Here is a 51,550-nt window from a genome sequence, read left to right on the forward strand (position 1 = left end):
CTGTTGACGTTTGGTGAGCGGTCGCGCCGGAGCGCATTTCGCGGCGAATCGAGGCGTTTCGCGCGCCGCATAGTCATTCTCTGCCAGCGCGGAACAACGAAGAGTCGGCGCGAAAGGCGCCCGGCCCGGCGGGTTTGGCCGATTTGGGCCGGAGGCTGCGTTGCCCAGCCCTTGCATAGAATGACTATGCGTCGGACTGTGCGCCTTGCCTCCGGCACAAATCGGCTCAAACGCGATCCTCTCACCAAACGTCAACAGCCCCTAGCTTCATCTGAAAGCTAAACCGGCTTCGTGGCTACAGGGGTGCTTGTTCACGACGCGCGAGCATGAGCGGCGCGGCGCTCTGTCATGGTGAGCGGAGACGGGCACTGTTGTCTTTTTAGTATGCCAAAAGCGATCACATTGATTTTTTATGACAAAAGAATCAAAATCGCGCCTGTGTAGAAAGGCAGGATAGGAATGGCCATTGTCGCAGCCGGGCGATGGCGCGCTGCCGATTTCCGCGTATTGAGTCCGGATCACATAGGGAACAGCGGAGATGGCCAAGCAATTTTGCGAGACATGCGGCAAACAAACCGAACATAGAGAGTGGATCCAGCAAAAGCCGTCCAAGTACGGCGCTAGCCGCAAGGAGAAGCTCAAGGCTTTTCTGGATGGTTTCTTTTCCGGTTGGGGCGGCGGCGGCGCGGCAGCCATCGACCTGGTGGACCGCTATGTGATTTGCCAAGTGTGCGGGTGCAAGACGCTGCAGAACTATGGCGATCAGTTTCAGTGAGTTGCCTTGGCATATTGGCTTAGCCAGTAAACGCTGTGGCAGCCTGTCATCTGACGCCGGGACGTTGGCGCAGATCAAAGATGAGCGGTCGGCCCAGGCGCAAGATGCCCGGTTTCACCAACCGGAGCATCGATATGACCGTCTCTTCCCTGCCTGCCACGCCTATCCGTTTTCACGAATCCTGTCCGCCCAAGGCCGGCGCCGAACCGCCCATCGTCGGCGCGCGCGTGGAGCTGCAACTGCTGACCACGCTGAAATGCAATCTGAAATGCACGTATTGCTCGCTGGGCGTGGGCGAGGTGTTGGGCTCGCAAACCGAGCTTGAATACGACATTGAACAACTGGCCGTCTTTGTCGACACCCATCTGGCCGGCAAGGACGTTTACGTTACTTTTTACGGCGGCGAACCCACGCTGAATCTGCCGCTGATGCTAGAGGTGATGCGGCGCTTTCCTGCCTTCCGCTTCCAGCTGCAGACCAACGGCACGCTGCTGGACGATGTGCCCGCCTGGGCTTTGGCGCGGCTGTCCAATGTGCTGGTGTCCATAGACGGTGGCGAGGCCATCACCGACGGCTACCGCGGCCGCGGCATTTACCGCCAGGTGCTGCGCAATCTGGCCAAGGTGCGGCCGCATCTCGGCGGCAGCCTGACCGCCCGCGTCACCTGGGGCAATGCCGACACCACATTTGAAGAGCTGGACCAGCTGCTGGCGGCGGATTCGCCGTTCGATTACCTGTACTGGCAGTTTGTGGCCGACGCCATGTATGGCGGAGACGCCATCGCCAAGCGCAAGGCCGTGCTGGTCCGGCTGATTGAGCGCTTCTTCGCCTGTACGGAGCGTATTTATCCATTGATCCCGCTGATGGGCATTGTCCGCAACAAGCTGTTCCCCGCCCTGGCTCAGGAGCGCTACGCCGGCCGCACCCAATGCCGGGTTTCCACCCATCTGCTCAATGTGATGCCCAGCGGCGAAATCTACCCCTGTCCCGACATGCTGTATTTGCCGCAGATGAAAATGGGCGATGTAAAGGGCAACTGGCTGCGCGCCAGCCCGCTGCAGGCCACCGCCGCCATGCCGTGCCCAGATTGCGAGGCCTATAGCTGGTGCCGCGGCAACTGCATGAAGAACTTGTACCGGGGCTATGAGCAGGGCGACGCCGACTATCGGACCCAGGTCGTGGAGCCGATCTGCGAGCTATTGCGCTTCATCGGCCAGGAGGTGGACCGCCATCAGCCGCAAGCCTGGTTTGAGCGCGCCAGCTTGCCGGTGCGCCGGCAGCTGCGCGATTGCGAAGTCTACGAATACGTTGAAATCATGCCTTGAGTCGCCAGGGCGCGCATCCATTCCGCCAGCCCGAATCGACACACCGCGCTAGCCATCCGCTGGCGCGGTTTGTCATTGGCATGCCGCTGCCGGATATCCAGTGATTTTCAATCTGCCGCAGGGCGATCTCCCTCGGCGCGGCTGTCCGCTCCCTCCTCGTATATTTGCTTAGTACTGGCATTGACAATGCTCTATAAATTGAACGCAAGCTGAAAGTCACAACGCCCCGTCTGGCGATGGCCCGCGGGAGGCATGATTGCGTGGAGAAGGTTATGACCATCATCCGGAAATTGCTGCTGACGATTCTGGTGGCGTTGATTGCTTTGGGCGCGTTGGGCGCGATGGGTGTGTACCAGTTGGGGCAGTCGAAGCAGCGTTTCGACGATGTGGTCAGTAATTTTTCGCCCAGCGTGCGCGATCTGAATGCCGCCACTTATGCCTTCATGGATGTGCGGTCCGCCGTCACCAAGCATGCGGTGTCTAGCGATTTGGCGGCCAAGCAGGCGGTGGAGGCCGAAGCGGATGCGGCGGTGAAAAAAGCACAAGATGCTTTTGCCACCTATGAGAAAAACGACATTTCGGACGACAAGGACCGGCAGTTGCTGACTGCCGATCGCAATAATCTGGCCGCCTATGTAACGGCGATGCATAGCTTCTTCGCCATGAATCGCACGCCCGGCGGCAGCGCGGAAGCGGCAAAAATGATCACCAATGGCCCGATCAAGGACGCCGCCCTCGCCTTGCGCCAAAGCCTGGCCGACCATATCGAATACAATATCAAGCTTTCCTTCGACACCCTGGAAACCAATAACAAGGCTTACCATGGCGTCATGGTGCAGATGGGCTTGTTGATAGCCGTCGTGGTCGCCGTGATGCTGATATTGTCTTGGTCGCTTTACGTCACCATCAGCCGCGGTTTGAACGATATCCAGGGCACGCTGGAGTCGGTGAGCCGCAGCCATGATTTCACGCAGCGGGCGCCGGTGCGCGGCAATGACGAGATCGCCAAAACCTCGCTCGCCTTCAATGCCTTGCTGGAGAATTTGCAAAGCAGCCTGCAGTCCATCCTGGCGGGCGCCAACAATGTGGCCGGCGCCTCGCAAAACCTGTCGCAAACCGCCACCCAGGTATCGTCCGCCGCGGAGGCGCAAAGCGAATCCGCAGCCAATATGGCGGCCACCATCGAGCAGATGACGGTCAGCGTGAATCATGTGGCGGAGCGGGCGGAGGAGTCGCGCAAGCTGGCGCAAAATGCCGGCGAGCTGGCGCAGCAGGGTTCGAACACCATTGCCCAGACGATACAGGACATCCGCGAAATCTCGCGCGCCGTGGCCAGCGCCGGCACCAGCATCCGCGATCTGGAAAACTTCAGCACGCAGGTCAATACCGTGGTGGGCGTGATCAAGGACATTGCCGATCAGACTAATCTGCTGGCGCTGAACGCCGCCATCGAGGCGGCGCGGGCCGGGGAGATGGGGCGCGGCTTTGCCGTGGTGGCGGATGAAGTCAGAAAACTGGCGGAGCGCACCTCGCTGTCCACCCAGGAAATCTCCACCACCATTACCGCCATGCTGGACCGTTCCGCCACCGCCACCGAGCACATGAATACCGCGGAAGAATTGGTCCGCAACGGCGTGGAGCGCGCGGACAATGCCGACAAGGCGATCACCCAGATAGGCCAGGCGACGAACGATACCGTGCACATGGTGGCCGAGATTTCCGGCGCGATCAAAGAGCAGGGCAATGCCACCAACAACATCGCCAAGCGGGTGGAGGATATTGCGCAGATGACCGAGGAGTCGTCCGCCGCCGCGCAGGAGGCGGCCAATAACGCCGTGCGCCTGGATGATTTGGCAAACCAGCAGATTGCCACGCTCAAGCAATACCGTTTGTGAGGGAGATTGATGGAGGGCATCCCGCCGCGGGGTCATGCCCGCATCGCCGGATTCATCCCCCCGGCGCGCGGCATCGACAACGGGGGGCATGAGCTGACAGCCAGACCGACGGGATGGCGGCCTGGCTGTTGACGTATCCGCTAGGGCAAAATCGGCAAACCGCGCGGGAGTTTGCTAGCTTGCTAGTGTGGGACAGTCTAGAAATCCTCCAACATGGTCGCCGCCAGCAGAGTGCCCACGCAAGGCCGCGACGGATACTCGGCGAGAGTCCATACAGAAGCGATCATGCCCAACACCATCGATCCGACGACAACCCAGCCCGTTGAACCTGGCCGGCCCATCGACCACAGCCAGCCTTTGACCTTGCCGCATTTCCTGCAAATACGGTCGGATGGTTTTTTTGTTTTGCCGGATGCGGTGGGTTCGGCTTCTGACTTCCGCCAAGCGATCGATCACCTGTTCAGCGCCGGCTATTATCTGTATGGTTTGGATTACGACCTGCTGTGCCATTATTTATATGACTTTGACCCCGCGCATCCCGCGGTGACGCAACCGCACTATATCGCCCAGTGCGTCCTGCCTTTTCTGGCCGAGCGGCAAGTGCTCTACCGCGGCCTGATCCGGGCCGAAGCCGGCATCGAGTATCTGTTTGAGCAGCTGTATCTGACGCAAACCGTTGAGGTGCCGGTCTATGGCAGGGATGCCTCAGGACAAGCCATTGTGATTGGCCGGCGCGAAGAGATTCAAACCATTGTCACCCAGCTGGAATTTGACGAACTGGTTGCCTTCATGTGGCAGCAGGGCGTGCGCTTTGGCCTGCACCAGGCGGTGATCAAGGACATCCTGGCCCAACACAAGACCGGCCGCTATCTGATTGCCACTGCGCGCGCGCCGGTGCCCGGCGTCGATGCCGGGGTGCAAGAGCAGAGCGCGGAGATCCACCGCGACGATCACCCGCGCAAGCTTGCCGGCGGCCGCGTCGATCTGACGCAATTCCAAAACCGCTATCCGCAGATCAAGGCCCGGACCGTGCTGCTGATGAAAACGCCCTGTCGTCCCGGCCGTCCCGGCCGTACCCTCAGCGGCGGCATCATCCATGTGCCGGAACCGTTTGACTTTGATCTGGGTACCTTGGCCGGCAGCGGGACGGAAGTGCAGATAGACAAAGAGGGCCATGAGCTGATCGTTGCCATCTGCGATGGCTTCCTCAATATCGATAGCGAAACCAACCAGATCTCGATTGTCGACAAAATCATCGGCCGCGAAGGCGTCAGCGTCCGCACGACCGGCGATTTGGCCTTGCAGGGCGACGAATACGAGGAGCATGGCGAGGTGCAGGAACGCCGCATCGTTACCGGCAAGAACCTGACCATGTTCAACAATGTTTACGGCACGGTCCGCTCCACCGGCGGACGCATCCTGCTGAAGCAGAATCTGGTGGGCGGCGGCGCCCACAACGATGCCGGGCCGATCTGCGTGGAGGGACTGGTATCCAATGCCCAGGTGCGCGCCGAGCAGGGCGAGATCACCATCGCGCGCGCGGAAAATGCGATTGTGATTGGCCGGCGCGTGAATATCGTCGAGGCCAAGAGCTGCACCATCCTGGCGGATGAAGTGGACATCCAGCAGGCCAGCGGCTGCGCCATCGCCGCCAAACAGGTCCATATTGGCAAGGCCGGGGCGCGGGCGGATCAGGAAACGGCGATTTGCATGCTGCTACCGGATTTGTCCGGCTTTGGCCGTCGCCTGGAGGCGATACAACAGCAAGAACAGGAAGGGCTGCACAAGCTTGAAACGGTGAAAAAGGCGCTGGCGCTATTGACTCAAGAAGACGAACTCAAGCGTTATTTCGGCGTGGTTGCCCGCGTCAAGAAAGGCGAACTGCAATTATCGCCGGAACAGCAAGCCAGCTTGAAGCGCAAGTCGGAACAGCTGGCGCCAAAAATCAAACAAATCAACCAGCTCAATGCGGGCATGAGGACGATGCAGGACGCCCAATCCTTTGTCCGCGCCCAGGCGGAGGAGCTTGCCAAGGCGCGCGAAGCGGCCGCTGCCGGGATACAGTGCAAACTGGAAGAAATCACTGGCGAAACCGTGGTCCGCGCCTTGACGCTGCCTAGCGGCGCCCCAGCCTTGTCTACCTTGACCGTGGAAGCATTGCGGGCGCGTCTGCGCACGGCCGATAGCCAGACCAAACTCTTGTTTTCCGATCAGAACGGCTGCTTTATCTGGAACTACACCCTTCCCCGTGAAAATGCATAGAACGCGGCGGACGATTCAGGATCGAGCGGAGCTCAGCTACGGATAGCGGAATCCGCTGCGACGTGATGCGAAGACGCTCTAAGCTTGAGCCGCGCCTGGCTTTTTGGGGAGTTCGGGGTTCATGGCGTCCCAAGCCGCCGCGCTTGCCACATGGAAATCCAGCGTTGGCACGTAGCGCGAGGTGTCGTGCAAGGTGCCGGCCTTGATGCCCAGCATGCCGGGAAGACTGCTGAACTTGGCAAACAGTTGGGAGCCGCAATTCGGACAGAAGCCTCTTTTGTGCATATGGCCGCTGTCCGCCGTGGTTTCAAAATATCTAGCCGTGCCGGAGATCCGCACATCTTTTTCGGGGAAAAGCATGGCGGGAATAAAAGCGCTGCCGGAGGTTCTTTGGCAGTCTTTGCAGTGGCAGTTCCCAGAAAATACGGGCTCTACATCGACCGAATAATGGATTTCGCCACAAAGACATTGCTCTGTGTATTTCGAATTCATGCGGTGCTCCGTGTGGATGGAACATGGCCCCGGGCAGCGGCGAGCGAGCTGGCTTGGAAAACCCTTACTGCGTCGGCGTGCCTTGGGTCAAATTCTCGGCGAGGTTCTGTTCGCGGTTGCATGGCATTTAAATTGCCAAGATGGCCGACTGTATCTATTTCAAATCAGGATGGGAAGGTTTTGGTTCGCGGCGGATCAGCGCTTGCCGCTTAGCGGGCCGTAATCGCGATTGCGCTCGGCCTCCAGCTTGCGCTGAGCCTCCGTGGCGCTGAGCTGGCCGTAAGCAAACTCACGCAAGATCGGCATGGCGCGGGCGGCAAATTGGGCATGGCTGTCGCGGTCAAAAAATTGGGAAAACCCGCTGGCGTGATTGAGCAGCGTCCGGCCCTGCCGTAAAAACGGGGCGTTTGCAACGGGCGCGTCCTGCCGGGCTGGCAAAACACCGGTGGCGCTGGCCAGTGCTGCCTGAACCGCTGGCGTGGCAAAAAAGCGCAGGAATTGCTCCGCCTCTTGGCGATGGGCCGCCTTGGCCGTCATCACCAGCACATCGGCGGGCGCTTCTTCATAGGTGCTCTCTGCGGCGGCAATCTTTGGAAAGGCGATCATGCCGATTTCATTGACTTTCCGGCTGGGCAATTGCCCGGTCCAGAAGCTGCCCATCAACATCATGCCGGCGCGCTGGTTATAGAGCATGGGCAGCGACGCGCGCCAATCCAGCGCGGCGCTGTCACTGTCATAGCAATGGTGATCACGGAGTTGTTGCCAGGCGGAGAATACTTGGGCGAGCTGCGGCCGCAGCCAGGACTGCTTGCCTTGCAATAATTGCTGATGAAACTCCAGGCCATTCATCCGCAAATCCAGATAGTCAAACCAGCCGGCCAATGGCCATAAATCCTTGGCGGCAATGGTAATGGGCGCCACGCCCGCGGCTCGCAATCTGTCACAACTGGCCAGCAGCTCGGCAAAGGTTGTGGGCGGCGCAACGCCAGCCTTGGCCAGCGCCAGTTTGTTGTAATAAATGGCCCAAGGGTAATAGCTGAGCGGCACGCCATACGGTTTGCCCTCAACCGTCACCAAGCGCAGCAGGGCCGGCGGCATGTGCTGCTGCCAGTCGTTAACCTGGCCGGGCCTGTCCAGCATGGCCAGCTGGCCTTTTTGCACGGCGTCGGTCAGCGCCACGCCGCCAAACATGAACAGCACATCGGGCGGGGTGGCGCTGCTCAGCATGGCCGGCAGCTCCCGCTTGTACTGCTCATTTTCGACCACGCGCAGCGTGAGCTTGATGGCCGGATGGGCCGCTGAAAATTGCTGGGCGGCGTTGTGGAAGGCGAGATATTGCTGAGGATTGACCGATAACACCACGGCTGTCAGCTCCGCAGCCCATGCCGATTGCCCAAGCAGGCCAGACAGGACGAGGCAGAGGGCAAATAGGCGCATGGGCGTAGCTCACAGATTGCCGGCCGCGTTGACAAGGGCTGGGGCGGCCTGATGGACGGTTTGCTTCACTATAGGCCAGCAGGGCAAGGGGATGCCGCGCAGGGGCGATCCGCCATTGCTGTGGCACCCGCTGTGCGGACGATGATTGAGTGCCGGTGCGCGCTGAAGGGGAAGAGGGCGCGTCGTATTCGTTCCACGGCTTGTGTCCAGCGGCTCCAGCAATTCCTGATCGGCTGGAGGGGAGGCGGACGTCGTAAGCGTAGGGTGCAATACCCGGCTCGCAACGATTGGATGCTGCCATCTTCCAGCCGGGCATTGCACCGCATGTTGGAGTACCAATCAAAAACAGCCTGCCGCTGGGAAGCGGACAGGCTGTTGGCTTTTATGGCACAGGGCTTACAGCACGCGAGTGAGCAGCGTCAGCGACTCGCCCATGCGTTTGTCCAGCGGCTCCAGCAATTCTTTGATGCGGCTGGATGGCAGGCGCACGTCGTCGCCTAGGCAAGCGAGCAAATCGATCACGGATTGCAAACCCAATTGGCCATGGGCGAGGTGGCAGATGGACTCCACCACCGCCTGCTCGATGTCGTGGCACAAATGCGCCACGCGCGCGGCCGGCTCTCTGGCTTTGGCTTGATCCTTGCCGGCCAATTGCTCCTGCAAGGCGGCAAAGGCTTCATGCAGCCGGGTCATGGCCAGCAGGCTGGGAGGATGGGTGGGGACTTGATTGTGCAGCAGCCAACGGCTGCGGGCGGGGTGACGGTTTTTCAGGGAAACAGCAAGGTGCGACGAACTGCGGGTGATGCTAGGCATGGCAAAACCCTCATTTTGATTGGGCGCTGTCGCCGATTGGCTGACGTAGCGCTGGATACGATCTTGACGGAACGATCAAGCTTGGTTGTTGTGAATTACGGTATGGGAATTTTCTGCATAAGCACCTCCATGTGTGGCTGTCAAAGCAGCGCATAGCACATAATGAGTGTCATGAAGATATCAATAACAATCAAAAAGTCACTTATAGTTAGCATTTTGCAAATCATACCGCGTGGCTTGAGCGCTAGCAAGCGCTGATGCTATCGGGGTATGGAAAACACAACGAAACCCTTAACCGCCCGCGCGGTTTTCGCCCGCAACCTGCGGATTGCCAGACGCCTGCACGACGTGTCGCAGGAGGCATTGGCCTTGCAGGCGGGGATGAGCAGAACCTATGTTTCGGAGATCGAACGCGGTGAGCGCAATGTCTCCATCGACAACATGGGCGCACTGGCTGACGCCTTGGGCGTGGCGCTGAGAGACTTGGTTGATCCCGAGATGTTTGGCGGCTTGCTGGACAAGGCGAGCAAGTAGCGGGCGGTTTGCCTGTGATGCGCTTGTTGGAATCCGCTGCGTGGATGATGGTTTGGATCGCCGGGGCTGCCCGGCGGCAGTGAGGGGATATTGGCCTGCTTTATGACCTCACTCGGTATCCCGGCCACCCTAACGCTTGGAAGTCGTATGTTGAATCCGCTGCGCGGATGATGGTTTTGGATTGCCGGGGCTGCCCGGCGGCAGGGAGGGGATATTTGCTTGGCCAAATATCCCCTCCACCCCTAAAGGCCACCCTGCAAGCCTGGCCTGCGGCTTCCCGCCGGTACCCGTCAGGCCCGAGGCGCGGCTGAACTCGTCCCGCGCTAGCGTCGCGGGACTCAAACATGCAGCCGCTTAAGACCTCGGGCCTGCCACCCGGCGGCAGGCTTGAAGGGAGGGGGGCGCGTTGGAAAAGTCCTGTTTCTTTCCAAACCAAGTGATGAAGTTGCGTTGCCAGCATTAGCTGGTGGCTTGTTCTATCGTTTGTTCACTTCGCCAATGTACCAGTATTCAGAAACGTATGGATTTCCATCGTCATCGATATTGGTACGTAGCACACCTAGCTCAAAGAAACTCTCAGGAATGGATAAGTTCCATTCTTTGGCTAGGCTTCTACCTTGGATTATTTCTTTTTCTCCAAGGTAACTTTCTCCTGCCGATATATGTAAGTTGAAGTAATTTTCATCCGAGAAGATGCAAAGCTCACTGATGAACATGTCTGGTAAGGCTATTGTGCACGTAACGCGAAAATCAGTTGCTGTTGATGGTTTCGCAAGGAAAATGTGGTGCGCTGCATTGATAAGGTTTTGAGCACATTGGGCTTGTAATTGCCTTTTGGCTTGCTTTCCTTGGACAAGGCTTTCATGCACGGGTATTTTGTAATTCCAATATTTGTCCTGCTTTTTCAGGCCATCAGGAAAGTATCCATGGAATGATTTTTCCCAATTGGATAGCGCTCGTAAACGCCTTGGAATGCCGCGTAGTTTTTTATTGCTGATAGAGATTTGACGAGTAGTCATGTTTATAACTTGGCTGATTTTATAATGCAATAGGTAGAGCCGAACCGACTTGCCCCTATCCCATTAGCGCAAGCCGACTCCGAAGCCCTTTCCAAGGTTTTAAGCCGCCGCCTGTTTGAGCGGGGCGACGTTAGCGCCCCGCGAGTTCGGCGGCGCCTTGGAAAGGGCTTCGGAGTCGGGGTTTCGCAGCGCTGCTGGGTCGCCTTTTCTTTCGTCCATTTCTTTTGGCGAAGCAAAAGAAATGGACCCGTCAAGCCGGGCGGAACCGGCACCTAAATATTCGTCCGCGGAGCGGACACAAAACCAACCCGTATAGTGCGGTAAACTTTTGGCTTTGCGTGGGCCACCCCGCCCTACGCGCTGTCTATTTTACCACTCTCAGTCCATACTCTTTGTCGATACTCTTTTTTTGTATATTAGAAGTGATGTTGCTAAATTCTGTAATTTCGGTAAGAGATAGACCAAATGTTAGCTTGTCCAGTTCGATGACATGCATGTCCATTTGTTTAGCTATTTCTGCGCGACCAATTCCTTCACTTCTCAAGTTTGAAAATACCTTTTTTAATAGTTGAGAGCTTTCAAAAGGCATCGGGTCAGGTTCGCTAGTTCTATAGCCAAGTTTGGAAATATCTATACATATAGAACGATTCACCCATTCCGAAGTTAGCCCGATTTTGTGCAGTCTGTAGTTTAGCGCTGCAACGGATACACCCCAAAGTTTCTTTAATTTTACCAAAGATGGAACTGTTATGAATTGAGGGGCTGACGCTAAAATACTAGCTCTAGGCATTAGGAATGCAGCCGCAAAGTCATTTGCTTCTTTCTCAGCATCGACACTTTGATTGTTACCATGGCGATGAAGAATTAAATGTCCTAATTCGTGGGCAGCATCAAATCTACTGTGTTCAGCCGTTTTTTGAGTGTTCAGAAATACAAACGGTTGCTCTCCACTCCACATGGAAAAGGCATCAACTTCGACAGCATTAATGTCAAGCGAAAATACTCGTATGCCCTTCATTTCTAAAAGATGAACCATACTTTTAATGCCACGCTCACCTAGTGACCATTCGTTTCTTAACGCCATGGCCGCAGATTCTGGGTCAATTCCTGGTTCAAAATATGGTAGGCTTGGCTTAGGCAATTCAAAGCGATCTTCCATCCACTTGCTGAATAAAAGAGCAATAGAACCAGCTGATAAAGCCATATCTCTTTGGGCAGCTTTCATTTTTTTTAGTGAACGAAAGCTTGCTATGTCTGGTGATAGTATTTCAAGATCATCACCAAAAAAGAAAGAGGGAGGAAAGTTGAGAACAGAGGAAAGTTTAGTCAGGCTTTCCTCTGACGGATTCATCTCGCCATTTTCATAATATTGGACTGTTTTTTCCGCAGAACCAATTAGACTTGCTAGTTGGCGTTTTGTTAAACCACGGCGTTGTCTGGCAACAGTCAAGCGAGAAGGATTAAACATATGATGCTAACTTTACTATGAGGCTTTTCTACGGACAGGGACCTCAAGTGGGACATCAATGTCATCATTGTAGGCATTGATTATGTCTGGATCACCACTTAGATCAATTTCGCCAAGAATGATACGTTGCTTCCAGGCGAGAATTTTTCCTAATCCAATGTCGAAGTGACTTGGAAAGGATAGCTCTGAACGGAGAACAGGTCTTTGTTGATTTGATATATCTAGATGATATAGTAGCACCCACGTTTTTAGGGTGTTTTCTTCTGATTCTTCTTTGTTTTGTAGCGTTTCTGGAAATAATTCCAAATTTAAACTATTTCTTAGCACGGCTTGCTGGGTTTTTATTCCTTTGCTTGTTTTGTTGCTTGGAAATCCAGATGCCCTGCCAGTATCTTCGTCCCCTGTATATACAACCACACCAAAGTCTTCGTTTGGAGAGATGGTGACTGGTAAGTTGTGATGACTCTCATGTTTCCAGCCGGAGGTACACACTTGTAAGCGTAAGGCTTCAATAGTGTATGCCCACTGAGCTTGGCCCGGAAAAGTAATGGGTAGCAAAGGGCTACAATTTAACCTCTGCCTCACCCCCTGATCCAATGCTTGCAAAAGAACATCTTTGGTTAAGCCCGAGAGTTGATTCAGCCTACTTTCCACAAGGGTATCATCTGCGATAACTGAGTCTTCGAGGCCATTATGAGTCGAGCCTTCGTACAAATTGGTCATGTTCGCGTGCCATTTTTTGCTATGAGGTTCTCTTTTTTACCTCATTTTTGAGTAAAAAACAAGAACCTTGGAAGGAGGCCGCAGAGCTGATGACTTTGCTCAATGTGTGCAAAAAAAGCCGCCCACCTTGCTGTGAGCGGCTTTCTCTTTAGCCCAATGTAAGCTTGCTAAAGCTTACTCCGGACGCATATGCGGGAACAAGATCACATCCCGAATAGAAGGCGCATCCGTCAACAACATCACCAAACGGTCGATGCCGATGCCACACCCGCCGGTCGGCGGCAGGCCGTATTCCATCGCGCGGATGTAGTCCGCGTCGTAGTGCATCGCCTCATCATCGCCCGCATCCTTCTGGGCGACTTGCGCCTGGAAGCGCGCAGCCTGGTCTTCCGGATCGTTCAACTCCGAGTAGCCGTTGGCGTGCTCGCGGCCCACGATGAACAGCTCGAAACGCTCGGTCAGGCCCGGCTGAGTGTCGGAGCCGCGCGCCAGCGGGGACACTTCCACCGGGTAGTCGATGATGAAGGTCGGGTTCCACAGCAGGGATTCCGCGCATTCTTCAAACAGCGCCAGCTGCAGGCTGCCCAGGCCAGGGGCCGGGGGCAGCTTGCCGCCCAGGCGCTTGATCTCGCTGGCCACCCAGGCCGCGTCGGACAGCTGGGCGTCGCTGTATTGCGGGTTGTAGTGCTTGATCGCGCCCACGATGGTGAAGCGGTCAAACGGCTTGCCCAGGTCCACTTCCTTGCCTTGGTAGGTGACGGTGGTGGAGCCGCAGGAGACCAGCGCGCACTCGCGGATGATGGTTTCGGTCATGTCCATCATGCGCTGGTAGTCGCTGTACGCTTCGTAGAACTCGATCATGGTGAACTCGGGGTTGTGGCGCGTGCTCATCCCCTCGTTGCGGAAGTTGCGGTTGATCTCGAACACGCGTTCCAGGCCGCCCACCACCAGGCGCTTCAGGTACAGCTCCGGGGCGATGCGCAGGTACAGCGGCATGTCCAGGGCGTTGTGGTGGGTGACAAACGGCTTGGCCGACGCGCCGCCCGGAATCGGGTGCATCATCGGGGTTTCCACTTCCAGGTAGCCTTCGCCCACCATCACGTCGCGCACCTTCTGGATGATCTTGGAGCGCTTGATGAAGGTTTCGCGGCTTTCCTCGCTCATGATCAGGTCGGCGTAGCGCTGGCGGTACTTTTGTTCCTGGTCGGTCATGCCGTGGAATTTTTCCGGCAGCGGACGGATGTTCTTGGACAGCAGGCGCACTTCCGTGGCTTGCACGGTCAGTTCGCCGGTCTTGGTTTTGAACAGCAGGCCCTTGACGGCGATGATGTCGCCCATGTCCCAGCGCTTGAAGTCGGCGTAGACGTCTTCGCCCACGTTGTCGCGGGAGATGAAGGCCTGGATGCGGCCGCTGACGTCCTGCATGGTGGCGAAGCTGGCTTTGCCCATCACACGTTTAAGCATCATGCGGCCGGCGACGGCGACTTCGATTTTTTCGGCTTCCAGCGCTTCGGCTTCTTTGCCGGCGTGGTCGTCCTGCAGCGATTTGGCGAAGTGGCTGCGTTTGAAGTCGTTGGGGTAGGCGATGCCTTTTTCGCGGATCGCCTTCAGTTTCAGGCGGCGTTCCGCCATGATCTGGTTTTCGTCTTGGCTTTGCGCCGGTGCTTGTTCGTGATCAGACATGATGACTCCGTGCCGGGTTGGGGTCCTTCGGCAAAATACACTTTTGAAAAACGGCAAAAACCGGCCGCATGCGGCCGGTCTATGGCGATTACACGCCCTGTTTCAGGCTGGCTTCGATGAAGCCGTCCAGGTCGCCATCCATGACGCCCTTGATGTTGCCCACTTCATAACTGGTGCGCAAATCCTTGATGCGGGACTGGTCGAACACGTAGGAGCGGATCTGGTGGCCCCAGCCCACGTCGGTTTTGGTGTCTTCCAGCGCCTGCTTGGCTTCGTTGCGCTTTTTCAGTTCCAGCTCGTACAGCTTGGCGCGCAGCATCTGCCAGGCTTCGTCGCGGTTGCGGTGCTGGGAACGGTCGTTCTGGCACTGCACGACGATGCCGGTGGGGATGTGGGTCAAACGCACGGCCGAGTCGGTTTTGTTGATGTGCTGGCCGCCGGCGCCGGAGGCGCGGTAGGTGTCGGTGCGCACGTCGGCCGGGTTGATGTCGATCTCGAAGCTGTCATCCACTTCCGGGTAGACAAACACGGACGAGAACGAGGTGTGGCGACGGGCGTTGGAGTCGAACGGCGACACGCGCACCAAGCGGTGCACGCCCACTTCGGTGCGCAGCAGGCCAAAGGCGTATTCGCCTTCGATCTTCAGCGTGGCGCTGGTGATGCCGGCCACTTCGCCTTCGGACACTTCCAGCACGTCTACCTTGAAGCCCTTGCGTTCGGCGTAGCGGGTATACATGCGCAGCAGCATGCCGGCCCAGTCCTGGGCTTCGGTGCCGCCGGCGCCGGCCTGGATGTCGATGAAGCAGTTGGCCGGGTCCATCGGGTCGTGGAACATGCGGCGGAATTCCATCTTCGCCACTTTTTCCTCCACGCCTACCAGATCTTCCTGAACGGCGAGGATGGTGTCGTCGTCTTCCTCGCTCTTGCCCATTTCAAACAGTTCGCGGCTGTCCGCGATGGTGGCGTTGATGCTGTCCAGCACCAGCACCACGTCTTCCAGCTGCTTGCGCTCGCGGCCCAGATCCTGCGCCTTTTTCGGGTCGTTCCAGATATCCGGGTCTTCGGTCAGGCGGCTGACTTCTTCCAGACGGTCTTTTTTACCGTCGTAGTCAAAGATACCCCCGAATATCGGCGGCGCGGGCGGCCAGGTCTTCGATTTTGGCCGCAATTTGGTTCAAAACTTCAACTTCGATCATGCTTTCGCTCCAAATGGCAGTCTGTATTAGTAAATTCAAATGTGAATTTCTGGTTTGACCAAAGACAAAAAGCGCACCGAGTGGTGCGCTTCTCTTCAGTCAGGCCGGGAATTAGCCAAACAGGTGAGCGATGGCTGCGCGCTCTTCTTCCAGTTCGGCCAGGGTCAGGTCCATCCGCTCGCGGCTGAACGCGTCGATTTCCAGGCCTTCAACACGTTTGTATTCGCCATTTTCGCATACTACCGGCACGCCGTACATCACGCCTTCCGGAATGCCGTAGGAGCCGTCGGACGGCACGCCCATGGTCACCCACTTGCCATTGCTGCCCAGCACCCAGTCGTGGATGTGGTCGATGGCGGCGTTGGCGGCGGAGGCGGCGGAGGACAGGCCGCGCGCTTCGATGATGGCGGCGCCGCGCTTGCCCACGGTGGGCAGGAATACGTCGCGGTTCCAGGCTTCATCGTTGATCATGGCCTTGACCGATTGGCCATCGATGGTGGCGAAGCGGTAGTCGGCGTACATGGTGGGGGAGTGGTTGCCCCACACGGCCAGCTTTTCAATCGACGACACCGGCTTGCCGGTCTTGGCGGCAATCTGCGACAGGGCGCGATTGTGGTCAAGACGCAACATGGCGGTAAAGTTTTTCGGGTCCAGGTCCGGCGCGGACTTCATGGCGATCCAGGCATTGGTGTTGGCCGGGTTGCCCACTACCAGCACCTTGACGTCGCGGGCGGCGTGGTCGTTCAGCGCCTTGCCCTGCACGGTGAAGATGGCGCCGTTGGCTTCCAGCAGGTCCTTGCGCTCCATGCCCTTGCTGCGCGGGCGGGCGCCCACCAGCAGAGCGACCTTGACGTCCTTGAAGGCCACGTTCGGGTCGTCGGTGGCTACCATGCCGGCCAACAGCGGGAAGGCACAGTCTTCCAGCTCCATCATCACGCCCTTCAGCGCGGTTTGGGCCTGCGGCAGGTCCAGCAGGTGCAGAATGACCGGTTGATCCTTGCCCAGCATCTCACCACTGGCAATGCGGAACAGCAGGCTGTAGCCGATCTGGCCGGCAGCGCCGGTAACGGCAACGCGAACGGGGGCTTTCATTGGCGGACTCTCCTTTGACGTATCCGATAATGAGCTGCAGATGTTGCTCTGCAGTATAGATGTGGCCAGAGTGTATCACGGCTGTTTATCGATTTGGACTAATCAGACAAGAATATGGCGTCAAACAGTCGTTTGAGTCTTGTGTCTTATATAAGACATGCCTTTACGCTTGATTTGTTTGGTGTTAAAACACAGACCATGACAGTCAATGCGCTGAAAAGACAGCCGCTTTATGCCCAGGTCAAGCTGTTGTTGCAGCAGCGGATAGGCGCCGGGGAGTGGCAGACGCACGATGCGCTGCCCAGCGAATGGGAGCTGGCCGACGAGCTGGGGGCCAGCCAGGGCACGGTAAGAAAGGCATTGTCTGAACTGGTGGACGCCGGTTTGCTGTATCGCCAGCAGGGGCGGGGCACCTATGTGGCGCCGGTGCCGGGCGACTGGGGCGATGACGCCAGGCTGGTGACGCCGGGCTTGTTCACGGAACAGCCGGACGAGCTGGCGCGGGAGTTTCTGGGGCTGTCGCGGCTGAATGCCAGCGAAGATATCGCAGAGGCCTTGCAGTTGCGCCGTTTGGCGCCTTTATTGAGGATTCGTCAGCTGTGGCGTCGCCATGGCTCGCCGGTGGCGCTGGACGATGTGCTGCTGCCGGCGGAAGTGTTTGAAGGCATGGACGCGCGCTGGCTGCGCGGCTCGGCCGGCGTGTACGGCACTTTGCAGCAGCGCTTCGGCGTGCGCTTGAAGATTGTCAGCGAGCAGTTTCGCGCGGAAATGCTGCCGCGCGAGGAGGCCAGCCTGCTCGGCGTGACGGGCATGGTGGCCGACGTGCCGGCGCTGTGCCTGCTGCGCTTGTCGGCAGACATGGACGGCCGGCCCCTGGAGTGGCGGCAGCGTTACTGCCTGACGCACCAGCTGGCTTATACAGTGAAGCACGGCTGAGGCGCCGGCGCTTTGATTTGGATTAAACGGCGAGCGGGCAGCGTCCTAAGCCGACATTTGTTAGAATCCCCCGCGCATATTGCAAACGCATGCTTTGCAATATGCCAGGTAAGGGCAGGCATCGGACCAGAGATAAAGGTTTGAGTCTGCCTGGCGGCGCGTCCGGGTGGGCGCGGCGTTTGATAACCCACTTGGTCACAAAAACATCCAAGGAAAGCCTTATGCAGAAGCAAAGACCGAAGCATCTGGACTTGGCCAGGATCAGACTGCCCGTGCCGGGCTTCGTCTCCATCCTGCACCGGGTCAGTGGTGTGGCGTTGTTCTTTTCCCTCCCGCTGTTGATCTATCTGCTGCACGGTTCGCTCAGCTCCGCCGAGTCGTTTGAAACCTACCGCGCCGTAGTCTCCCACCCGCTGATGAAACTGGTATTGCTGGGCCTGATCTGGGCGTACATGCACCACTTCTGCGCCGGCATCCGTTTTCTGTTCCTTGACGTTCACAAGGGTCTCGAGCTGGAGACCGCCCGCGCCACCGCGAAAACCGTGCTGGCCGTCAGCCTGCTGCTGACGCTGGTTCTGGGAGGCATCGCTCTATGGTAAACCGCATTGTTGTCGGCGCCGGCTACGGCCTGCGCGATTGGGTGATGCAGCGCGTCACCGCTGTGATCATGGTGATCTACACCGTGGCGATGGCGCTGTTCCTGCTGTCGCTGCCGTCCGGTTTTGACAGCTGGAAAGAATTGTTCAGCCATACCTGGGTGCAGTTGTTCACCCAGGTTTCGCTGCTGGCGCTGTTCCTGCACGTATGGGTAGGCATCCGCGACGTATGGATGGACTACGTGAAGCCGGTGGGCATCCGCCTGGCGCTGCACGTGTTCACCATCGTCTGGCTGGTTTCCTGTTTCATCTATTCCGTTAAAGTGGTTTGGGGGCTGTAATGGGTATCGCCATTCGTCATTTTGATGCAGTTGTCGTGGGCGCTGGCGGCGCAGGGATGCGCGCCGCGCTGCAACTGTCGGAAGCCGGCCTGAAAACCGCCGTGCTGTCCAAGGTATTCCCGACCCGTTCCCACACCGTGGCCGCCCAGGGCGGCGTGTCCGCCTCGCTCGGCAACTCCGAGCCGGACAACTGGCACTGGCACATGTACGACACCGTGAAGGGTTCGGACTGGCTGGGCGACCAGGATGCCATCGAATTCATGTGCCGCGAGGCGCCGAAGGTGGTGGTGGAGCTGGAACACTTCGGCATGCCGTTTGACCGCAACCCGGACGGCACCATTTACCAGCGCCCGTTCGGCGGCCATATGTCGGAATTCGGCGAAGGCAAGCCGGTGCGCCGCGCCTGCGCCGCCGCCGACCGTACCGGCCACGCCATGCTGCACGCGCTGTATCAGCGCAATGTGCGCGCCAACACCCACTTCTTCGTGGAATGGATGGCGCTGGACCTGATCCGCGACGCCGAAGGCCGCGTGCAGGGCGTAGTGGCGATGGAAATGGAAACCTCCGAGATCGTGGTGTTCCAGGCCAAGGCCACCTTGTTCGCCACCGGCGGCGCCGGCCGCATCTTCGCGTCGTCCACCAATGCCTTCATCAATACCGGCGACGGCCTGGGCATGGCCGCCCGCGCCGGCATCCCGCTGGAAGACATGGAGTTCTGGCAGTTCCACCCGACCGGCGTGGCTGGCGCGGGCGTGCTGATCACCGAAGGCGTGCGCGGCGAAGGCGGTATTCTGCGCAACAGCTCCGGCGAGCGCTTCATGGAGCGTTACGCCCCGAACGCCAAGGACTTGGCTTCCCGCGACGTGGTGTCGCGCGCCATGGTGTCCGAGATCAACGAAGGCCGCGGCTGCGGTCCGAACAAGGATCACGTGCTGCTGGACATCACCCACCTCGACCCCGAGGTGATCATGTCCAAGCTGCCGGGCATCCGCGAAATCTCCATCAAGTTCGCCGGCGTGGACCCGATCAAGGCCCCGATCCCGGTGGTGCCGACCTGCCACTACCAGATGGGCGGCATCCCCACCAACTACCACGGCGAAGTGGTGGTGCACGGCGAGCCGGTGCACGGTTTCTACGCCGCCGGCGAAGTGGCCTGCGCCTCGGTGCACGGCGCCAACCGCCTGGGCACCAACTCGCTGCTGGACTTGCTGGTTTTCGGCAAGAGCTCGGCCAACTCGATGATCGACTTCATCAAGAAGCAGCCGGAAGACCTGCCGGAACTGGCGATGGCCGATGTGGAGCGCTCCGTCGCCCGCGTGGCGCGTCTGGACGGTCAAACCAACGGCGTGCAGGTGCATGAGGCGCGTGCCGAGATGCAGCGCGTGATGCAGGCGCACTGCGGCGTGTTCCGCTTCAAGGACATGCTGGCCGAAGGCGTGGACAAGATTCTGGAAGTGGAAAAGATGGTGGCGAAGACCGAGATCGGCGACAAGTCGAAGGTATTCAACACCGCCCGCATCGAGGCGCTGGAGCTGGAAAACCTGATCGAAGTGGCCAAGTCCACCATGATCAGCGCCAATGCCCGCACCGAGAGCCGCGGCGCCCACGTGCGCGACGACGCGCCGGACACCCCGGACACCCCGAACGGCCGCGACGACAAGAACTGGCTCAAGCACACCCTGTGGTTCCGCGACGGCAACCGTCTGGAATACAAGCCGGTGAACCTGCAGCCGCTGACTGTCGAAACGATCAAGTTGAAGGCCCGCTCCTACTAAGGGTTGAACAGAGATGACTACCGAAACCGTCAAATTCAGCATCTACCGCTACGACCCGGACAAGGATGCCAAGCCGTACATGCAGGAGATCAGCATCGACATGGACGCCACCGAGCACAAGCTCCTGGACGCCCTGGTCAAGCTGAAAACCAAGGACGACACGCTGTCCTTCCGCCGCTCCTGTCGCGAAGGCGTCTGCGGCTCCGACGCCATGAACATCAACGGCAAGAACGGTCTGGCCTGCCTGACCGACTTCCGCACGCTGAAGCAGCCGATCGAGCTGCGTCCGCTGCCGGGCCTGCCGGTGGTGCGCGACCTGATCGTGGACATGGCGCAGTTCTTCAAGCAGTACCACTCGATCAAGCCGTACGTGATCAACGACACGCCGCCGCCGGAACGCGAGCGCCGCCAGTCGCCGGAAGACCGCAAGGAGCTGGACGGCCTGTACGAGTGCATCCTGTGCGCGTGCTGCTCCACGTCCTGCCCGTCGTTCTGGTGGAACCCGGACAAGTTCGTCGGCCCGGCCGGCCTCTTGGCCGCCTACCGCTTCATCGCGGACACCCGCGACGAAGCCACCAACGAGCGTCTGGACAATCTGGAAGACCCGTACCGTCTGTTCCGCTGCCATACCATCATGAACTGCGTCGATGTCTGCCCCAAGGGTCTGAACCCGACCAAGGCCATCGGCAAGATCAAGGACCTGATGGTTAGGCGCGCGGTATGACCGGATACGATCCGATCGAACTGAAACGGATCCGCTGGCGTTCGCGCCGGGGCCTGCTCGAACTCGACTTGGTGTTGGAGAAATTCTTCGCCGGCCCGTTCGAGCGGCTGTCCCCGGCCGAAATCGACGCCTACCGGAGCCTGCTTGATCTGCCTGACACTGACTTCCTGGATGTCGTAAACGGCAAGGCCGATCTCGACGATCCGGAACAAATGGCCATTGTCGCGATCCTGCGATCGCTGTGACGGCCGCCACGACCACACTAACAACAACGAAATAACGACTGGGAGTATTGCTGTGGAAACGAATCGCAAAGTAACGCTCAGCTACAACGAGGGTAAGGAAACGCTGGACCTGCCGGTCCTCGAGGGCACCCTGGGTCCGGACGTTGTCGACATCCGCGCCTTTGGCAAGACCGGCATGTTCACGTTTGACCCCGGCTTCCTGGCTACCGCCAGCTGCGAATCCAAGATCACCTTCATCGACGGCGATCTGGGCCAGCTGTACTACCGTGGCTACCCGATCGAACAACTGGCGGAGAAGAGTGACTATCTCGAAGTCTGCTATCTGCTGCTGAACGGCGAACTGCCGACCACCGCCCAGCGCAAGGAATTCGAACGCGGCGTGATGCGTCACAACATGCTGCACGACCAGCTGATGAGCCTGTTCAAGGGTTTCCGCCGCGACGCGCACCCGATGGCCGTGATGGTGGGCGTGGTGGGCGCGCTGTCCGCCTTCTACCATGACTCGCTGGACATCTCCAATCCGGAACACCGCCGCATCTCGGCTCACCGCCTGATCGCCAAGCTGCCGACCATCGCCGCCCAGGCTTACCGCTACAACAAGGGCCTGCCGTTCTCGTATCCGAAGAATGGCCTGACCTACGCGGAAAACTTCCTGCACATGATGTTCTCCACCCCGTGCGAAGAGTACAAGGTGAACCCGGTGCTGGCCCGCGCGCTGGACCGCATCTTCACCCTGCACGCCGACCACGAGCAGAACGCCTCCACCTCCACCGTGCGTCTGGCCGGCTCCTCCGGCGCCAACCCGTTCGCATGTATCGCCGCCGGCATCGCCTGCCTGTGGGGCCCGTCCCACGGCGGCGCCAACGAAGCCGTGCTGAAGATGCTGGACGAGATCGGTTCCGTGGATAACGTGGCCGACTTCATGCAGGGCGTGAAGGACAAGCGCTACAAGCTGATGGGCTTCGGCCACCGCGTGTACAAGAACATGGACCCGCGCGCCGCCATCATGAAGCACACCTGCGACGAAGTGCTGAAGGAACTGGGGCTGCAGGACAGCCCGAAGTTCAAACTGGCGATGGAGCTGGAAAAGATCGCGCTGTCCGACCCGTACTTCATCGAGCGCAAGCTGTACCCGAACGTGGACTTCTACTCCGGTATCGTGCTGTCCGCCATCGGCATCCCGGTTTCCATGTTCACCCCGATCTTCGCGCTGGCCCGCACCGTGGGCTGGATCGCGCACTGGAACGAAATGATCGGCGATCCGGGCATGAAGATCGGCCGTCCGCGCCAGCTGTACACCGGCGCCGAGCGTCGCGATTTCGTGGACATCGCCAAGCGCTGATTTGAAGAAGCAGGGTTGGTTGAAGCGGGGGCTTCGACCAGCCCTTTTTTGAGCCGCTGAAGGCTCTCAGAGCGCTGCGGCAAGACCGTCTTGCCATAGCGCTTTGCGCAAATGCTGCAACATCCAGACAAAGGGTAGCCAGACCATGATGCAATCCATGTACAGCCATTCCTACCTGTTCGGCGGGAATGCCCCGTTCATCGAGGAGCTGTACGAACAGTACCTCGCTGACGCCACGTCCGTGCCGCACGAGTGGCGCGATTACTTCGACAAGCTGGCGCAAGCGCCGGGCGCCGCCGAGCGCGACGTGCCGCACCTGCCGATCCAGGAGTCGTTCATCCAGCTGGCCAAGAAGCCCTTGACCGGCCAGCGCACCGCCGCCGCCACCGACTGGGAGGCGATGCAGAAGCAAGTGGGCGTGCTGAAGCTGATCTCGGCCTACCGCGTGCTGGGTTCGCGCCAGGCCAATCTGGACCCGCTGAAGCGGATGGACCAGGCCATCGTGCGCGAACTGGACCCGGCCACCCACGGCCTGACCGACGCCGACATGGCGGTGCAGTTCAACGCCGGTTCGCTGGTGGGCGCGCAGAAGCTGCCGCTGTCCGACATCCTGTCCCGCCTGAAGCAGACGTACTGCGGCAATATCGGCGTGGAGTACATGCACATCACCCAGTCCGACGAGAAGCACTGGGTGCAAAAGCGCTTCGAGGGCGATCTGTCCACCCCGCGCTACGACGCGGCCAAGAAGCAGCGCATCCTGAAGCAGATCACCGCGGCCGAGACGCTGGAGCGTTATCTGCATACCAAGTATGTCGGCCAGAAGCGCTTCTCTCTGGAAGGCGGCGAATCCACCATCGCCGCGCTGGACCACCTGATCCAGAACGCCACCGAGCAGGGCGTGCAGGAACTGATCATCGGCATGGCCCACCGCGGCCGCCTGAACGTGCTGGTCAACACCCTGGGCAAGCAGCCGCGCGACCTGTTCGCCGAATTCGAAGGCAAGGCCGCCCAGCAGATGGCTTCCGGCGACGTGAAGTACCACATGGGCTTCTCGTCCGATATCCCGACCGCCAACGGCCCGATGCACGTGTCGCTGGCGTTCAACCCCTCGCACCTGGAAATCGTCAACCCGGTGGTGGAAGGCTCGGTGCGCGCGCGCCAGCAGCGCCGCAAGGACAATGAGCGCAAGACCGTCGTGCCGGTGCTGATTCACGGCGACTCCGCCTTCGGCGGCCTGGGCGTCAACCAGGGCACCTTCAACCTGTCGCAGACCCGCGGCTACGGCACCGGCGGCACCATCCACATCGTCATCAACAACCAGGTGGGCTTCACCACTTCGGATACCCGCGACATCCGCTCCACGATGTACTGCACCGACGTGGCCAAGATGATCGAGGCGCCTATCCTGCACGTGAACGGCGATGATCCGGAAGCCGTGTGCTACGTGATGCAGGCCGCGCTGGACTACCGCATGACCTTCAAGAAGGACGTGGTCATCGATCTGGTGTGCTACCGCAAGCTCGGCCACAACGAGGGCGACGACCCGTTCCTGACCCAGCCGATGATGTACAAGAAGATCGCCAAGCATCAAGGCGTGCGCGCCATGTATGCCGAGCGTCTGGTGCAGGAAGGCGTGCTGAAGGCCGAGGAAGCCGACGCGCTGATCCAGGCCTACCGCGACGCGCTGGACAAGGGCGAACACGTGGAGCAGACCACGCTGTCCAATTACAAGCGCGAGCACGCGCTGGATTTCAGCCAGTACCTGGGCACCCACTGGGCGCATCCGACCGACACCTCCTTGCCGCTGGCCGACATCCAGCGCCTGACCGACAAGTTCACCACGCTGCCGGACGGCTTCAAGCTGCACCCGACGGTGCAGAAGGTGCTGGCCGCCCGCAAGGCGATGGCCGCAGGCGAGCAGAACGTGGACTGGGGCATGGCCGAGACGCTGGCCTACGCCTCTCTGGTGACCAACGGCTTCGGCGTGCGCATCTCCGGCGAAGACTCCGGCCGCGGCACCTTCAGCCACCGTCACGCCGTGCTGCACGACCAGAACCGCGAACGCTGGGACCAGGGCGCCTATGTGCCGCTGCGCAATATGTCCGACAACCAGGGCGACTTCCTGGTGATCGACTCCATCCTGAACGAAGAAGCGGTGCTGGCCTACGAGTACGGCTACGCCTGCTCCGCGCCGGATCAGCTGGTGATCTGGGAAGCGCAGTTCGGCGACTTCGCCAACGGCGCCCAGGTAGCCATCGACCAGTTCATCTCCTCCGGCGAGACCAAGTGGGGCCGTCTGTGCGGCCTGACCACCATCCTGCCGCACGGCTACGACGGCCAGGGCCCGGAACACTCGTCCGCCCGCGTCGAGCGTTGGCTGCAGCTGTGCGCCGAGCACAATATGCAGGTGGTGATGCCGTCCGAAGCCGCGCAGATGTTCCACATGCTGCGCCGCCAGGTGCTGCGTCCGTACCGCAAGCCGCTGGTGATCTTCCTGTCCAAGCGCCTGCTGCGCTTCAAGGACTCCATGAGCCCGATCGAAGACCTGACCAACGGCAGCTTCCGCCCGGTGATCGGCGATGCCGTGGCCAAGGATCCGAAGAAGGTCAAGCGCGTGGTGCTGTGCGCCGGCCAGGTGTACTACGACCTCGCCGCCGGCCGCAAGGAACGCGGGCTGGAAGACGAAGTGGCCATCGTGCGCATCGAGCAGCTGTATCCGTTCCCGACCGAGCAGGTGGCCGCCGAACTGGCGCGCTTCACCCAGGCCAAGGAAGTGATGTGGGTGCAGGAAGAGCCGCGCAACCAGGGCGCCTGGTACCAGATCCGCCATCGCCTGGAAGGCCTGCTGAACGCCAAGCAGCAGCTGTCGTTCGCCGGCCGTCCGTCGTCCGCCTCGCCGGCCGTAGGTTATATGAGCAAGCACGTCGCCCAGTTGAAGGCCTTCGTCGAAGAAGCGATGACGGTTTCCCGCTGAGCCAATGAGAGAAAAGGGGCGGCATCGCGGCCGCTCCTCCATGGAGAAGAACATGCTGATTGAAGTCCAAGTTCCGCAACTGCCGGAATCCGTATCCGAAGCCACGCTGATGAGCTGGCACAAGAAGGTCGGCGAATTCGTCAACCGCGACGAAAACCTGATCGACCTGGAAACCGACAAGGTGGTGCTGGAACTGCCGGCGCCGCAAGCCGGCGTGCTGGTGGAAATCGTCCAGCAGGATGGCGCGACCGTGACCTCTGGCCAGCTGATCGCCAAGATCGACACCGCCGCCAAGGCAGGCGCAGCCGCTCCGGCCGCAGCCGCCGCCCCGGCGCCCGCCGCTGCGCCGGCTCCGGTTCAAGCCGCCGCCCCGGTTGCCGGCGCCGCCGCGATGCCGTCCGCCGCCAAACTGGCCGCCGAAACCGGCGTCGATCTGTCCAAAGTGGCCGGCTCCGGCCGCGATGGCCGCGTGCTGAAGGAAGACGTGCAAGCCGCCGCCAAGTCGGCCGCGCCGTCGCAGGCCGGTCCGGTGATCGCCCCGGCCGCCAACGCCGGCGTCGCCCTGGCTTCCACGCCGTCCGCCGTCAACGTCGCCGGCATCCTGTCCGGCCGTCCGGAGCAGCGCGTGCCGATGTCGCGTCTGCGCCAGCGCGTGGCCGAACGTCTGGTCATGAGCCAACAGACCAACGCCATCCTCACCACCTTCAATGAAGTGAACATGAAGCCGGTGATGGACCTGCGCAACAAGTACAAAGAGAAGTTCGAGAAAGAGCACGGCATCAAGCTGGGCTTCATGGGCTTCTTCGTCAAGGCCGTGGTTGCCGCGCTGAAGAAATACCCCATCGTCAACGCTTCGGTGGATGGCAACGACATCGTTTACCACGGCTACTTCGACGTGGGCGTGGCCGTGGGCAGCCCGCGCGGCCTGGTGGTGCCGGTGATCCGCAACGCCGACCAGCTGTCCCTGGCCGAGATCGAGAAGCAGATCGCCGACTTCGGCAAGCGCGCCCAGGAAGGCAAGCTGACCGTGGAAGAGCTGACCGGCGGCACTTACACCATCTCCAACGGCGGCACTTTCGGCTCGATGATGTCCACCCCCATCATCAACCCGCCGCAATCGGCGATCCTGGGCATGCATGCCACCAAGGAGCGCGCCGTGGTTGAGAACGGTCAAGTGGTGGTGCGCCCGATGATGTATCTTGCCCAATCCTACGACCACCGCATCATCGACGGTCGCGAAGCGGTGCTGAGCCTGGTGGCCATCAAGGACGCCATCGAGGATCCGGCGCGTCTGCTGCTCGACCTGTGATGAACCGGGCCGGCGTAAGCCGGCCTGTCTGATATTTCACGAACGGAGCAAACATGAATCTGCCGGATTGGCTTTACGCACTCGCCTCGGTACTGGCTGGCGTGGCGCTGCTTTTCCTGACCTGGAAAAAGCGCCAGCAAGGCGTGCGGGAGAGCTATTACAACCTGTTCGGCAAGATCGTCATCGCGCTGTTCATGATTGCTTTCGGGGCCTTGCTGTTCAAAGTCGGCAAGGCCTGACCCCAAGGGAAATCCCATGAGCCAACAGTTTGATGTGGTAGTGATCGGCGGCGGTCCCGGCGGTTATGTCGCGGCCATCCGCGCGGCCCAGCTGGGCTTCAACACCGCTTGCGTGGACCTGTTCAAGAACCCGGAAGGCAAGCCTTCCCTCGGCGGCACCTGCCTGAACGTCGGTTGCATTCCGTCCAAGGCGCTGCTGCAGTCGTCGGAAAACTTCCACGCCGTGCAGCATGATTTCGCCAAACACGGCATCAGCGTGTCCGGCGCCAAGATGGACGTGGGCCAGATGCTGGCCCGCAAGACCGAGATCATCACCAAGAACGCCGCCGGCATCAGCTTCCTGTTCAAGAAGAACAAGGTTGCCAACATCCATGGCCTGGCCAGCTTCAAGGGCCGCCAGGGCGACAAGTGGCTGATCGAAGTCACCGACAATGGCGCGGTGGTGGATACCCTGGAAGCCGTCCACGTGATCGTGGCCACAGGCTCCAGCCCGCGCGCGCTGCCGGGCCTGGCCACCGACAACCAGCTGGTGCTGGACAACGAAGGCGCGCTGGCGCTGACGGCGGTGCCGAAGCGCCTGGGCGTGATCGGCGCCGGCGTGATCGGCCTGGAAATGGGTAGCGTCTGGAAGCGCCTGGGCGCCGAAGTGACCATTCTGGAAGCGATGCCGACCTTCCTGGCGGCCGCCGACCAACAGATCGCCAAGGAAGCGTTCAAGACGCTGACTAAAGATACGGGTCTCGACATCAAGCTGGGCGTGAAGATCGGCGAGATCAAGACCGGCAAGAAGAGCGTCACTGTCAATTACGAGCTGAACGGCGAAGCGGTGAAGGCCGAGTTCGACAAGCTGATCGTGTCCATCGGCCGCGTGCCGAACACCCAGGGCCTGGGCGCCGAGGTGGTGGGCCTGCAGCTGGACGAGCGCGGCTTCGTCGCCGTGGACGAGCACTGCCATAGCAATCTGCCCAATGTGTGGGCGATCGGCGACGTGGTGCGTGGCCCGATGCTGGCGCACAAGGCGTCGGAAGAGGGCGTGGCCGTGGCCGAGCGCATCGCCGGCCAGAAGCCGCATGTCGATTTCGGCGTGATTCCGTGGGTGATCTACACCTCGCCGGAAATCGCCTGGGTCGGCAAGACCGAGGAGCAGCTGAAAGCCGAGGGCATCGAGTACAAGAAGGGCACTTCCGGCTTCGGCGCCAACGGACGCGCGCTGGGCCTGGGCCAGGCGCAGGGCATGGTCAAGATCCTGGCGGACGCCAAGACCGACCGCATCCTGGGTCTGCACATGATAGGCCCGATGGTGTCCGAGCTGGTGAGCGAGGGCGTGGTGTCGATGGAGTTCAAGGCCGCCAGCGAAGACCTGGCGCGCATTGTCCACGCCCACCCGTCCTTGTCCGAAGTGGTGCACGAAGCCGCGCTCGCCGCCGACAAGCGCGCGTTGCACGGTTGATGGGAGCGCGGGTCGTGTACAATGCGCACGACCCAACCGGGAACGGGCCGAGATGCCAGCCGGGGGGCTGGCGCGGCCTGCGCCAACAAGGTTTGGCAAGCGATCAAGGAATAGAGGCAGAGGCGCATGCCCGCCATCATTTCCCCGAAAGGAAACCATAGATGAACCTGCATGAATACCAAGCGAAAGAGCTGCTGAGCCGTTACGGCCTGCCGGTGCAACAAGGCATTCTGGCCACGTCGCCGGAAGAAGCGGCTGCCGCTTACGACAAGCTGGGCGGCAAATTCGCCGTCGTGAAGGCCCAGGTGCACGCCGGCGGCCGCGGCAAGGCGGGCGGTGTGAAAGTGGTGAAGAGCCGCGAAGAAGCCGCTGAAGTCGCCAAGACCCTGATCGGCACCAATCTGGTGACCTATCAAACCGACGCCGCCGGCCAGCCGGTGAACTCGGTTCTGGTCTGCGAAGACATGTACCCGGTGCAGCGCGAACTGTACCTGGGCGCCGTGGTGGACCGCGGCAGCCAGCGCGTCGTGTTCATGGTTTCCACCGAAGGCGGCGTGGAAATCGAAAAAGTGGCCGAAGAGACCCCGGAAAAGATCATCAAGATCGAGATCGATCCGCTGGTCGGCATGCAGCCGTTCCAGGCGCGCGACGCCGCTTTCGCGCTGCAGCTGAAGGGCGAGCAAGTCGCTTCCTTCACCAAGCTGATGCTGGGCGCTTACAAGGCCTTCGTCGAGAACGACTTCGCCCTGTTCGAAGTCAACCCGCTGGCGCTGCGCGAAAACGGCCAACTGGCCTGCGTGGACGGCAAGATCAATCTGGACTCCAACGCCCTGTACCGCCACCCGGACCTGCTGGCCATGCGCGACAAGAGCCAGGAGAACGAGCGCGAAGTGAAGGCTTCCGAGTTCGACCTGAACTACGTGGCCCTGGAAGGCAATATCGGCTGCATGGTGAACGGCGCCGGCCTGGCGATGGCTACCATGGACATCATCAAGCTGAAGGGCGGCCAGCCGGCCAACTTCCTGGACGTGGGCGGCGGAGCCACCAAGGAGCGCGTGATCGAAGCGTTCAAGCTGATCCTGGCCGACACCTCGGTGCAAGGCGTGCTGATCAACATCTTCGGCGGCATCGTCCGCTGCGACATGATCGCCGAGGCCATCATCGCCGCCGTGAAGGAAGTGAACGTGACGGTGCCGGTGGTGGTGCGTCTGGAAGGCAACAACGCCGAACTGGGCGCCAAGATCCTGGACGAATCCGGTCTGAAACTGACTTCCGCCCAGGGTCTGAACGACGCTGCCGAGAAGATCGTCGCCGCCGTCAAGGCCGCTGCCTGAGACCCGCACTGAGCTGAGGAATACAAAATGAGCGTATTGGTAAACAAAGACACCAAAGTGCTGGTGCAAGGCTTCACTGGCAAGAACGGTACTTTCCACGCCGAACAGGCGCTGAAGGTCGGCACCAAGGTTGTGGGCGGCGTCACCCCGGGCAAGGGCGGTTCCGAGCACCTGGGCCTGCCGGTGTTCAACACCATGAAGGACGCCGTGCGTCAAACCCAGGCTGACGCCTCGGTGATCTACGTGCCCGCAGCCTTCGCCAAGGATTCCATCCTGGAAGCCATCGACAGCGGCGTGAAGCTGATCGTCTGCATCACCGAAGGCGTGCCGACCCTGGACATGCTGTACGTGAAGAAGGCCGTGGACGAAGCCGGCATCCGCCTGATCGGCCCGAACTGCCCCGGCATCATCACCCCGGGCGAGTGCAAGATCGGCATCATGCCGTGGCACATCCACAACCCGGGCCGCATCGGCATCGTGTCCCGCTCCGGCACCCTGACCTACGAAGCCGTGGCGCAAACCACCGCGCTGGGCCTGGGCCAGTCCACCTGCATCGGCATCGGTGGCGACCCGATCCCGGGCACCAGCCACATTGACGCGCTGAAGCTGTTCCAGGATGATCCGGATACCGACGCCATCGTGATGATCGGCGAAATCGGCGGTTCCGCCGAGGAGGAAGCGGCCGAGTTCGCCAAGTCCTACGTGACCAAGCCGGTGGTCGGCTACATCGCCGGCGTCACCGCGCCGAAGGGCAAGCGCATGGGCCACGCCGGCGCCATCATCTCCGGCGGCAAGGGCACGGCGGAAGAGAAGTTCAAGGCTTTCGAGCGCGCAGGCATCGCCTACACCCGCAGCCCGGCCGAAATCGGCAAGACCATGTTCGAACTCTTGAAGAGCAAGGGCATGATCTAAGCCCGGTTTGCCGGTCTGAACGAAAACACCCCGCGAGCGATCGCGGGGTGTTTTTATTTGAACGGCGGATTTTGGCCACGAAATCCACGAAAAGCTTACACCGAAACTCAATACGTCGCGCCGTGCCGATGCTTGGCCAAATAGTTTGTTGGGCGCAGCAGATGTTCGTGATTTTCGTGGGTTTCGTGGCGGGTATCAGGCCTAGTTAGGCATAACGCGAGAACACGCGCTCGAACGGCGACTGGAAGCGCGGACTGACGTAGGGCGCCAAGAGGAACATCAGGCTGCGGCAGCCGGACTGGATCAGCTTGTCCAGCTCCGCCGCGCTGGCGTTCTGCTTGATGGTGTTGACCCAGCCGGTTTGCACCATTTGGAAATGCTGCACCAGATGCACCAGCTGCTGGTCATCCACCAGCAGCATGCCTTGTTCGCGCAGGCTGGCGAACAGCTGGCCCAGCTTGCTGTTCAGCTGGCCGCGGGACAGCTGCTGATGTTCCTCTTCCAATTGCGGGTTGACGCAGAACAGGCTGGGCAGGCTCTTGGGCAGGAAGCGGAAGCTCCAGATATGGCGCAGCGTCTTTTCCATCGCCATCACCATCGCCTCGATCGAGTTGTTGTGGTTCAGCGCGGCGGACAATTGCTCCGCCATCCCCTTCACATAGCGATGGTACAGCTCGTTGATGATCTCTTCCTTGTTGCGGAAGTGATAGTAGAGCTTGCCGGTGCTGATGTTCATCCGCTCGGCGATGTGGTTGGTGGTGATGACGCGTTCGCCTTCCTGATTGAACAGCTGCAGGCTGGCCTCGACGATCTTGTTGAAGGTCTCCGATTGCGTGCCGCTCTTGCGCATGACAATTTCTTCCTGATGAAACATGGGTACGAGCGAGAGCCGGCTGCCGCAGATCAATCCGCTGCGCGCAGGGCGAGCAGACAGCCCGCCAGCGCCAGCGCGATCCATACCTCCAGACGGAAAAAGTCCAGACAGGAAATCAGCGTGGCCTGCCGGGCCAGTTCGCCGGCCAGCACTCCAAGTCGCTGAGTATCGCTCAAATTGGGCAATTGTTCCCGTAAAAGATGCAAAGCGTCGTTAAATTGCCACGCATCCCAGGAAAATCGCTCGGCCAGACGGTTGTAATGCAGCGCGTTGCGTTCCTGCATGAAAACGCTGGCCAGGGCCACGCCGGCGGAGATCGAAACCTGGCGCACGATGTTCTTGGTTTGATAGGCGTGGGCAAAGGCGGCGGGGGCGATGGTGCGGAAGGTGCTCTGCGCCACCGACATGATGAACAGGGACATGAAGCCGCCGTTCAGCAGCAGGATCAGCGTCAAGCGGCCGACGCCGGCCTCGCCGTTGAGGCCGCTCATCAGCCAGCCGTAGGCCGCCAGCAGCGCGCAACTGGCCAGCAGCGTCTGGCGCAGGCCGGGCGCGCGTCCGCGCAGCAACAGGCCGGCGTACAGCAGCGCGAACAACATGCCCGCCAGATAGCTGATCGACAGCAGCAGGCCGCTGGTGGGCAGGTCGAAACCCAAGGCCTGCACCGTCAACATCGGCAGGATATAGCTATTGGCCGAAACCAGCAGGTAGCAGCAGCTGTAACCGAACAGGCCCATGCGGTAGCCGGGCCGCCGCAACAGACGCCAGCGGCGGCGGTCCGAGGCGCGGCGGCGGTGCAGGGAGCGGAACAAGGCATAGCTGACGATGCCGGCTGCGCCGGCGGCAGCCAGCCATTGCGGATGGCCGAACAGTTGGTAAGGCATTTGCTGAATCAGCCATTGCAGCAAAAACACTGCCGCCAGCAGCCAGACAAACGATTGCGCCGGGTAATGCCCGGGGCGGGGCGCGGGCGGGCGCAAGGGCAGCAGGCGGGCGGCCCATAGCGCCGGCGGCAGAAACGGCAAAACGCCCCAGCACAGCGCGCGCCAGCCATGGGCCTGCAGCAGCCAGCCGCCCAAGAGCGGCCCCAGCGCGCTGCCCAGGAGCAGCGCCTGGCCGAAGGCCACCAGCCCCAGGCCGCGCTTGGCCAGCGGCAGTTGCGCCACTTCCAAGCGCGCCGCGGTGAAGAAGGCGGCGCCGCCCAGGCCCTGTATCGCGCGGCCGGCGATGAAACCGTCAGGCGACTCTGCCGCGCCGGCGATCAGCGCGCCCAGCGCGAACAGAACGATGGACGCCTGCAGATGGCGGCGCGAGCCGAAGCGCTCCACGCACCACTGATGGTTGAACAAGGCAACCACCGCGCACAGCGCATACGCCATCGCCGCCCGGCTGAATTCCTCCGGGCCGGCGCCGATGCCGCCCATGACCTGCGAGGAGGCGAAGTTGAGCAGGCCGTTTTGCAGGAATTCCAGCCAGGCGATCAAGGCGATCGCCAGCAGGCGGGCACGGCTGGTCGAGTGCGGGGAGGATTGCATGCCGAGGCATCCGATAGTGGGGGATGCCGCCAGTGTAGAAAGCGCTTATGATTTAATAAAATCGATCGTTTTCATTGGATGTATTACTGTGAATGATATTGACGCCCTGCGCTTGCGCCGCCTCGATCTGAACAGTCTGGTGGTGCTGCACACGCTGCTGAGCACGCGCAGCGTCAGCCAGAGCGCGGAGCGGCTGTGCCTGGGCCAGCCGGCGGTCAGCCATATCCTGAAGCGGCTGCGCGAACAGTGCGGCGACCCGCTGTTGTGCCGCGATGGCCGACGCATGGTGGCCACTCCCTATGCCGAGGCCTTGCTGCCGCTGTTGGAGGCATGGCTGGCGCAGGCGCAGCAGCTGATCGCGCCGCACGCTTTCGATCCAGCCCAACTGGACGGGGCGTACCGGCTGGCGATGCCGGACTTGCTGGAGGCGGCGTTGTTGCCGCGGCTGATCGCCTCCCTGCAAGAACAGGCGCCCGGCTTATGCCTGCAGGTGCTGGCGATGCCGGCGTCCGAGGTGCCGGCCGCGCTGGACGAACGGCGCATCGACGGCGCCATCGGCCACTTTCCGCAACTGCCTGAGCGCTTGAGCCGGCGGCGTTTGTTCCGCAGCCGCTTCGTCTGCGTGCACCACGCCGGCCGCCTGGCATTGCCCTCCTTGCTGGACGCGGCCCAGCTGGCGCGGCCGCCGCATTTGTACACCTCGTACATCGGCAACGACGCCAGCCTGGTGGACGACTATCTGCGCGCGCATGGCCAGGCGCGGCGGGTGATCGCCTCCACCGCCAGCCTGCTGGCGATTCCCTTGCTGCTGGAGCGGCTGCCGGCGGTGGCGGTGCTGCCGGATTTGATCGCGCAAGTGTTGCGGGGAGGAGACGCCGGCCTGCGCTGGCGGCGCATAGACGACGCCGATCTGGCGATAGAAGTGGAGCATGTCTGGCATCCGCGCCGCGACGCCGATCCCCTGCTGAAATTCATCGACAGCCTGCTGTGGCAACAGAGCGCAGAATGGCGCGATTAAGCTTTATTGCCATCTTTCAGCAAGAATGATTGAAATTTGGCGTTATTATTTAAATAGAATGTTATTTTTAACGATGCGCCGCAGCCAGCATGCCGGATAATAAGCCTTTTATATCAGTATCGGCTTATCATCATGCGCTCTATCCGACACAAGCTCATGCTGCTGACGGCGGCCTCTATTCTGGTGGCCACCCTCAGCGTCACCATTCTCGCTTGCCTGAATATCCGCAACCACGCCTACGACGAGGCCAAACGCGAAGTCACCCAGGTGCAGCAATTGCAAGGCGGCTTGGTGTCGGAATGGCTGACGGTGCGCAAGAACCTGATCGGCGCCAGCCTCAGCCGCGCCGGCGATCCGCAGGCCAGCTACTATCTGCAGCAGATCGCCAAGGGCGGCGGTTTCAACATCATCTATGCCGGCCACGGCGACAGCGGCGAAATGTTCTACTCCGTGCCCGGCCGCGCCAAGCCCAGCGCCGAATACCAGCCGGCCCAACGGCCGTGGTACCAGCAGGCCAAGGCCGCCGGCGGCGTGATCGTCACCGATCCGTACAAAGACTCCGAGCCGGAAACCAAGGACAAGCTGGTGATCACCATCGCCGACAAGGCGCCGGGCCAGGAAATCGTCGTCGGCGGCGATATCCTGATCGAGAAACTGGTGAAGTCGGTGCTGGACATCAAGCTGGCCGGCGACGGCCACGCCTTCCTGCTGACCCGCCAGGGCAAGGTCATCGCCTATCCCAAGCCGGGCCAGGAGTTGAAGCCGATTGGCGAGCTGATTCCGGCTTTGGACGACAACCGTTTCCAGCAACTGGTGAACAGCGGCGAAGTGACGCCGCTGGAGATCGAGGGCAAGACCTTCCTGGTGGTGCTGCGCCAGGTGTCCGGCACCGATTGGGTGCTGGCGGTGGCGGCGGACGAAGCCGCGGTGCTGGCGCCGGTGACGCAGCTGATCTGGCTGATCGCCGGCGGCGTGGCCGTGGTGCTGCTGGTGCTGGTGTCGCTCAGTTCCGGCTATCTGGCCAAGCTGTTGCGCGGCCTGGTCCAGGTGCGCGACGCGATGCAGGAGATCGCGCAGGGCGAGGGCGATCTGACCCGCCGCATCGATGTGCAGGGCGATGACGAAGTGGCGCAGACCGCCAAGGCGTTCAATCTGTTTGTCGGCCGTTTGAACGGCATGTTCCGCGAGCTGCGCGATGAGGCCGAGCAACTGGCGCAAGGCGTGATCGAAGTCGGCGGCGCGGTCAAGCAGGTGGCCGACGACTCGCATCGCCTGGCTGATATTTCCAGCTCCAACGCGGCGGCGATCGAAGAAGTGACCGTCAGCATCTCGCACATCGCCGATGCGACGCGCGAAACCGATTCGCTGGCGCGCAACACCGGCGAGCACTCGCGCGAGAGCGCCGGCGACATGCAGCGCATCAGCACCGAGATGGAGCATACCAGCCAGTCCGTAGGCGAGCTGTCTGCGCTGCTGGGCTCGCTGGAGCAGCGCTCGCAGGAGATTTCCAAGATCACCAGCGTGATCAGCGACATCGCCGATCAGACCAACCTCTTGGCGCTGAACGCGGCCATTGAGGCGGCACGCGCCGGCGAACAGGGCCGCGGCTTCGCGGTTGTGGCGGACGAGGTGCGCAAGCTGGCGGAACGCACGGGCAAGGCGACGGTGGAAATCAGCGATATGGTGGAGAACATCCTCAGCGAAACCGGCAAGGCGGTGGGCAATATGCAGCGCACGGTGGGCGCGGTGGATACCAGCGTGGAACTGACCAGCCAGGCGCGCGGCCGCCTGATCGCCATCAGCGACGCCATGCAGCAGGTGATAGACAAGATCGGCGACGTGGCCTTGTCCACCAGCGAACAGCACAACGCCACCACGGCGATGGCGCAAAGCACCGAGTCGATCAACAACCAGATTCTGGACTCCGACGCCGCGCTGCAGGGCGCGATGCAGACGCTGGAAGATTTGCGTCGCGTGGCGCGCACCATGCAGGACGCGTTTGGACGTTTCAAGCTATAACAAGATCGAGAAGCAGCCGGCCGGCAGTGTGGCGGAAGCGACATGTCGGCTGGCTATTGCTTGTCTGCTGGTCAGGATGTTGGATTATTTTGCTTACGACTGGTCGCGCAATTTGTAACTGTGATTTACAATTTGCCGCGTTTTGAGGCTCGCTGCCTGCGCAGGCTCTGCGCGGGTGGTGTGGGGCCGGCCCATCGTCGATGAAAAGCGCAATGCCATGAAATCCATCCGAAGCAAGATCGCCCTGCTATTGGCGCTGGCCATATTGGTCGCTACCTGCGCCACAGCCGTCAGCGCCTATCTGAAATTCCGCAGCAATCTGTCCGACAGCATCGATGCCCAGCTCGATCTGGCCATCAGCGGACAGCAGCGCTTCGTCTCCAATTGGCTGGAGCAGCGCCGGCAGATCATCGCCAGCGCCGTGCGCCACGGCGGCGAAGCCGATCCCACCCTCTATCTGCAGCAGCTGGCCGAGGCCGGTGGCTATATCCAGATTTTTGTCGGCGACGGCGACACCAAGGGCATGGTCTATTCCATCCCCGGCAAGCAGAAGCCCAGCCCGGAATACGATCCCGCTTCGCGCGGCTGGTTCAAGACCGCCAAGGCCAAGGGCGGCGTGATCGTGACGCCGCCGTACAAGCCCGCTAGCGCCACCATCAACGATCTGGTCATCACCGTGGCCCAGGCCTTGCCGGCCGGCAACAAGGTGGTCGGCGGCGACATCGCCATCGGCCAGCTGGTGAAGTCGGTCTTGTCCGTGTCCTTGCCGGGCAATGGCTTTGTGTTCCTGATGGGCAAGGATGGCAAACTGATTGCTTATCCCAAGCCGGATACGGCTTTGAAGCCGCTGTCCGACCTGATGCCGGGCATGGATGCTGACCACATCGCCAGCCTGTTGGACAAGAAGGAAGCGGCCGAGGTGGAGCTGGACGGCGGACGCCGCTTGCTGCGCCTGAGCCCGGTGGAAGGCAGCGACTGGGTGCTGGGCGTGGTGGTGGACAGCGAACTGCGCGACGCGCCGCTGCGGCAGATGATGGTCGATATGGTGATCGAACTGCTGGTGGTGCTGGTGGTGATGCTGCTGCTGGCGGGTTCGTATCTGGGGCGTTTGCTGAAGGGCTTGATCCAGGTGCGCGACGCGCTGCGTGAGATTTCGCAAGGCGAGGGCGATCTGACCCGCCGCATCCGCGCGGAGGGCGAGGACGAGGTGGCGCAGATGGCAGAAGCCTTCAACCAGTTTGTCGAACGCCTGAACGGCATGTTCCGCGATCTGCGTAGCGAAGCCGAGCAGTTGACCCAGGGCGTGATCTCCGTCGGCGCGGTGGTGGCCAAGGTGGCCGAGGATTCGCATGCGCTGGCCGATATTTCCAGCTCCAACGCGGCGGCGATTGAAGAAGTGACCGTCAGCATCTCGCACATCGCCGACGCCACCCGCGAAACCGACGAGCTGGCGCGCGATACCGGCGCCCACTCCCAGGCCAGCGCCGAGGAGCTGCAGCGCATCAGCGGCGAGATGGCGCGCACCAGCCAGTCGGTGGGCGAGCTGGCCGGCCTGCTGGCGGCGCTGGAGCAGCGTTCGCAGGAGATTTCCAAGATCACCAGCGTGATCCGCGACATTGCCGATCAGACCAATCTGCTGGCCCTGAACGCCGCGATCGAAGCCGCGCGCGCCGGCGAGCAGGGCCGCGGCTTCGCCGTGGTGGCCGACGAGGTGCGCAAGCTGGCGGAGCGCACCGGCACGGCCACGGTGGAGATCGGCAATATGGTGCAGAACATTCTGTCCGAAACCGGCAAGGCGGTGGGCAATATGGAGCGCACCATCCAGTCAGTGGACAGCAGCGCCAGCCAGACCGAACAGGCGCGTTCACGTTTGGTGGACATCACCCGCGCGATGGGCCAAGTGGTGGACAAGATAGGCGATGTCGCCCTGTCCACCGGCGAGCAGCACAACGCCACCACGGCGATGGCGCAGAGCACCGAGTCGATCAACAACAAGATCCTCGATTCCGATGCCGCGCTGCAGGAGGCGCAGCAAACGCTGAATGCGCTGGATGGGGTGGCGCGCAGCATGCAGCAGGCGTTCAGCCGCTTCAAATTGTAAAAATCAGATGGTTTGATTTGCTACGCCAGCCCTTGGGCTGGCGTTTTTCATGCTCAGACGGGAAAATGGACGGCGTGATGCGTATCGGACAAGAAAAAGGCTGACAATGAACAAGCTGTTGTTACCGCTGTTGCTGCTGGGCATGGCCGGCTGCTCCATGATTCCCACCCAGGAAGGCTACGCGCAAAAGGTATATCGCTGGCAGGGCCGCGACGCCAACGAAATGTTGAGCGTATGGGGGCCGCCCACCAAGACCATGCAAATGCCCAATGGCAATATGCTGTATTCGTATGTGAAAGAAAGCACGGTGCAGCAGCCGCTGACCGAGAACACTCGTTACGAGCCCGGCACCAAGGTGACCGTCACCGACAACAACGGCCAAGCCAAGGTGATCGAAACGCCGGGGCGTTGGGTCAGCAATGGTTTCAGCGGCGGCGGCACCTACCAGTACCGCTGCGCCACCAATTTTGTGGTCGACAAGAAAACGCAGGAAGTGCTCAGCGTCAGCTTCGAGGGCAACGACTGCGTCGCCCCCTTGCAGCGTTAAAGCCTATTTTTTCAGCGCGGGCAGTTGCCACTGCCCCTTGCTTTCGAACGGCAGGTCCGCCATGCCGTTCAGACCTTGCAACTGGCCATGGACATCGTAGTCCAGCTTGCCGCCGGGCAACTGCTGCCAGTTGGCCAGCTGGCGTATCCAGCCCGCCAGCGAGGTGCGCACCTGCAGCTGCACCTGGCCTTCGCCGTTGGCCGGGATGGAGATCGGCTGGTCGCTCATGCCGGTACCCAGTTTCTCGCCGGCCACCATCACTTCGAAGGTCAGGCCATTGGCTTTCAGCGGGATGGCGTTGGGGTTGCTGATGCGCAGCGTCACCAGGAAGTTTTGCTCGAACAGCGTGCTCTTGCCCGGTTCGATATTGCTGAGGCTGACTTGCGGTTTTTTCAGGCCCATGCTGCCGCAGCCGGCAAGCAGCAGCATCAGCAGCGTGGTGGCGATCCATTTCATGAGGCGGTGATCCAATTTGCAATAGCGAAAGGCGCATTCTACTGGCAGCGCATGTCTCCTTGTGTAAATGCATTGTACGGAATTGTTAGCGTGCCAGCGCGCAAAAGCAACAGGCCATCTCGATGATGGCCTGTTGCTTTTGCGGCTGCGTTCGCCAAAAACGCCTCTTCGGCGTCGGCTTCGCCCTGGCTTGCGGCGAGCGGATGGTCATCCCATTCGTTCCAGTCCTGCAGTTCGGCCCATAGCGCCTGTTTTTGCGCATGGCGCTGCCCGGAGCGGCTGGCCGCATGCGCCCCGCCTTTTTTCAATATCGGCGCGCAAGCCAGCGGATTGCGCGGTTTGATCGTATGCATGATAGTCCTTGTTGAGAATGCGCCATGCGGCGCGCAGGCGATTCTGTGCCCGGCGGCGGCGGGCGTCAAGCAGGCAGCAAAAAGCCGCCCGGAGGCGGCTTGGCGGGCGGACGTCAGTCACACCATCAGGCTGGCCACCTTGGTGGTGATGATGTCCACCGCCGGGTCATTGGCGCCGTGCGGCAGGATCACGTCGGCGAAGCGCTTGGTCGGCTCGATGAACTGGTTGTGCATCGGGCGCACCGTGGTCAGGTATTGCTCGATCACGTTTTCCATGGTGCGGCCGCGCTCGGCGATGTCGCGCTTGAGGCGGCGGATGAAGCGGACGTCGGAATCGGTATCGACGAAGATTTTCAGCGACATCATTTCGCGCAGCGCGGCATCGTACAGCGGGAACAGGCCTTCGATCACGATCACCGGCGCCGGTTGCACGGTGACGGTCTGGTCGGAGCGGGTGTGGTTGGCGAAGTCGTACACCGGCATCTCGATGGCGCGGCCGTTGCGCAGATCATCGATATGCGAGATCAGCAGCGGCCAGTCGAACGCCTGCGGGTGGTCGTAGTTGGTGCCCAGCCGCTGCTCGAAAGTCAGGTGGCTCTGGTCGCGATAGTAGTAGTCCTGGATGATTACCGCCGCCATCTCGGAACCAATGGTTTCCAGCACCTTGTTGGTAACCGTGGTTTTGCCGCTGCCGCTGCCGCCAGCAACGCCAATGATGAACGGGGTGCTCATGTTCGGATTTCCTTGATGTAATGAAAATATAAAAAACGCGCCATTCTAATGACTTATGGCGCGTTGTTCCACTCGATTTGCGACACCTTTCGACCACGATTCATCAAGCGGGCCTGTTATTTTCCAGTTCGGCCGCCCGATACCACTCCTGCATGGCCGGCAGGCTGAGAATATGGCGCACGTAAGCCTGGGAAGCGGGCGGCAGCGCGACGTTATAGGTTTGGAATCGGGTGCAGATCGGCGCGAAGAAGGCATCGGCGATGGTGAAATGGCCAAACAGGAAATCGCCGTCGGCGATATGGCTGGCGCGGTGTTCTTCCCATAGCGAAACGACGCGCGCGATGTCGGCCTCCACCGCCGGCGAGCTTTCGTAATCGATCTGCCGCAGGGTGATGTCCATCGACAGGCTGCGCCGCAGCGCCTCAAAGCCGGAATGGATTTCCGCCACGATGGAGCGGGCGACGGCGCGCAGCTTGGCGTCGTCCGGCCACAAGCGCGCTGCGGGAAAGCACTCGGCCAGATATTCGCAGATGGCCAGCGAATCCCAAACCCGCAGTTTGCCGTCCACCAGCACCGGCACTTTGCCGGCCGGATTGGCGGCCAGGATGCGCGCCTTGGTGTCGGATAGGAACAGGTCGATCTGCTGTTCCTTGAACGGCTCGTCCAGCATCTTCAGCACCAGCCAGGGACGCAGCGACCAAGAGGAGTAGTTCTTGTTGCCGATGATGAGGGTGAACATGGCGGCTCCGTGTCGGTTGCCGGCCCAGCGCCGGCGCGTATTCACCGATGATAAACCCGCTGCGGCGGATTGACACGCGCTGCCATGACAAAGGCCCCGCTTGGCGGGGCCTTGATGCGAAAGTGGCTTATTCCACCTCGTCTATCCATGCCTGCTGAATCGCCTCCAGCACGCGCTCGCCGCCGCGGCTGTGGTCGTCGTCAAAGTCGGGCAGGTCCACCACCCAGTTGTGCAGATCGACGAAGCGCACGGACTTGGGGTCCACCTCGGGATGGGCTTCGGCCAGTTCGATGGCGATGTCGTTAACGTCGGTCCATTTCATGCAGCTTGCCCTCCCTTCAGTGGTGCTCTCTAGCGTGGTTGATCGTGTACTTGGGAATCTCGATGACCAGGTCTTCGTCGGCAACGATGGCCTGGCAGGACAGGCGCGATTGCGCTTCCAGGCCCCAGGCCTTGTCCAGCAGATCTTCTTCCAGCTCGTCGGCCTCGTTCAGCGAGTTGCCGCCTTCGCGCACGATGCAGTGGCAGGTGGTGCAGGCGCAGGACATTTCACAGGCGTGTTCGATTTCGATGTCGTGGGCGAGCAGCGCGTCGCAGATGCTTTGTCCGGTTTCGGCGTTGTCGATCACCGCGCCCTCGGGGCACAGGTCGGGATGGGGCAGAACAATGATTCGCGGCATGGCGAGTCCTTACAAATCGGTAATCTTGTGGCCCTTCAGCGCGCGGCGGATGTTGCGGTCCATGCGGCGGGCGGCGAAGGTTTCGGTAGCGTGGTTCAGCGCGGCGCTGGCTTCGTTGACGCGGCGGGTCTCGGCGGCGGCGATGGCGGCGTCCACGGCGGCGACGGCGGCTTCCACGGCGGCGCGTTCGGACTCATCCAGCAGATCGCCGTCCTGTTCCAAGGCGTTGCGCGTCGCGTCGCGCAGGCTTTCGGCATCGACGATGGCCTCGCGCAGCTTGCGCGCCTCGATGTCTTCCTGCACGTTGGCCATGGAGTCGGTCAGCATGCGGCTGATTTCGTCGTCGGACAGGCCGTAGGACGGCTTGACCTCGATGCTGGCCTCCACGCCGGACGTCTGCTCGCGGGCGGTGACGGACAAGAGGCCGTCGGCATCCACCTGAAAGGTGATGCGGATGCGCGCGGCGCCGGCCACCATGGGCGGAATGCCGGTCAGCACGAACTTGGCCAGGCTGCGGCAGTCGGAGACCAACTCGCGCTCGCCCTGCAGCACGTGGATGGACATGGCGGTCTGGCCGTCTTTGAAGGTGGTGAAGTCCTGCGCGCGCGCCACCGGGATGGTGCTGTTGCGCGGGATGATCTTCTCGGTCAGGCCGCCCATGGTTTCGATGCCCAGCGACAGCGGCAGCACGTCCAGCAACAGCCATTCGTCGTCCTGCTTGTTGCCGGCCAGCAAATTGGCCTGGATGGCGGCGCCCAGCGCCACCACCTTGTCCGGGTCCAGATTGGTCAGCGGGGCGCGGCCAAAGTAGTCCGCCACGGCTTTTTGCACGTGCGGCATGCGGGTGGCGCCGCCCACCATCACCACGCCCTGGATGTCCTCGGGCGCGAGCTTGGCGTCGCGCAGGGCCTTGCGCACCGGCTGCAGCGTCTTGTCCACCAGCGTCTTGGTGATGGCATGCAGCGTGGCCTGGTCCAGCTCCAGGTCCAGCGACTGGCCGTCCGACAGGATGGCGGTGATGCGGGTGCTGGCGTGGTCGGTCAGCGCTTCCTTGGCTTCGCGCGCGCGGGTGTGCAAGAGGCGCATGTCGTGGGCCGACAGGCCGGAAAGGCCGGCCGATTCCAGCATCCAGCAGAATACGCGGTGGTCGAAGTCGTCGCCGCCCAGCGCCGAGTCGCCGCTGGTGGCCAGCACTTCGAATACGCCGCGGGTCAGCTTCAGGATGGACACGTCCAGCGTGCCGCCGCCCAGATCGTAGACGACGTAGGTGCCTTCGCTGCCGTTGTCCAGGCCGTAGGCGATGGCGGCGGCGGTCGGCTCGTTGAGCAGGCGCAGCACGTTCAGGCCGGCCAGGCGCGCGGCGTCCTTGGTGGCCTGGCGCTGGGCGTCGTCAAAGTAGGCCGGCACGGTGATCACGGCGCCGGTCAGTTCGCCGCCCAGGCTGGCTTCGGCGCGGTCTTTCAAGGCGCGCAGGATGTCGGCCGACACTTCCACCGGGCTTTTGATGCCGGCGCGGGTGACCAGTTGCACCATGCCCGGCGCGTCCACGAAACGATAAGGCAGGCTGCCGATGTCCTTGATGTCGCTGATGCCGCGGCCCATGAAACGCTTGGCCGAGACTACGGTGTTGTGCGGATCGCGGTTCTGCTCGCGCTGGGCGTCGTAGCCCACCGCCAGCACGCCTTCGTCGCCGTAGCGCACCACCGACGGCAGCAGGCTGCGGCCATGCTCGTCCGGCAAGACGACGGAGGCGCCGCTGCGGACGGTGGCCACCAGCGAATTAGTGGTGCCAAGGTCGATGCCAACGGCCAGGCGGTGTTGGTGGGGAGCGGCGGAGAGGCCGGGTTCGGCGATTTGCAGTAAGGCCATGTCGTGATCTTTATGTCGTTGCTCAGGGCGGCGTCGCGAAGGGAGCTTAGTCCAGCAGGCTCTCGATGGCGTCGCCGATTTCCTGGTCCAGCTTTTCCATGAAGCGCAATTTTCTCACCAGAACGGCTGCGCCGTCCAAGTCGCCGCGCGCGTCCAGCGCCGTTTCCAGCTCGGCCTGCATGGCCTTGACCTCGCCGCGCAGCCGGTGCGACAACGACTCCAGCGCATTTACGCTGGCGCGTGCGTCGTCTATGTCCTCGCGCCATTCCATCTGCGCCATCAGGAAATCCGCCGGCATCCGGGTATTGTTTTCTTCCTGAGTGTCGACGCCGGACAGCTGCAACAGGTAGCGGGCGCGGTTCAGCGGGGATTTGAGGGTTTGATACGCCTCGTTGACGCGGGTGGCCAGCATCAGCGCGCTGCGTTTCTCGGCGTCGCCGGCGCTGGCATAGCGGTCCGGGTGAACCTGGGCGGCGGCGGCGCGCCAGGCGGCGTCAAGCGCGGCGGCATCCTGCGCGAAGCGGCGCGGCAGGCCGAACAGGGCGAAGAAGTCCTGATTGAAATCGTGGTTCATCTATGCGTCCGGAGCGAAGGGAGGAGCCGGAAAAACACAGGCGGAGCATGACGGCTTGCGCGTCCACGCTCCGCCCGGCGACGGTATCGGCAATCAGACGTTGAAGCTTTCGCCGCAGCCGCACTCGTTCTTGACGTTGGGGTTGTTGAACTTGAAGCCTTCGTTCAAACCCTCCTTGGCGTAGTCCAGCTCGGTGCCGTCCAGATAGGCCAGGCTCTTGGCGTCGGTGAAGATCGCCACGCCGTGGCTTTCGAAACGCACGTCGTCGCTGTTTTCGACATCGACGAATTCCAGCTTGTAGGCCATGCCGGAGCAACCGGAGGTTTTCACACCCAGGCGCACGCCCAGGCCTTTGCCGCGCTTGGCGATAAAGGCGCTGATGTGGGCGGCGGCGCGTTCGGAAAGAGTCAGTGCCATCGGTCGTCTCCGCTTACTTGCCGTGCTTCTGCTTGTAGTCTTCCACTGCGGCCTTGATCGCGTCTTCTGCCAGGATGGAGCAGTGGATCTTGACCGGCGGCAGCGCCAGCTCTTCGGCGATGGCGGTGTTCTTGATGCTCAGCGCCTCGTCCAGCGACTTGCCCTTCACCCACTCGGTCACCAGGGAGGAGGAGGCGATGGCGGAGCCACAGCCGTAAGTCTTGAACTTGGCGTCTTCGATCACGCCGTCGGCGCCGACCTTGATCTGCAGCTTCATTACGTCGCCACAGGCCGGCGCGCCGACCATGCCGGTGCCGATGCTGTCGTCGCCCTTGTCGAACGAGCCGACGTTGCGGGGATTTTCGTAGTGATCCAACACTTTTTCGCTGTATGCCATTTTCTTGCTCCTGCAAGGCCGCGGCGGCTAGGCCGCCGCGGCCGGTAACTGGTTATCGGCTCAATGCGCCGCCCATTGAACGCTGTTCAGGTCCACGCCGTCCTTGTACATCTCCCACAGCGGCGACAGTTCGCGCAGCTTGCCGATCTTCGATTTCAACAGTGCGATGGCGTAGTCGATTTCTTCTTCGGTGGTGAAGCGGCCCAGGGTGAAGCGGATGGAGCTGTGCGCCATTTCGTCGTTGCGGCCCAGAGCGCGCAGCACGTAGGACGGCTCCAGCGAGGCGGAGGTGCAGGCGGAGCCGCTGGACACGGCCAGGTCCTTGATGGCCATGATCAGGCTTTCGCCCTCGACGAAGTTGAAGCTGACGTTGAGGTTGTGCGGCACGCGCTGGTCGATGTCGCCGTTGATATACACCTCTTCCATGTCCTGGATGCCGTTCCACAGACGGTCGCGCAGCATGCGGATGCGTTCGTTCTCGCTGTCCATTTCCTCGCGGGCGAGGCGGAAGGCTTCGCCCATGCCGACGATCTGGTGGGTGGCCAGGGTGCCGGAGCGGAAGCCGCGCTCGTGGCCGCCGCCGTGCATCTGCGCTTCCAGCCGCACGCGCGGCTTGCGGCGCACGTACAGCGCGCCGATGCCCTTGGGGCCGTATGCCTTGTGCGCGGACAGGCTCATCAGGTCCACTTTCAGGGTGTTGAGGTCGATCTTGACCTTGCCCGGGGCCTGGGTGGCGTCGACGTGGAAGATGATGCCTTTTTCGCGGCAGATCTCGCCGATCTGCGGAATATCCTGGATCACGCCGATTTCATTGTTCACGTACATCACGGATACCACGATGGTGTCCGGACGGATGGCAGCCTTGAACGCTTCGATGTCCAGCAGGCCGTTTTCCTGCACGTCCATGTAAGTGACTTCGAAGCCTTGGCGCTCCAGTTCGCGACAGGTGTCCAGCACCGCCTTGTGCTCGGTCTTGACGGTGATGATGTGCTTGCCCTTGCTCTTGTAGAACTGGGCCGCGCCCTTGATCGCCAGGTTGTCGGACTCGGTGGCGCCGGAGGTCCAGACGATTTCCTTCGGGTCGGCTCCGATCAGCTTGGCCACTTCGGCGCGCGCGTTTTCGACGGCCTCTTCCGCTTCCCAGCCGAAGCTGTGGCTGCGCGAGGCGGGGTTGCCGAACTTGCCGGTCAGATAGGGAATCATCTTTTCGGCGACGCGCGGGTCCACCGGGGTGGTGGCCGAGTAATCCAGATAGATCGGTAGCTTGAGCTGGCTCATACATTATCTCCGCAAGATTTTCAGGCGCTTACAGGGCGCTGCCGGCGGCGGCTGCGTGCTTGCTGCCGCAGCTGTCGCGTTTGTCCTGCACCACGCTGGTTTCCTTGGCGTGCTCTTCCTGGGAATGCTGTTGCTCCACCAGGCTGGCGAGGCTCACCTTGGACAAGTAATCGAAAATGGTGACGTTGAGGTTGGTCCACAAGTCATGGGTCATGCAGCGCTGGCTGCCGCGACAGTTTTCGCGGCCGCCGCATTGGGTGGCGTCCACCGGCTCGTCGACGGCGACGATGATGTCGGCAACCGAGATGTCCTGGATGTCTTTGGCTAGGGTGTAGCCGCCGCCAGGGCCGCGCACGCTGTCAACCAGCTCGGCGCGGCGCAGTTTGCCGAACAGTTGTTCCAGGTAGGACAGCGAGATGTTTTGGCGTTCGCTGATGCCGGCCAGGGTGACCGGGCCGCGCTCCTCGCGCATGGCCAGATCCAGCATGGCGGTGACGGCGAAGCGTCCTTTGGTGGTGAGGCGCATGATGTTCTGTTCCGGTGGGTGGTTGTCGCCATTATACCCAATATCCGACTATTTTAGTCAAGTATTGTTCGGCCGATCCCGGTCACCGGAAGGTCAAAGTTGAGCATTTTACTTGGTTTAAGCCGGGCGGGGCTATGGATTTTTAGTGTTTGTCCATGCGCTTGTGTAAAATCGCTGCAATATCGGGACGGTTGTGCCGCTGTCGGCATGCGTGGGGAATCGCCACGCGGCGGCAGACGATGCCGCCGCCATGTCCACCCTGCGGGGAAGCGCGAGGATACAAGCACAATGCATAAGGTCGTCATCAGCGGCACGGGGTTGTTCACCCCGCCTCATGCCGTCAGCAATGAGGAGTTGGTCGAGGCGTTCAACACCTTCGTCCGCAACCATAACGCGGCTCATCAGGCCGAAATCGAAGCCGGCACGCTTGAGCCGTTGGCCGAATCCAGCGCCGAATTCATCGAGAAGGCATCCGGCATCAAGCAACGCTTTTTGATGGACAAGAGCGGCGTGCTCGATCCGGCCAGAATGACGCCGTATCTGCCGGAACGCCCCAACGAAGAGCTGTCGGTGCAGGCCGAGATGGCCGTGGCCGCCGCCCGCCAGGCCATGGAGGCTGCCGGCCGCAGCGCCGCCGACATCGACATGGTGATTGTCGCCTGCTCCAATATGCAGCGGCCGTATCCGGCGATGGCGGTTGAGGTGCAGCAGGCGCTGGGCATAGCCGGCTACGCCTTCGATATGAATGTGGCCTGCTCGTCGGCCACCTTCGGCATCCAGACCGCCGTCAATGCGGTGGCCACTGGCCAGGCGCGGGCGGTGCTGATGGTGAATCCGGAGATCTGTTCCGCCCACCTGAACTTCCGCGACCGCGACAGCCACTTCATTTTCGGCGACGCCTGCACCGCCGTGGTGCTGGAACGGGCCGACGCGGCCGTTTCCGCGCAGCGCTACGAAGTGCTCGGCTGCAAGCTGGCCACGGTGTTTTCCAACAATATCCGCAATAATTTCGGCTTCCTGAACCGTTGCGACGAAAGTGGCATCGGCAAGCCTGACAAGCTGTTTGTGCAACAGGGCCGCAAGGTATTCAAAGAAGTATGCCCGATGGTTGGCGAGCATATCGTCGCCCATCTGGAGTCCTTGGACATTGAGCCGTCGGCGGTGCGCCGCTTCTGGCTGCATCAGGCCAATCTGGCGATGAACCAGCTGATCGCCCGGCGCGTGCTGGGGCGCGAGGCCGACACGGTGGAGGCGCCGGTGATTCTGGACCGTTACGCCAACACCAGTTCCGCCGGCTCTGTCATTGCCTTCCACTTGCATTCCAACGACTTGCAGGCCGGCGATGTTGGCGTCATCAGTTCTTTCGGGGCGGGCTATTCCGTCGGCTCCGTGGTGTTGCGCAAACTGTAAGCGCTTGTTGGATGAAGGGCCTGCAACGGCCGACAATGCCATAAAAAAGCCAGAGGGCGCTTGTCAAAAGCGCCCTCTGTGCATAATGTATCCCCACCAGCCGAATCCAAGATTCAGGTTCAATAGCAAAAAAGACCCGACTGATGGTCTGTACAAAGGGAAGGGAAACATTTATGCAAGCTTTCAAAAAGCTTTTGGTGCTTGGCGCGTTTGCGGGAACTTCATTGGCGGCGCATGCCGCTGGAACCCTGGTGTTCTGTTCCGAGGGCAGCCCGGCCGGTTTCGATCCGGGCCAATACACCTCCGGCACCGATTTCGACGCCTCGGCCGAAACCGTGTTCAACCGCCTGGTGCAATTCCAGCGCGGCGGCACCAAGGTGATTCCGGGCCTGGCCGAAAAGTGGGAAGTGTCGGCCGATGGCCTGACTTACACTTTCAATCTGCGCAAGGGCGTGAAGTTCCAGACCACCGACTACTTCAAGCCGACGCGCGAATTCAACGCCGATGACGTGGTATTCACCTTCGACCGGATGCTCAACAAGAACAATCCGTTCCGCAAGGCTTACCCGACCGAGTTCCCGTACTTCACCGACATGGGCATGGACGAGAACATCGTCAAGGTCGAGAAGGTGGATCCGTACACCGTCAAGTTCACGCTGAAGAAGATCGACGCCGCCTTTGTGCAGAACCTGGCGATGAGCTTCGCTTCGATCCAGTCCGCCGAATACGCCGACAAGCTGCTGAAGGACGGCAAGCCGCAGCTGATCAACCAGCAGCCGGTGGGTACCGGTCCGTTCATCTTCAAGCGCTACCAGAAGGATGCGCAGATCCGCTTTGCCGCCAACAAGGATTACTGGGACAAGGCTGATGGTCCGAAGGTGGACAACCTGGTGTTCGCGATCACCACCGACGCCTCCGTGCGCTACCAGAAGCTGAAGGCCGGCGAGTGCCAGATCACCACCTATCCGCGTCCGACCGACATCGCCGCGATGAAGGCCGATCCGAAGATGAAAGTGATCTCCCAGGCCGGCTTCAACCTGGGTTACCTGGCCTACAACGTCAAGCATAAGCCGCTGGACAAGCTGGAAGTGCGCGAGGCGCTGGACATGGCCATCAACAAGAAGGCCATCCTGCAGGCGGTGTACCAGGGCGCCGGCCAGGCGGCCACCAACCCGATGCCGCCGACCCAGTGGTCGTACAACAAGAATCTGAAGGACGCGCCGTACGACGCGGCCAAGGCCAAGGCCCTGCTGGCCAAGGCGGGCTACCCCAACGGCTTCGACATCACCCTGTGGGCGATGCCGGTGCAGCGTCCGTACAACCCCAATGCCAAGCTGATGGCGGAAATGATCCAGTCCGACTGGGCCAAGATCGGCGTCAAGGCCAAGATCACCTCCTACGAGTGGGGCGAGTACCTGAAGCGCGCCAAGGCCGGCGAGCATGACTCCATGCTCATCGGCTGGACCGGCGACAACGGCGATCCGGACAACTGGCTGGGCGTGCTGTTCGGCTGCGACGCCATGAACGGCAACAACTTCTCCAAGTTCTGCTACAAGCCGTTCGAAGACCTGATCCAGAAGGGCAAGAGCACCGCCAACGTCGCCGAGCGCACCAAGCTGTACATGAAGGCGCAGGAGATCGTGAAGCAGCAAGTGCCGCTGACCACCATCGCCCACTCCACCGTCAATCAGCCGATGCTGAAGTCGGTGCAGGGCTTCAAGGTCAGCCCGTTTGGCCTGAACTCCTTCTACGGCGTCAGCGTCAAGTAAGCCTTGCCTGAACAGGCATGACCATGGCGGCGGGGCCCAGGCTCCGCCGCTTGCAACAAGTGCCGGCCTCATCAGCAATCCGTTTAGAGAGAGCGGTGGTCCGGCATGGCAGTATCTGCACGGGAATCAAGGTAGAAGCTAGAAGCAAGGCCAGGGCAAGGCAGCCGGCATGACGTCGGTTTGACCTGCATCAATCCCTCGCGGCGGTCGGACTGATATCGTCTGTTTCGCCGGAGTGGTGGATGCAGCTAATGCTGGTGGGTGGTTTAGTTGCCGTCCGCCGCCCGGCACCCTGTCCTCTTTACGTCGCGCCTCGCGCGGCGGCCCAGTTCTCTCCCAGTATCTCCCCGTGCCGATTTCCTGCTCGCCATGTCTCTAGAAGTCAGACGGCGCGCGCGATGTTGGCATCGTCCGCGCCCGGGAGAGTTATCCATGTTTTCATTCATCTTGCGCAGGCTGGGCCTTCTGGTGCCCACCTTTTTCGGCATTACGCTGCTGACATTCGGCCTGATCCGCATGATTCCCGGCGACCCGGTGGAAGTGATGGTGGGCGAGCGCACGCTCGACCCCAAGATGCACGCCGAGGCGCTGCACCGCTTGGGCTTGGACAAGCCCTTGTACGCCCAGTATTTCGACTACATCGTCAACCTGCTGCATGGCAATCTGGGCGAGTCGCTGGTGACCAAGAGCAGCGTCTGGACCGAGTTCAAGACCTTGTTCCCCGCCACGCTGGAGCTGGCGCTGTCGGCGCTGCTGTTCGCTATCGTCTGGGGGCTGCTGGCCGGCGTGCTGGCGGCGATCAAGCGCGGCTCGCTGTTTGATCACGGCGTGATGGGCATCTCCTTGACCGGCTTTTCCATGCCCATCTTCTGGTGGGGCCTGATCCTGATCATGTTCTTCTCGGTCAAGCTGGGCTGGACGCCGGTATCGGGCCGCATGGACCTGATGTTCGACATCCATCCGCGCACCGGCTTCATGCTGATCGACAGCTGGCTGGCCGAGTCGGCCGACCCCGAGGGCAATGCCGGCGCGTTCAAGAGCGCGTTGAGCCACCTGATCCTGCCGTCCATCGTGCTGGGCACCATTCCGCTGGCGGTGATCGCCCGGATGACCCGTTCGTCCATGCTGGAAGTGCTGCGCGAAGACTACGTGCGTACCGCGCGCGCCAAGGGCCTGTCTCCGGCCCGCGTCATCTTCATCCACACCCTGCGCAATGCGCTGATCCCGGTGCTGACGGTGATCGGCCTGCAGGTGGGCACGTTGATGGGCGGCGCGGTGCTGACCGAGACCATCTTCTCCTGGCCCGGCATCGGCAAATGGCTGATCGACGCCATCGGCCGCCGCGACTACCCGGTGGTGCAGAAC

48 protein-coding genes are annotated in these 51,550 nt (G+C 61.2%); 25 read left to right on the plus strand and 23 right to left on the minus strand.

Annotated features, from left to right (window positions below):
• Nucleotides 1-538: 538 nt before the first annotated feature.
• The 4 genes from JHD59_RS12845 (at nt 539) to JHD59_RS12860 (ending at nt 6,257) form a co-directional block, all read left to right on the plus strand.
• On the plus strand, nt 539-775 hold the full coding sequence (locus JHD59_RS12845; protein ID WP_199154539.1) for a hypothetical protein: 237 nt from the start codon (nt 539-541) through the stop codon (nt 773-775).
• A 134-nt stretch (nt 776-909) separates the two neighbouring features.
• Nucleotides 910-2,100, plus strand: coding sequence for a radical SAM protein (locus JHD59_RS12850; RefSeq protein ID WP_199154540.1), 1,191 nt, complete (start codon nt 910-912; stop codon nt 2,098-2,100).
• 272 nt (nt 2,101-2,372) lie between these two features.
• Nucleotides 2,373-3,995: a methyl-accepting chemotaxis protein gene (locus tag JHD59_RS12855; protein ID WP_199154541.1), complete on the plus strand. Its 1,623-nt coding sequence runs from the start codon at nt 2,373-2,375 to the stop codon at nt 3,993-3,995.
• A 285-nt stretch (nt 3,996-4,280) separates the two neighbouring features.
• A complete protein-coding gene (locus JHD59_RS12860) occupies nt 4,281-6,257 on the plus strand; it encodes a flagellar assembly protein A (RefSeq protein WP_199154542.1) in 1,977 nt (658 codons plus the stop codon).
• A 78-nt stretch (nt 6,258-6,335) separates the two neighbouring features.
• Here JHD59_RS12860 and JHD59_RS12865 read toward each other — a convergent pair whose 3' ends face one another.
• From JHD59_RS12865 to JHD59_RS12875, 3 genes are all read right to left on the minus strand, one after another.
• Complete coding sequence (locus tag JHD59_RS12865) at nt 6,336-6,749, minus strand: GFA family protein (protein ID WP_199154543.1); 414 nt, start codon at nt 6,747-6,749, stop codon at nt 6,336-6,338.
• 195 nt (nt 6,750-6,944) lie between these two features.
• Nucleotides 6,945-8,186, minus strand: coding sequence for an ABC transporter substrate-binding protein (locus JHD59_RS12870; protein WP_199154544.1), 1,242 nt, complete (start codon nt 8,184-8,186; stop codon nt 6,945-6,947).
• 396 nt (nt 8,187-8,582) lie between these two features.
• Nucleotides 8,583-8,999, minus strand: a complete 417-nt coding sequence (locus JHD59_RS12875; RefSeq protein WP_199153969.1) for a DUF1484 domain-containing protein — start codon at nt 8,997-8,999, stop codon at nt 8,583-8,585.
• A 270-nt stretch (nt 9,000-9,269) separates the two neighbouring features.
• Between JHD59_RS12875 and JHD59_RS12880 the strand changes: the two genes are divergently transcribed.
• Nucleotides 9,270-9,533 (plus strand): helix-turn-helix domain-containing protein, encoded by a 264-nt coding sequence (locus JHD59_RS12880; protein ID WP_046155361.1) that lies wholly within the window; start codon nt 9,270-9,272, stop codon nt 9,531-9,533.
• Between the two features lie 476 nt (nt 9,534-10,009).
• Here the strand turns inward: JHD59_RS12880 and JHD59_RS12885 are convergent, their stop codons facing one another.
• From JHD59_RS12885 to JHD59_RS12910, 6 genes are all read right to left on the minus strand, one after another.
• Nucleotides 10,010-10,552, minus strand: a complete 543-nt coding sequence (locus JHD59_RS12885) for a DUF3916 domain-containing protein (RefSeq protein ID WP_199154545.1) — start codon at nt 10,550-10,552, stop codon at nt 10,010-10,012.
• A 364-nt stretch (nt 10,553-10,916) separates the two neighbouring features.
• The gene (locus JHD59_RS12890) at nt 10,917-12,020 is read right to left on the minus strand and encodes an ImmA/IrrE family metallo-endopeptidase (protein ID WP_199154546.1); all 1,104 of its coding nucleotides are present in this window, start codon (nt 12,018-12,020) and stop codon (nt 10,917-10,919) included.
• 15 nt (nt 12,021-12,035) lie between these two features.
• Entirely contained in the window at nt 12,036-12,743 is a 708-nt protein-coding gene (locus tag JHD59_RS12895) for a hypothetical protein (RefSeq protein WP_199154547.1), read from the minus strand.
• A 174-nt stretch (nt 12,744-12,917) separates the two neighbouring features.
• Complete coding sequence (gene lysS, locus JHD59_RS12900; protein WP_199154548.1) at nt 12,918-14,426, minus strand: lysine--tRNA ligase; 1,509 nt, start codon at nt 14,424-14,426, stop codon at nt 12,918-12,920.
• 88 nt (nt 14,427-14,514) lie between these two features.
• Nucleotides 14,515-15,622, minus strand: a protein-coding gene (prfB, locus tag JHD59_RS12905; RefSeq protein ID WP_103318178.1) for a peptide chain release factor 2 whose coding sequence is annotated in 2 segments (ribosomal slippage) — nt 14,515-15,537 and nt 15,539-15,622 — 1,107 coding nt in all. Because the reading frame shifts where the segments join, the coding sequence is not laid out codon by codon here.
• Between the two features lie 111 nt (nt 15,623-15,733).
• On the minus strand, nt 15,734-16,714 hold the full coding sequence (locus tag JHD59_RS12910; protein ID WP_103318177.1) for a malate dehydrogenase: 981 nt from the start codon (nt 16,712-16,714) through the stop codon (nt 15,734-15,736).
• 198 nt (nt 16,715-16,912) lie between these two features.
• Here JHD59_RS12910 and JHD59_RS12915 point away from each other — a divergent pair, with 198 nt between their 5' ends.
• From JHD59_RS12915 to sucD, 13 genes are all read left to right on the plus strand, one after another.
• Nucleotides 16,913-17,650 (plus strand): GntR family transcriptional regulator, encoded by a 738-nt coding sequence (locus JHD59_RS12915; RefSeq protein WP_199154549.1) that lies wholly within the window; start codon nt 16,913-16,915, stop codon nt 17,648-17,650.
• A 221-nt stretch (nt 17,651-17,871) separates the two neighbouring features.
• Entirely contained in the window at nt 17,872-18,249 is a 378-nt protein-coding gene (gene sdhC, locus JHD59_RS12920; protein WP_043624903.1) for a succinate dehydrogenase, cytochrome b556 subunit, read from the plus strand.
• Complete coding sequence (gene sdhD, locus JHD59_RS12925) at nt 18,243-18,587, plus strand: succinate dehydrogenase, hydrophobic membrane anchor protein (protein ID WP_103318173.1); 345 nt, start codon at nt 18,243-18,245, stop codon at nt 18,585-18,587. The genes sdhC and sdhD overlap by 7 nt, the downstream gene beginning before the upstream one ends.
• Nucleotides 18,587-20,362, plus strand: coding sequence for a succinate dehydrogenase flavoprotein subunit (sdhA, locus tag JHD59_RS12930; protein WP_199154550.1), 1,776 nt, complete (start codon nt 18,587-18,589; stop codon nt 20,360-20,362). Before sdhD ends, sdhA begins: the two co-directional genes overlap by 1 nt.
• A gap of 13 nt (nt 20,363-20,375) precedes the next feature.
• A complete protein-coding gene (locus JHD59_RS12935; RefSeq protein WP_043624897.1) occupies nt 20,376-21,086 on the plus strand; it encodes a succinate dehydrogenase iron-sulfur subunit in 711 nt (236 codons plus the stop codon).
• Nucleotides 21,083-21,331 carry a succinate dehydrogenase assembly factor 2 gene (locus JHD59_RS12940; protein WP_043624895.1) on the plus strand — a complete coding sequence of 83 codons (249 nt, stop codon included), beginning with the start codon at nt 21,083-21,085 and terminating at the stop codon, nt 21,329-21,331. Before JHD59_RS12935 ends, JHD59_RS12940 begins: the two co-directional genes overlap by 4 nt.
• A gap of 52 nt (nt 21,332-21,383) precedes the next feature.
• Nucleotides 21,384-22,673, plus strand: a complete 1,290-nt coding sequence (gltA, locus tag JHD59_RS12945; protein ID WP_103318169.1) for a citrate synthase — start codon at nt 21,384-21,386, stop codon at nt 22,671-22,673.
• A gap of 145 nt (nt 22,674-22,818) precedes the next feature.
• On the plus strand, nt 22,819-25,647 hold the full coding sequence (locus tag JHD59_RS12950) for a 2-oxoglutarate dehydrogenase E1 component (RefSeq protein ID WP_199154551.1): 2,829 nt from the start codon (nt 22,819-22,821) through the stop codon (nt 25,645-25,647).
• Between the two features lie 52 nt (nt 25,648-25,699).
• Nucleotides 25,700-26,956 (plus strand): 2-oxoglutarate dehydrogenase complex dihydrolipoyllysine-residue succinyltransferase, encoded by a 1,257-nt coding sequence (odhB, locus tag JHD59_RS12955; RefSeq protein ID WP_103318454.1) that lies wholly within the window; start codon nt 25,700-25,702, stop codon nt 26,954-26,956.
• Between the two features lie 53 nt (nt 26,957-27,009).
• Nucleotides 27,010-27,195 carry a hypothetical protein gene (locus JHD59_RS12960; RefSeq protein ID WP_071109688.1) on the plus strand — a complete coding sequence of 62 codons (186 nt, stop codon included), beginning with the start codon at nt 27,010-27,012 and terminating at the stop codon, nt 27,193-27,195.
• 16 nt (nt 27,196-27,211) lie between these two features.
• A complete protein-coding gene (gene lpdA / locus JHD59_RS12965) occupies nt 27,212-28,645 on the plus strand; it encodes a dihydrolipoyl dehydrogenase (RefSeq protein ID WP_103318165.1) in 1,434 nt (477 codons plus the stop codon).
• Between the two features lie 161 nt (nt 28,646-28,806).
• The gene (gene sucC, locus JHD59_RS12970) at nt 28,807-29,979 is read left to right on the plus strand and encodes an ADP-forming succinate--CoA ligase subunit beta (RefSeq protein WP_199154552.1); all 1,173 of its coding nucleotides are present in this window, start codon (nt 28,807-28,809) and stop codon (nt 29,977-29,979) included.
• A 27-nt stretch (nt 29,980-30,006) separates the two neighbouring features.
• Nucleotides 30,007-30,891, plus strand: coding sequence for a succinate--CoA ligase subunit alpha (sucD, locus tag JHD59_RS12975; RefSeq protein WP_071109690.1), 885 nt, complete (start codon nt 30,007-30,009; stop codon nt 30,889-30,891).
• A 205-nt stretch (nt 30,892-31,096) separates the two neighbouring features.
• Here sucD and JHD59_RS12980 read toward each other — a convergent pair whose 3' ends face one another.
• A complete protein-coding gene (locus JHD59_RS12980) occupies nt 31,097-31,741 on the minus strand; it encodes a TetR/AcrR family transcriptional regulator (protein WP_158248703.1) in 645 nt (214 codons plus the stop codon).
• 53 nt (nt 31,742-31,794) lie between these two features.
• Nucleotides 31,795-33,300, minus strand: coding sequence for an MFS transporter (locus tag JHD59_RS12985; RefSeq protein WP_199154553.1), 1,506 nt, complete (start codon nt 33,298-33,300; stop codon nt 31,795-31,797).
• Nucleotides 33,301-33,388: 88 nt separating this feature from the next.
• On the opposite strand from JHD59_RS12985, the gene JHD59_RS12990 reads away from it, so the two are divergent.
• The 4 genes from JHD59_RS12990 to JHD59_RS13005 all read left to right on the plus strand — a co-directional run bounded on the left by JHD59_RS12990 (nt 33,389) and on the right by JHD59_RS13005 (nt 38,985).
• Entirely contained in the window at nt 33,389-34,318 is a 930-nt protein-coding gene (locus JHD59_RS12990; protein ID WP_199154554.1) for a LysR family transcriptional regulator, read from the plus strand.
• Between the two features lie 132 nt (nt 34,319-34,450).
• A complete protein-coding gene (locus tag JHD59_RS12995) occupies nt 34,451-36,337 on the plus strand; it encodes a methyl-accepting chemotaxis protein (protein ID WP_199154555.1) in 1,887 nt (628 codons plus the stop codon).
• Nucleotides 36,338-36,554: 217 nt separating this feature from the next.
• On the plus strand, nt 36,555-38,438 hold the full coding sequence (locus JHD59_RS13000) for a methyl-accepting chemotaxis protein (RefSeq protein ID WP_199154556.1): 1,884 nt from the start codon (nt 36,555-36,557) through the stop codon (nt 38,436-38,438).
• Between the two features lie 106 nt (nt 38,439-38,544).
• On the plus strand, nt 38,545-38,985 hold the full coding sequence (locus tag JHD59_RS13005; RefSeq protein ID WP_103318156.1) for a hypothetical protein: 441 nt from the start codon (nt 38,545-38,547) through the stop codon (nt 38,983-38,985).
• Between the two features lie 3 nt (nt 38,986-38,988).
• Here JHD59_RS13005 and JHD59_RS13010 read toward each other — a convergent pair whose 3' ends face one another.
• From JHD59_RS13010 to iscR, 12 genes are all read right to left on the minus strand, one after another.
• The gene (locus tag JHD59_RS13010; protein ID WP_103318450.1) at nt 38,989-39,441 is read right to left on the minus strand and encodes an LEA type 2 family protein; all 453 of its coding nucleotides are present in this window, start codon (nt 39,439-39,441) and stop codon (nt 38,989-38,991) included.
• A 38-nt stretch (nt 39,442-39,479) separates the two neighbouring features.
• Nucleotides 39,480-39,794 (minus strand): hypothetical protein, encoded by a 315-nt coding sequence (locus tag JHD59_RS13015; protein ID WP_199154557.1) that lies wholly within the window; start codon nt 39,792-39,794, stop codon nt 39,480-39,482.
• 117 nt (nt 39,795-39,911) lie between these two features.
• Nucleotides 39,912-40,526 carry a uridine kinase gene (udk, locus tag JHD59_RS13020; protein WP_043628282.1) on the minus strand — a complete coding sequence of 205 codons (615 nt, stop codon included), beginning with the start codon at nt 40,524-40,526 and terminating at the stop codon, nt 39,912-39,914.
• 103 nt (nt 40,527-40,629) lie between these two features.
• Complete coding sequence (locus JHD59_RS13025) at nt 40,630-41,265, minus strand: glutathione S-transferase family protein (protein WP_103318448.1); 636 nt, start codon at nt 41,263-41,265, stop codon at nt 40,630-40,632.
• A gap of 127 nt (nt 41,266-41,392) precedes the next feature.
• A complete protein-coding gene (gene iscX / locus JHD59_RS13030; RefSeq protein ID WP_199154558.1) occupies nt 41,393-41,587 on the minus strand; it encodes a Fe-S cluster assembly protein IscX in 195 nt (64 codons plus the stop codon).
• 16 nt (nt 41,588-41,603) lie between these two features.
• Nucleotides 41,604-41,945 (minus strand): ISC system 2Fe-2S type ferredoxin, encoded by a 342-nt coding sequence (gene fdx, locus JHD59_RS13035; protein ID WP_071109699.1) that lies wholly within the window; start codon nt 41,943-41,945, stop codon nt 41,604-41,606.
• Between the two features lie 9 nt (nt 41,946-41,954).
• Complete coding sequence (hscA, locus tag JHD59_RS13040; protein WP_199154559.1) at nt 41,955-43,814, minus strand: Fe-S protein assembly chaperone HscA; 1,860 nt, start codon at nt 43,812-43,814, stop codon at nt 41,955-41,957.
• A gap of 46 nt (nt 43,815-43,860) precedes the next feature.
• Nucleotides 43,861-44,388 (minus strand): Fe-S protein assembly co-chaperone HscB, encoded by a 528-nt coding sequence (gene hscB / locus JHD59_RS13045; RefSeq protein ID WP_103318150.1) that lies wholly within the window; start codon nt 44,386-44,388, stop codon nt 43,861-43,863.
• Nucleotides 44,389-44,481: 93 nt separating this feature from the next.
• On the minus strand, nt 44,482-44,805 hold the full coding sequence (iscA, locus tag JHD59_RS13050) for an iron-sulfur cluster assembly protein IscA (RefSeq protein ID WP_043628271.1): 324 nt from the start codon (nt 44,803-44,805) through the stop codon (nt 44,482-44,484).
• A gap of 13 nt (nt 44,806-44,818) precedes the next feature.
• Nucleotides 44,819-45,202, minus strand: a complete 384-nt coding sequence (gene iscU / locus JHD59_RS13055; RefSeq protein WP_043628269.1) for a Fe-S cluster assembly scaffold IscU — start codon at nt 45,200-45,202, stop codon at nt 44,819-44,821.
• Between the two features lie 60 nt (nt 45,203-45,262).
• On the minus strand, nt 45,263-46,480 hold the full coding sequence (locus tag JHD59_RS13060; RefSeq protein WP_103318148.1) for an IscS subfamily cysteine desulfurase: 1,218 nt from the start codon (nt 46,478-46,480) through the stop codon (nt 45,263-45,265).
• A 28-nt stretch (nt 46,481-46,508) separates the two neighbouring features.
• A complete protein-coding gene (gene iscR, locus JHD59_RS13065; protein WP_103318146.1) occupies nt 46,509-47,006 on the minus strand; it encodes a Fe-S cluster assembly transcriptional regulator IscR in 498 nt (165 codons plus the stop codon).
• 288 nt (nt 47,007-47,294) lie between these two features.
• Between iscR and JHD59_RS13070 the strand changes: the two genes are divergently transcribed.
• From JHD59_RS13070 to JHD59_RS13080, 3 genes are all read left to right on the plus strand, one after another.
• A complete protein-coding gene (locus JHD59_RS13070) occupies nt 47,295-48,416 on the plus strand; it encodes a beta-ketoacyl-ACP synthase III (RefSeq protein ID WP_199154560.1) in 1,122 nt (373 codons plus the stop codon).
• A 173-nt stretch (nt 48,417-48,589) separates the two neighbouring features.
• A complete protein-coding gene (locus JHD59_RS13075; protein ID WP_199154561.1) occupies nt 48,590-50,185 on the plus strand; it encodes an ABC transporter substrate-binding protein in 1,596 nt (531 codons plus the stop codon).
• 432 nt (nt 50,186-50,617) lie between these two features.
• The coding region (locus tag JHD59_RS13080) for an ABC transporter permease subunit (protein WP_199154562.1) at nt 50,618-51,550 on the plus strand (933 nt) is incomplete at its 3' end.

Origin of the sequence: Chromobacterium sp. ASV23 (assembly GCF_016428945.1) — a bacterium.
GTDB classification, from domain to species: domain Bacteria; phylum Pseudomonadota; class Gammaproteobacteria; order Burkholderiales; family Chromobacteriaceae; genus Chromobacterium; species Chromobacterium sinusclupearum.

Bases quoted from the DNA above. Each gene is read 5' to 3' on its own strand.
- JHD59_RS13010 (WP_103318450.1), bottom strand. From the start codon at position 39,441: ATGAAATGGATCGCCACCACGCTGCTGATGCTGCTGCTTGCCGGCTGC.
- JHD59_RS13015 (WP_199154557.1), bottom strand. From the start codon at position 39,794: ATGCATACGATCAAACCGCGCAATCCGCTGGCTTGCGCGCCGATATTG.
- fdx (WP_071109699.1), bottom strand. From the start codon at position 41,945: ATGCCGCGAATCATTGTTCTGCCCCATCCCGACCTGTGCCCCGAGGGC.
- udk (WP_043628282.1), bottom strand. From the start codon at position 40,526: ATGAGCACCCCGTTCATCATTGGCGTTGCTGGCGGCAGCGGCAGCGGC.
- JHD59_RS12950 (WP_199154551.1), top strand. From the start codon at position 22,819: ATGATGCAATCCATGTACAGCCATTCCTACCTGTTCGGCGGGAATGCC.
- JHD59_RS13025 (WP_103318448.1), bottom strand. From the start codon at position 41,265: ATGTTCACCCTCATCATCGGCAACAAGAACTACTCCTCTTGGTCGCTG.
- JHD59_RS12850 (WP_199154540.1), top strand. From the start codon at position 910: ATGACCGTCTCTTCCCTGCCTGCCACGCCTATCCGTTTTCACGAATCC.
- odhB (WP_103318454.1), top strand. From the start codon at position 25,700: ATGCTGATTGAAGTCCAAGTTCCGCAACTGCCGGAATCCGTATCCGAA.
- JHD59_RS12935 (WP_043624897.1), top strand. From the start codon at position 20,376: ATGACTACCGAAACCGTCAAATTCAGCATCTACCGCTACGACCCGGAC.
- sucD (WP_071109690.1), top strand. From the start codon at position 30,007: ATGAGCGTATTGGTAAACAAAGACACCAAAGTGCTGGTGCAAGGCTTC.
- iscR (WP_103318146.1), bottom strand. From the start codon at position 47,006: ATGCGCCTCACCACCAAAGGACGCTTCGCCGTCACCGCCATGCTGGAT.
- JHD59_RS13060 (WP_103318148.1), bottom strand. From the start codon at position 46,480: ATGAGCCAGCTCAAGCTACCGATCTATCTGGATTACTCGGCCACCACC.
- hscA (WP_199154559.1), bottom strand. From the start codon at position 43,814: ATGGCCTTACTGCAAATCGCCGAACCCGGCCTCTCCGCCGCTCCCCAC.
- JHD59_RS12845 (WP_199154539.1), top strand. From the start codon at position 539: ATGGCCAAGCAATTTTGCGAGACATGCGGCAAACAAACCGAACATAGA.
- sdhA (WP_199154550.1), top strand. From the start codon at position 18,587: ATGGGTATCGCCATTCGTCATTTTGATGCAGTTGTCGTGGGCGCTGGC.
- JHD59_RS12855 (WP_199154541.1), top strand. From the start codon at position 2,373: ATGACCATCATCCGGAAATTGCTGCTGACGATTCTGGTGGCGTTGATT.
- JHD59_RS12895 (WP_199154547.1), bottom strand. From the start codon at position 12,743: ATGACCAATTTGTACGAAGGCTCGACTCATAATGGCCTCGAAGACTCA.
- hscB (WP_103318150.1), bottom strand. From the start codon at position 44,388: ATGAACCACGATTTCAATCAGGACTTCTTCGCCCTGTTCGGCCTGCCG.
- JHD59_RS13070 (WP_199154560.1), top strand. From the start codon at position 47,295: ATGCATAAGGTCGTCATCAGCGGCACGGGGTTGTTCACCCCGCCTCAT.
- lysS (WP_199154548.1), bottom strand. From the start codon at position 14,426: ATGTCTGATCACGAACAAGCACCGGCGCAAAGCCAAGACGAAAACCAG.
- JHD59_RS12980 (WP_158248703.1), bottom strand. From the start codon at position 31,741: ATGCGCAAGAGCGGCACGCAATCGGAGACCTTCAACAAGATCGTCGAG.
- JHD59_RS12910 (WP_103318177.1), bottom strand. From the start codon at position 16,714: ATGAAAGCCCCCGTTCGCGTTGCCGTTACCGGCGCTGCCGGCCAGATC.
- JHD59_RS12860 (WP_199154542.1), top strand. From the start codon at position 4,281: ATGCCCAACACCATCGATCCGACGACAACCCAGCCCGTTGAACCTGGC.
- JHD59_RS13075 (WP_199154561.1), top strand. From the start codon at position 48,590: ATGCAAGCTTTCAAAAAGCTTTTGGTGCTTGGCGCGTTTGCGGGAACT.
- JHD59_RS12875 (WP_199153969.1), bottom strand. From the start codon at position 8,999: ATGCCTAGCATCACCCGCAGTTCGTCGCACCTTGCTGTTTCCCTGAAA.
- sdhD (WP_103318173.1), top strand. From the start codon at position 18,243: ATGGTAAACCGCATTGTTGTCGGCGCCGGCTACGGCCTGCGCGATTGG.
- JHD59_RS12880 (WP_046155361.1), top strand. From the start codon at position 9,270: ATGGAAAACACAACGAAACCCTTAACCGCCCGCGCGGTTTTCGCCCGC.
- JHD59_RS13000 (WP_199154556.1), top strand. From the start codon at position 36,555: ATGAAATCCATCCGAAGCAAGATCGCCCTGCTATTGGCGCTGGCCATA.
- JHD59_RS12870 (WP_199154544.1), bottom strand. From the start codon at position 8,186: ATGCGCCTATTTGCCCTCTGCCTCGTCCTGTCTGGCCTGCTTGGGCAA.
- iscX (WP_199154558.1), bottom strand. From the start codon at position 41,587: ATGAAATGGACCGACGTTAACGACATCGCCATCGAACTGGCCGAAGCC.
- JHD59_RS12985 (WP_199154553.1), bottom strand. From the start codon at position 33,300: ATGCAATCCTCCCCGCACTCGACCAGCCGTGCCCGCCTGCTGGCGATC.
- iscU (WP_043628269.1), bottom strand. From the start codon at position 45,202: ATGGCATACAGCGAAAAAGTGTTGGATCACTACGAAAATCCCCGCAAC.
- JHD59_RS12890 (WP_199154546.1), bottom strand. From the start codon at position 12,020: ATGTTTAATCCTTCTCGCTTGACTGTTGCCAGACAACGCCGTGGTTTA.
- JHD59_RS12960 (WP_071109688.1), top strand. From the start codon at position 27,010: ATGAATCTGCCGGATTGGCTTTACGCACTCGCCTCGGTACTGGCTGGC.
- JHD59_RS12865 (WP_199154543.1), bottom strand. From the start codon at position 6,749: ATGAATTCGAAATACACAGAGCAATGTCTTTGTGGCGAAATCCATTAT.
- JHD59_RS12995 (WP_199154555.1), top strand. From the start codon at position 34,451: ATGCGCTCTATCCGACACAAGCTCATGCTGCTGACGGCGGCCTCTATT.
- JHD59_RS12915 (WP_199154549.1), top strand. From the start codon at position 16,913: ATGACAGTCAATGCGCTGAAAAGACAGCCGCTTTATGCCCAGGTCAAG.
- sdhC (WP_043624903.1), top strand. From the start codon at position 17,872: ATGCAGAAGCAAAGACCGAAGCATCTGGACTTGGCCAGGATCAGACTG.
- JHD59_RS12885 (WP_199154545.1), bottom strand. From the start codon at position 10,552: ATGACTACTCGTCAAATCTCTATCAGCAATAAAAAACTACGCGGCATT.
- JHD59_RS13005 (WP_103318156.1), top strand. From the start codon at position 38,545: ATGAACAAGCTGTTGTTACCGCTGTTGCTGCTGGGCATGGCCGGCTGC.
- iscA (WP_043628271.1), bottom strand. From the start codon at position 44,805: ATGGCACTGACTCTTTCCGAACGCGCCGCCGCCCACATCAGCGCCTTT.
- lpdA (WP_103318165.1), top strand. From the start codon at position 27,212: ATGAGCCAACAGTTTGATGTGGTAGTGATCGGCGGCGGTCCCGGCGGT.
- JHD59_RS12940 (WP_043624895.1), top strand. From the start codon at position 21,083: ATGACCGGATACGATCCGATCGAACTGAAACGGATCCGCTGGCGTTCG.
- sucC (WP_199154552.1), top strand. From the start codon at position 28,807: ATGAACCTGCATGAATACCAAGCGAAAGAGCTGCTGAGCCGTTACGGC.